The 45541-nt window shown below is 37.1% G+C and carries 28 protein-coding genes and 2 pseudogenes; 18 read left to right on the top strand and 12 right to left on the bottom strand.

Annotation, left to right across the window (positions count from 1 at the left end):
- Positions 1-200: 200 nt before the first annotated feature.
- From F6K15_RS25575 to F6K15_RS25590, 4 genes and pseudogenes are all read left to right on the top strand, one after another.
- Positions 201-911, top strand: a pseudogene (locus tag F6K15_RS25575) (IS1 family transposase).
- 1034 nt (positions 912-1945) lie between these two features.
- Positions 1946-2341: a response regulator gene (locus F6K15_RS25580; RefSeq protein ID WP_293066120.1), complete on the top strand. Its 396-nt coding sequence runs from the start codon at positions 1946-1948 to the stop codon at positions 2339-2341.
- Positions 2338-4002, top strand: a complete 1665-nt coding sequence (locus F6K15_RS25585; protein ID WP_293066122.1) for a response regulator — start codon at positions 2338-2340, stop codon at positions 4000-4002. Before F6K15_RS25580 ends, F6K15_RS25585 begins: the two co-directional genes overlap by 4 nt.
- Before the next feature lie 45 nt (positions 4003-4047).
- Positions 4048-4299, top strand: coding sequence for a hypothetical protein (locus F6K15_RS25590; RefSeq protein WP_293066125.1), 252 nt, complete (start codon positions 4048-4050; stop codon positions 4297-4299).
- A 286-nt stretch (positions 4300-4585) separates the two neighbouring features.
- Here the strand turns inward: F6K15_RS25590 and F6K15_RS25595 are convergent, their stop codons facing one another.
- The gene (locus F6K15_RS25595; protein ID WP_293066127.1) at positions 4586-5509 is read right to left on the bottom strand and encodes a MauE/DoxX family redox-associated membrane protein; all 924 of its coding nucleotides are present in this window, start codon (positions 5507-5509) and stop codon (positions 4586-4588) included.
- A 321-nt stretch (positions 5510-5830) separates the two neighbouring features.
- Here F6K15_RS25595 and F6K15_RS25600 point away from each other — a divergent pair, with 321 nt between their 5' ends.
- Positions 5831-7993, top strand: a complete 2163-nt coding sequence (locus F6K15_RS25600) for an NHLP bacteriocin export ABC transporter permease/ATPase subunit (RefSeq protein ID WP_293066129.1) — start codon at positions 5831-5833, stop codon at positions 7991-7993.
- Positions 7994-8220: 227 nt separating this feature from the next.
- On the opposite strand, the gene F6K15_RS25605 is transcribed toward F6K15_RS25600, so the two are convergent.
- Positions 8221-9426, bottom strand: coding sequence for a transposase (locus F6K15_RS25605; protein ID WP_293066131.1), 1206 nt, complete (start codon positions 9424-9426; stop codon positions 8221-8223).
- A gap of 334 nt (positions 9427-9760) precedes the next feature.
- Between F6K15_RS25605 and F6K15_RS25610 the strand changes: the two genes are divergently transcribed.
- From F6K15_RS25610 to F6K15_RS25620, 3 genes are all read left to right on the top strand, one after another.
- Positions 9761-12385, top strand: a complete 2625-nt coding sequence (locus tag F6K15_RS25610; protein ID WP_293066134.1) for a dynamin family protein — start codon at positions 9761-9763, stop codon at positions 12383-12385.
- Between the two features lie 472 nt (positions 12386-12857).
- Positions 12858-16313 carry a molecular chaperone gene (locus tag F6K15_RS25615; protein ID WP_293066137.1) on the top strand — a complete coding sequence of 1152 codons (3456 nt, stop codon included), beginning with the start codon at positions 12858-12860 and terminating at the stop codon, positions 16311-16313.
- A 280-nt stretch (positions 16314-16593) separates the two neighbouring features.
- A complete protein-coding gene (locus F6K15_RS25620; RefSeq protein ID WP_293066140.1) occupies positions 16594-18384 on the top strand; it encodes a hypothetical protein in 1791 nt (596 codons plus the stop codon).
- 726 nt (positions 18385-19110) lie between these two features.
- Here F6K15_RS25620 and F6K15_RS25625 read toward each other — a convergent pair.
- Both F6K15_RS25625 and cruG read right to left on the bottom strand, forming a co-directional pair.
- On the bottom strand, positions 19111-20163 hold the full coding sequence (locus tag F6K15_RS25625) for a hypothetical protein (RefSeq protein ID WP_293066143.1): 1053 nt from the start codon (positions 20161-20163) through the stop codon (positions 19111-19113).
- A gap of 293 nt (positions 20164-20456) precedes the next feature.
- Positions 20457-21629: a 2'-O-glycosyltransferase CruG gene (cruG, locus tag F6K15_RS25630; protein ID WP_293066145.1), complete on the bottom strand. Its 1173-nt coding sequence runs from the start codon at positions 21627-21629 to the stop codon at positions 20457-20459.
- Between the two features lie 14 nt (positions 21630-21643).
- On the opposite strand from cruG, the gene F6K15_RS25635 reads away from it, so the two are divergent.
- On the top strand, positions 21644-21949 hold the full coding sequence (locus F6K15_RS25635) for a hypothetical protein (protein ID WP_293066148.1): 306 nt from the start codon (positions 21644-21646) through the stop codon (positions 21947-21949).
- A gap of 346 nt (positions 21950-22295) precedes the next feature.
- On the opposite strand, the gene cruF is transcribed toward F6K15_RS25635, so the two are convergent.
- Positions 22296-23225, bottom strand: coding sequence for a gamma-carotene 1'-hydroxylase CruF (gene cruF / locus F6K15_RS25640; RefSeq protein ID WP_293066150.1), 930 nt, complete (start codon positions 23223-23225; stop codon positions 22296-22298).
- Positions 23226-24084: 859 nt separating this feature from the next.
- Between cruF and F6K15_RS25645 the strand changes: the two genes are divergently transcribed.
- The 6 genes from F6K15_RS25645 (at position 24085) to F6K15_RS25670 (ending at position 31835) form a co-directional block, all read left to right on the top strand.
- Positions 24085-25257 (top strand): F420-0:Gamma-glutamyl ligase, encoded by a 1173-nt coding sequence (locus tag F6K15_RS25645; RefSeq protein WP_293066190.1) that lies wholly within the window; start codon positions 24085-24087, stop codon positions 25255-25257.
- A 484-nt stretch (positions 25258-25741) separates the two neighbouring features.
- Complete coding sequence (locus F6K15_RS25650; protein WP_293066152.1) at positions 25742-27031, top strand: GNAT family N-acetyltransferase; 1290 nt, start codon at positions 25742-25744, stop codon at positions 27029-27031.
- Positions 27032-27380: 349 nt separating this feature from the next.
- Entirely contained in the window at positions 27381-27863 is a 483-nt protein-coding gene (gene ruvX / locus F6K15_RS25655; RefSeq protein ID WP_293066155.1) for a Holliday junction resolvase RuvX, read from the top strand.
- Between the two features lie 1145 nt (positions 27864-29008).
- Positions 29009-29581, top strand: coding sequence for a DUF3727 domain-containing protein (locus F6K15_RS25660; protein ID WP_293066157.1), 573 nt, complete (start codon positions 29009-29011; stop codon positions 29579-29581).
- Between the two features lie 377 nt (positions 29582-29958).
- Positions 29959-31047: an endolytic transglycosylase MltG gene (mltG, locus tag F6K15_RS25665; protein ID WP_293066160.1), complete on the top strand. Its 1089-nt coding sequence runs from the start codon at positions 29959-29961 to the stop codon at positions 31045-31047.
- 236 nt (positions 31048-31283) lie between these two features.
- On the top strand, positions 31284-31835 hold the full coding sequence (locus F6K15_RS25670) for a YqeG family HAD IIIA-type phosphatase (RefSeq protein WP_293066162.1): 552 nt from the start codon (positions 31284-31286) through the stop codon (positions 31833-31835).
- A 243-nt stretch (positions 31836-32078) separates the two neighbouring features.
- Here F6K15_RS25670 and F6K15_RS25675 read toward each other — a convergent pair whose 3' ends face one another.
- Positions 32079-32681 carry a glyoxalase-like domain protein gene (locus F6K15_RS25675; RefSeq protein WP_293066165.1) on the bottom strand — a complete coding sequence of 201 codons (603 nt, stop codon included), beginning with the start codon at positions 32679-32681 and terminating at the stop codon, positions 32079-32081.
- A 458-nt stretch (positions 32682-33139) separates the two neighbouring features.
- Here F6K15_RS25675 and F6K15_RS25680 point away from each other — a divergent pair, with 458 nt between their 5' ends.
- Positions 33140-33541: a gamma-glutamylcyclotransferase gene (locus F6K15_RS25680; RefSeq protein WP_293066168.1), complete on the top strand. Its 402-nt coding sequence runs from the start codon at positions 33140-33142 to the stop codon at positions 33539-33541.
- Between the two features lie 443 nt (positions 33542-33984).
- Here F6K15_RS25680 and F6K15_RS25685 read toward each other — a convergent pair whose 3' ends face one another.
- The 4 genes from F6K15_RS25685 to F6K15_RS25700 form a co-directional block, all read right to left on the bottom strand.
- Positions 33985-34461 (bottom strand): anti-sigma factor, encoded by a 477-nt coding sequence (locus tag F6K15_RS25685; RefSeq protein ID WP_293066171.1) that lies wholly within the window; start codon positions 34459-34461, stop codon positions 33985-33987.
- A 204-nt stretch (positions 34462-34665) separates the two neighbouring features.
- Positions 34666-35322, bottom strand: coding sequence for a sigma-70 family RNA polymerase sigma factor (locus F6K15_RS25690; protein ID WP_293066173.1), 657 nt, complete (start codon positions 35320-35322; stop codon positions 34666-34668).
- Between the two features lie 1165 nt (positions 35323-36487).
- Positions 36488-36970, bottom strand: a complete 483-nt coding sequence (locus tag F6K15_RS25695) for a molybdenum cofactor biosynthesis protein MoaE (RefSeq protein WP_293066176.1) — start codon at positions 36968-36970, stop codon at positions 36488-36490.
- Positions 36971-37484: 514 nt separating this feature from the next.
- On the bottom strand, positions 37485-38480 hold the full coding sequence (locus tag F6K15_RS25700) for an aspartate carbamoyltransferase catalytic subunit (protein WP_293066179.1): 996 nt from the start codon (positions 38478-38480) through the stop codon (positions 37485-37487).
- A 723-nt stretch (positions 38481-39203) separates the two neighbouring features.
- On the opposite strand from F6K15_RS25700, the gene F6K15_RS25705 reads away from it, so the two are divergent.
- On the top strand, positions 39204-42464 hold the full coding sequence (locus F6K15_RS25705) for an AAA-like domain-containing protein (RefSeq protein WP_293066182.1): 3261 nt from the start codon (positions 39204-39206) through the stop codon (positions 42462-42464).
- A gap of 519 nt (positions 42465-42983) precedes the next feature.
- Positions 42984-44039 carry a choice-of-anchor L family PEP-CTERM protein gene (locus F6K15_RS25710; protein WP_293066185.1) on the top strand — a complete coding sequence of 352 codons (1056 nt, stop codon included), beginning with the start codon at positions 42984-42986 and terminating at the stop codon, positions 44037-44039.
- A gap of 146 nt (positions 44040-44185) precedes the next feature.
- On the opposite strand, the gene F6K15_RS25715 is transcribed toward F6K15_RS25710, so the two are convergent.
- Entirely contained in the window at positions 44186-45031 is an 846-nt protein-coding gene (locus tag F6K15_RS25715; protein WP_293066188.1) for a hypothetical protein, read from the bottom strand.
- A gap of 282 nt (positions 45032-45313) precedes the next feature.
- A pseudogene (locus tag F6K15_RS25720) lies at positions 45314-45541 on the bottom strand (hypothetical protein); the annotation flags it as partial.

The following is a 45541-nucleotide window of genomic DNA, read 5'->3' on the forward strand; positions in this document are numbered from 1 at the left end:
AATATTAAATTCATCAGTACTTTTAGATTCAATCAGCAAGTCCTATTTAATCAAACTAGATTTAACTCCATACTAAATCAGATTTAGATAGGTTACTTGTTGAGCTAGCAAATATTTTTCCAATATATTATAACTCAAACAAATAAATTCTTTAAACTGCTTACCGAATTATTAATTATTAATAATTAAATAATTCGGTAATGGAATGTCCAGAATGCCACAGCTACCATATCCATAAAAATGGTCATAGAAAAAGTAAGCAAAATTATATCTGTGTCAAGTGTGGCCGTCAGTTCATCACAGAATATCAACAGAGAGGATACAGTGATGATGTCAAGTGTAACTGCTTAAAAATGTATGTTAATGGCATGGGTTTTCGTGCCATAGAGAGAATTACAGGAGTTTCGCAGGACTTCGATTATGGATTGGGTTAAACTCGTGGGAACATTTCTACCAGATACTTACGAGCGCAGAAACTATCCCAGAGGTAGGAGAATTGGATGAATTGGAAACATTTGTGGGAAAAAAAAGAAAATCTGGCACAGGAGCTGCTTTCGACCATTTTCAAGCCGGGATTTTAGGTTGGGTAGTAGGTAACCATAGTGCAGAAACATTTATGGTACTATGACAGACTATTTCCTGGTGGCAATGTTACTTTTGGGTGAGTGATGGTAATCCAGTTTATACCAAATTTATTCCAGCAGGAGACCACATTGTTAGCAAGACTTACATGACCCGTGTAGAGGGAGAAAATACAAGTTTACGTCATAAATTCGCTAGATTACATCGCAAAACCTTGTGCTATTCCAAGTAATCATGAAATGTTAAAGCACTCAATTCGGCTACTGATTCATTACCTTAAGTTTAAAGAAGTCCCTGTTCCCACTATTTCCCTATATATTCATCCTTGAATCTGACAACGCCGCATAAGAGCGTGATAAAAAAACTTTCTCCTTCAACTCCAGTTCTTCTTCTTCCTTCTTAATTTCTTACCTCCTGACTTCCCCTCCACGGTCGGGGCCTGCGGGTGGTTTGACTCCTGACTCCTGAGGACTCCGTCGTTATTTATTTATAACTGTTCAACCGGACATGATATTATTCATAGAGTGTATTATGCTCAATCGCATGATTCAAAATGCTAATATTCATGTCCGGTTGAATAATTAGACTTTGGTGGAAGGAAGGCAGAGGGCAGCATAGCAGCTATGCTGTTTGCGTAGCATGACCTAGGAAAGGGTTTCTTCCAATTTTAACCTAATTCTATACACGCTCCGATGCTACCGGACATGATATAAGTCGGAAAGCTACAAAGTAAAAATCTAGTTGACTGCCACAAGTGGGAGCTTTTTCGCGATTCGCGTGCGCAATTTCTCTGGGAATAGCAACCTTCATGGAACAAAGCCGTTTGAGAAAATTAATTTTTCGCAGGATATTTTATGAAAAATCTGCCACCAAGTATATTAATCAGGACTTACGCAAATTGACTTTTAAATCACCATCTGTAGGGGCTAATACAGGGCAAACCCATCTAAATTCTGGAAACTTCTGCCGTTAAGCTTTAGAGGAGTAATAAGTATAAATATTCAAAAGTCTGGCATCTTTACCCTGTAAGAACTTCAAAATAAGATGCGTTTGCCCTGAGGGGCTAATAGTATTGGCGTTCCGCCAAGCTCCGAATTGGGCCCTCACCATAAGTAAAGTCTCTGAGTCAGTCCTGTTAATGTAGTACATCAGGATTTAGATTCTGAATTTCCAGAAGTTGCTAAAGTTAAATCACCAAGGAGGATATTAAAATCTCCTTCTATTTTTTGGTGTTGGTTGGCCAACGGTGAAGTACAATCCACTAGATATGATCCTCAAGGGTTTTATAATCAGGAATATAATTTTATATAAGTTGTAGTATATTTAACTTCCTAAAAAATTGGCCACTTACTCCTAGAATATTATGACTGAAGCAGCAATTCTGTGTGTTGATGATGAAACTGTTATCCTCGAAACCCTCCAGGAACAAATTAGCCGTCACTTTGGCGATCAATTTGTGTACGAGGCTGCCGAAAGTGCTGAGGAAGCCCTAGAAATTCTTGAAGAACTGGATGAAGAGGGGGTCAAAATTGTGGTGATTGTCTCTGACTGGCTGATGCCTGGAATGCGGGGGGATGAGTTTTTAGTTCAAGTCCATCAGCAATTTGGTGATATTAAAACAATTATGTTAACTGGGCAAGCTGATGAGTTGGCGATTCAACGAGCCAAGAAAGAAGCTAATCTGTACTCTTGTATATATAAACCGTGGCGGGAAGCAGAGTTGATTAAAATCATCACAACAGCTCTTGAGTCAGTATGAACGAACTAACAATTCTTTTAGTCGATGACGAACCGATGGTTTTGGAAAGTCTTTCTGAAGAATTACAACGAAACTTTGGTCAAAATTATGATATTGAAGCTGCTGAAAGTGGTGAAGAAGCGCTCGAAATTTTAGAGGAATTGCAGGCTGAAGGAATAGAAGTTGCTGTAGTGATTTCCGATCAATTAATGCCTGGTATCAAAGGAGACGAACTCCTGAGCAAGATTCATCTTCAGTATCCAGATATCTTGAAGATTATGCTGACGGGGCAGGCTGGAGTAGAGTCAGTAGGGAATGCTGTGAATTCAGCTAATCTCTACCGCTATATTACTAAACCCTGGGATACGACGGATCTCAATCTGACAATTAAGGAAGCACTCAGCAAGTACTTGCGGGTGAAACAACTTGAACGACAAAATGCTCAACTGCTGGAAAATGAACGTCGCCTGACTCAGTTTTTGGAGGCGATGCCAATTGGTGTCTCGGTTCACGATGTGACCGGGCAAATGACCTATGCTAATCAGAAAGCTAAAGAATTACTCAAATTAGACGTTTTACCCGATAGCAAGATTGAGCAACTTTCAGATATTTTTAAAGTTTATCGGGCAGAAACCAAACAATTGTATCCGACAAAAGAATTGCCGATAGTGCGTTCCTTGGCTGGAGAAACAGTTCATTCTGAAGATATAGAAATTCATTACCCGGATCGGATAGTCCCGATCGAAATCTCGACTACACCTATTCGGGATGAAACAGGCCAGATTTCTCACGCGATCGCCGCTTTCCAAGATATTAGCGGTCGTAAACAGGCTGAAGCGGAACGAGAGCAGTATACTAGAGAATTGTTTGAACTCAATGAAACCTTATCCCGGTTTGTCCCCCGTCAATTTCTCCAATCTCTTGCTCGCAAAAGTATCACTGATATTCAACTAGGGGAGTGCGTCCAGAAACAGATGTCAGTGTTGTTTGCTGATATCCGTGCTTTCACAACTCGTTCGGAACAGATGACTCCAGAAGATGCGTTTAAGTTTATTAATGGCTATCTCCGACGTATGGAACCTGCAATTATTGTAAATGGTGGTTTTATTGATAAATATATTGGTGATGAAATTATGGCACTGTTTGAAGGAAGTGCTGATTCTGCGGTAAATGCAGCAGTGACCATGTTGAAAATTCTCGCTGAATATAATTTAACCAGACAACGTCCAGACCGCCAACCCATCGAAATTGGTATTGGAATCAATACAGGGATGTTGATGTTAGGGACGGTAGGCGGTAACTCGCGTATTGATACTACTGCCATTGGCGATACTGTTAATCTTGGTTCCCGCCTCCAGCAGTTGACGAAAGTCTACAATACTCCACTTCTAATTTCTCATCATACTTTAGCTTGTCTGGAGGAACCGATGAAGTATGCCATGCGAGCGATCGCTCAAGTGCAAGTTAGGGGAAAATTTAGGAAAGTCGGGGTATTTGAGGTATTTGAGTACGAGCCTCATGACCAAAAACAAGCCAAATTGGAAACAAAGCCGATTTTTGAAGCAGCTGTTATCCAATACTATCAAGGAGCAATTGAGTCTGCAAAGTCTCTTTTTCATCAGTGTTTACAAAAAAATCCCGATGATTATGTTGCTCAAACTTATCTGCAACACTGTAATTAAGTAAGGAGTCAGGAGTCAGGAGTCAGGAGGCACGGAAGGAAGAGAATGAAACATCTCCTCCAAAAGAGGCAACAGGCAACAGGCAACAGGCAACAGGCAACAGGCAAGAAGGTTTGCCGGACTTTGTTACTATTAGTAAATAACCAACTTTTACTTGATATCTCATTTGAAAACGCTATAGATACTAATCATAGCTTTTACAGCGTATTCCATATTAGTACACCAGTCGCGGGCAAGATGCCCGCACTTGCATTCACTTTACCATTCATATTTGTACCTCATATCATGTCCGGTTGAATAATTAGACTTTGGTGGAAGGAAGGCAGCTATGCTGGAGGCAGGAGGCAGAAAGTTTTCTCCTATTGTTACCTTAATTTTATACACGCTCCGATGCTACCGGACATGATATCATTTACCTTTACAGCGCTTTTCAGATTGATAAACCACATCGCTACAACCAAAACTCTGTAAGGGCGTTTTGCTCCGCAACATATAAAGCGGAGCTTTGCGTTAGCAAATGCCATTCGCCCCTACTGTGGTTTACCCAAATGAAAACTGCTGTAAATGCGATAAATTCCTAAACTCAATTATAACTATTTTCTCCCTGATTAATTTTATTAATAAACCACATCGGCATTAACCCAATCCATTTTTCTTGAATAACTCCATCTTGCAAAACAACTGCTGTAGGTACTACCTCTATCTTCAATTTTTTATAAAATCTTTTATCTACTGCAACAACGGGAAAATTCAAAAAATAACTATCTACAAAAGCTTGGCCTTCTTGAAGATTTTCAGTATCTATTAATCCTACTATTGCTGGTAAATTATCTTGCCATTGTACTAACTTCAACACACCTAACCAATGTTTACATTGAGAACATTCAGGATTCATAAATACCACAATTACAGACCCAGAAATTAGAGGTTTTGAATCTTCTCCCAACCATTCTACCTGCCATTTTCTGTTTTCTTGTAATGGGGTAAAATCAAGATACGGACGACCATTTTTTTGCATATATTCTAGGGAGCCAGCAGCTAAAGCATAGCTAATTATAAAAGTTATTAATACTACTAGCCATTGCCACAAAATAGTAGGTTGATATTGACCAAAAAATTCAGCAAATATTAACATAAAAATATAAATAGCATTGAGAATTAAACTTTGGGTAGGAGTAATTTCTAACCAACCGTTATAACAACCACAATCTTCAGTTTTACCAGTTAATGTACTCCAGTAAGTAAGCATTGATAAACTAAGTAATAATAAAATACTTACAGGCATAATTACTGTTGGTAAAACTCCCAAGATTAAAGCAACTCCTAAAGCTGATTCAATAGCAGTAAATACGAGGGAAATAGGTATGATTAATTTAGGATTTATTAAATCTAGTTTGGCAATATGTTGGATAAATTTCCAAGGTTCTATAATTTTGGCAATACCAGTCAATAGGAAAATACTGCCAACTATAATTGAGGCGGTAGAAGCTAAGATAAATAATATCATATTCTAGATTTTTTCTACTACTAAGATTGATGTTTTGCTAAATGATAATTACTATAATTTATAATAATATCATGTCCGGATAATTAAGAGGATATCTGAAAAGTTTTTTGATACTGAATTTTGCCCCCCTACCCCCCCAACTTTGGGGGGAACAAGAGTCAATTTGCTTGCTCTAGTCCCCCAAAATTGGGGGATGCGCGGGAGCTTGGATGTAGAAAATGGGACTTCTCAGACAACCTCTAACTATAAAAAACCTTCTCCCTTTGAACCTTTCTTTCCCTTCTGCCCTCTGCCTTCTGCCTTCTGCCTTCCTTCCACACTATGAATCAAAATCTAAACCAACAAAAGACACAAGAAGCACTAATAGAATTAGCATCAGTGCTGCAACCGGAATTCAGTCAAATACCCCAAACAGGTACTCCCCTATTAATTGCTTTCGGTATAGTCGCCAGAGCATTAGGCATAACCGTTAATTATACACCAAAAATAGAAACCGAACTAACAGAAGCAGAATGGGAAGACCCCATAGAAGCGATCGCTAGTGCCTCCCACATTCGCACCCGTCGCGTCACTCTCACAAATAAATGGTGGCAACAAGACTGCGGACCTCTGTTAGCATACAACGAAGCAAAAAATCGACCAGTTGCCCTACTAAAAGCAACAAACTATGAAATTTTTGACCCCATAGAATTGACCCGCATTCCACTCAACCAGACTACAGCTCAAGAATTAGCATCAATAGCTTACACCTTTTACCGCCCTTTTCCCAATAGAGATATTCTAGCCTTCGACATCTTCAAATTAGCCTTTAGAGGTAGATTTAAAGATTTACTAACAGTTGCCATCACTGGGGTCATAGCTACCTTATTAGGAATGTTGACACCAGTAGCTACAGGTATCATCATTGATAATGCTATTCCCGATGCCAACGAAAAATTATTAATAGAAATAGGTCTGGGTTTGTTAGCTGCCAGTTTTGGAGTCAGCATATTTCAATTAACTCGCGGTTTTGTCACTCTCAGATTAAAAACCATATCTAGCTCCACCATTCAAGCAGCAATATGGGACCGACTCCTCAAACTTACACCTGCCTTTTTTCGCGAATATTCCACAGGAGACTTAGAAAACCGGGTTTCTGCTATCAGTCAAATTCGCGAACGACTCACTAGCACTATCCTCACAACAATATTCACCAGTTTTTTCTCCCTACTGAATTTAATATTACTATTCATCTATAGTTTTCCCCTTGCTCTCATCGCTTTTGCCATTGCTTGTCTCACCAGTCTTGTCACCTTGTGGTCAGGAGCGATCGCCAGTCAAAAGTTACGCTCCTTTAAAGAAATATCGGGAGAAATATTTGGTTTGACAGTGCAACTCATTGGTGGAGTCTCAAAACTGCGAGTTGCTGGTGCCGAAGAACGTGCTTTTGCTTATTGGGCAAAAAAATACAGCCAACAAACAAGACTAATGCTTGGCAACCAACTTATTGAAGACTTAGTTACTGCGTTCAACACAGCTCTACCAACTGTAAGCTCTATTTTACTGTTTACATTAACTGTTTATTTAATTCAAACACAGGAAACAGGTTTATCCATCGGCACATTTCTAGCTTTTAACACTGCATTCGGTACATTTATTAGTGGAGCGACAAACTTAAGCAAAACCATCGTCAATATTATAGAAATCACAATATTATGGGAACGCGCTCAACCTATTTTAACAGAAACACCGGAAGTAGACATCAACAAATATGACCCAGGGCAACTTTCCGGTAGGATAAAACTAGATCGTCTTAGTTTTAGATATCGTCCAGACAGTCCACTTGTTGTTGACGATATTACTATTGAAGCACAAGCAGAAGAATTTATTGCTATTGTCGGACCTTCTGGCAGTGGAAAATCAACTATTGTACGGTTACTATTAGGATTTGAAACACCAGCAGCAGGAACTATTTATTATGATGGACGAGACTTATCAACCTTAGATGTATCAAGAGTGCGACGACAGTTAGGGGTAGTGTTGCAGAATGTACGACTCAATAGTGCTTCTATTTTTGAGAATATTGCTTGCGGGGCGTTAGTAACGGTGGATGACGCTTGGGAAGCGGCTGAAATGGCAGGTTTTGCAGATGATATCGAAGAAATGCCAATGGAAATGAATACTATTGTGTCTGAGGGAGGGGGAAACTTATCTGGTGGTCAACGTCAACGGTTATTAATTGCGCGAGCGTTGGTTTTGAAACCGAGAATTTTGATTTTTGATGAGGCGACAAGTGCTTTAGATAATCGTACTCAAGCCATAGTAACTGAGAGTTTAGAGCAGTTGGGGGTAACTAGGATAGTTATTGCTCATAGGTTGAGTACAATTCGTAATGCTAACCGAATTTATGTTTTGCAAAGGGGAAAAGTTATACAGCATGGGAGTTTTGAAGAATTGGCAGAGCAGGAGGGGTTGTTTGCTAATTTGATGGCACGACAGATGTAATAGAGTTGTTGGTAAATGTGGAATGGGCATTTTGCCTGTTCCAAGCGTGAAAAAAGAATGCTTAACTTAAGTGACACTTCAATTATTGGCATTTCATAAATGCTGGATAATTTTAATAATTTTGTGGAATAGGCATCTTGCCTGTTCCTATTGCCTGTTCCTAATATTTTCACCGCAGGCAGGATGCTCACCGTACGAAAAAAACTGTAGAAAATCGATCTGAGCTTTTATCTTGATATTGGATTAACCAATACAGGCTGTACGGCACAGCTCACTATTCTCTCGGCAGTAAATGCCCCTGGGAATTTCTTTCTCATAATTTGAAGACTGCCATTGATATCGGCATTAATCACTTTACCAGTTCCACTCCTGAATAAACCGCGTTTGACTCGTTTACCTACATATTTTTCATGTTTAATTGGTTGCTCAAGGTCAAGTGCAGAAGTTTTACTGGTGTAACTTTCTTCCGTTTCCATGACTTTGATACCAGCTAGTTGACATTTATAAGTTATCTGTTCAATTAGCTTATAGTGCGGTATTTGGGTAAAGTTTTGGTTGTTTTTTTTGCCGAGCTTTGCACCTTGTTTCCAGTTATCATTTTTGCCTATGACTACAGTACCAATATTATTTGTGGTTAAATACTCAACCACTAAGAAACTGGTATTATGCAAATAATTCTCCACAAAACGATTTCGGTGATAGGTTAACGCTTCAATCTTACGGCTAGTTTTTCTGTTGCCTTGGAGATGACTTTGGTACTTAGCTTTACGCTTGTTATATAACTGATTGACGCTTTTTAGTGGCTTCCCATTAATCAGCAGTGGTTTAACACCAGGCTTATTTGTAGATAGAGCAACTAATCTGTCAATTCCTAAGTCTATTCCAGCTACAGATGTTGAATGTATTTGTGGCTGATTTGTTTTTTCATATACAACTTCAATTATATAGCAGGCAGTAGCAGGTACTATCCTCACTTCGATTACAGTATCCACAACTACAGGTATTTTGATTTCACTCATGGATAAGTGACAAATACCATCTTTTAGACTTGCTTTATAGACTGATTCCTTTGAATATATAACTACATTTCTACCTTTGGTTTTGTCTTTATACTTTGGTATTTTGGGTTTACCTAAAAACTTACAGGGATGTTTTGACCATTCAATGATTGCCTGAAAATAACCACGCCAAGTGGCAACCAAGCATTTGATTATTTGTTTTGATACCTTGGTTGGTAAGGCTCTGTAAGCATCACTATCTTTGGTTGCATGGTATAGTTTGGTTAAATCCAGACTTGAGGAGCACTTGAAAAAATGCTGACGACAATAATAATTAGCCAAATTATATAAGTTTTTTGACTTAAAGGCTAACTCATCACACACTCGCCAAAAGTTATGTGTTCGGTTAATAATATGTCTGTCAACAAGTCGCATTCAGATGAATTATTTCAATAGCTTTAGTTACCTATTTAATATTAACACACTTTTCTACAAATAGCAACTACTTTCTACAATTTTTATTCAACAACTAATTACCCCACTGAGACTAATTCCCATACATTATTGCTATACTTCGGCAGTACTTCAGTTGTTAACTAATCAGCACAAGCAAAATCACTTTTTTTGCTAATTTCAGCTAAGTTAATGTTAATTATTCTTATGTTTACTTCTCCCCCACTCCCCCACTCCCCCGAAATGCGAAAATGTAACAAACATTTATCAAATAGGTATTATTCCCGTTGCACAAAGAAACTCCTAATGTCGAGATGTGTTCGTTGAACAAGGTACATATACGGTACTTGCGATTTCTAGAAAATTGGTAGAAAATGGTATTAAAATATGTCAAAAAAACTATCCAATGGTACAAGAACAACTGCACCGACTCAAAGAATATGGAGATTCAATTATCCAAGGGATAGATTCATTATCCCAACAACAACCCCTGCCAGATTGGATACCCCCAGAGCTTAACAACAATTTACAAAAAGTTGAACAAGCAGCCAAAAAAACTATTGAACTTGCATCTTCCCCAGTAAAAATTGGTTTAATGGGAGAATTTAGTAGTGGGAAAACCTTATTACTCGGAAGCTTAATTGGATACGCTGATGGTTTACCAGTAAGTGAAAATCCTACCACAGGAAATGTTACAGCTATTCATCTAGACCCAGTTCAGTCAGAAGACTTGCACAAGACAGAATTTGGGGAATTTATGATTAAATATCTGTCTCATAATGAGGTCAAAGAATGTCTGGATTATATGCTTGAAAAAGCAGCAGAGAAAGCGAAACAACCTCCAGATACCCTCAAGAAATTTACTACTACAAATATAGAGATTAACAGCATCCTGGGATGGTGTAAACAAACCTGGGAGGCGAGTCAAAATAAAGAATTACGTTCTCTACTACGGGAAGTGGTGAGGTTTTTGCTTGCTTATCAAGTGTATGGCCAAAATATCTGCGATCGCCTCTATCAAGTTGATATGGCCACAGCTCAAGATGGACTAAAATTAAAACTCCCACCAAATGTTCTGGAACTCGACTTTCAAGAGTTAGTCGTTGCTCCTCAACCTTGGCAAAATCCTGCTAAACCATCCGCTGAAGACTTAAAAAACAGTTTCTCTTTAATTCGTCGAGTAGATGTAACAGTTAAAGTGTCAAAACAAATCTGGGATTTGTCCGCTCTGGGGGAAAATCAAGAGTTTGTTTTGCTAGATTTTCCCGGACTAGGAGCAGCTAATTCTGGGGTGAGAGATGCTTTCCTGTCTTTGCGGGAACTCAAAGAAGTGCAAACAATTCTGCTTTTGTTGAATGGTAAGCATCCTGGGGGAGAGACTGCTGATAAAATTCGTACTATGATGGAGCGAGACAGGGGGGGACAAGACCTAAAAGACCGGATTTTAGTGGGAGTCGGTCGTTTTAACCAACTACCATTATCGGAGGGGGATAAGGAAACTCTTGAGGATTTAGCTGAGGAATTAGCTCTACTAAAAGAAGAAGATGTGCTAAACAAATTGAGTGTTCTTGAATCGACGATGACAGGTGCTAAGGGTTTGACTACTAAACCAGAGAGAGTTGTACTGTTGTCACAAATGTCAGCTTTGAAGGAGTTGACACAACGTTCAACTACTTTGGAAGTATGTTCTCAAGACTTTATGCTGGAAATACAAAATTATCAGGATGATATAGCTCCCACATGGCAACAGTTAGCCGAAATGATGTTGGATTCTAGTTCAGCGGGTGTTTTACAGCGACAACTAAAGGATTTTGTATATGATGGAGGTGTAAAGAGGTTGCGAACGCTAATTATAGACCATGTAAAAGCTTACGGTTTGAAGCAACTAGAAGAAGATACTGGCCATCAAGCTCGTGTTTGTCAAAAGCACCAGTATGAACTGAAGGAAGTATTAAAGAAAATTCCTGAATATATACCAGATTCTGACAGTCAAACTTTTATTGCACTATGTCAAACCATTGAAGAAGTTTACAATGTCTACACTCGTTTGAGAATAGATTTGAAGAAGAAAACACTACAAGATGAGATTACTGAGGTAGTGAAAGAGGAAGTAACTAATGAAATATTCTTTAAATGGAATGAGTGGAGTTTACTTTTTGATAAAACCAAGGATGGGATAGTGTCTATAGAAGATGAGGAAATAATACTTCTTGGTGATTATGAACTAGAAGATGATGAGAAGACTCCCTCTAAGAGTGAAGATTTTGAGTTAACCTTTAAGAATAGTGTGGAAAAACTGGAGAAGTTGGCTCGCGATCGTATTAAAGAAGCAGTTACAGAACTATTCACTAAATTATCTGGAGAACTCGCACCTCAACGCCAAAAACTTCAGGAAATTTTGCCACTTGACATGAGAGAGGAAATCAAGAAAAATATCAGGGAAAATTTTGGTAAAAGAGAAGCAAACTGTTTTACAACTCTCTCCCAGGTTAACGATCTAAGTCAATATTGGAAACCGTTTGTTCTTCAGAAAAGTAAGCTTGAGGATGATACTCTAACTATAGATGCTGATAGCATATTTCCTCTAGCTCGTGCAGAAAAAGAACATCAAAAAGGTCAAGTGTTTGACTGGAATCCTGACAGAAGAGAAAGAGACCAGACTGAACCGAGACCATTTAACAATCAAATTCTAGTGCTAAGATTACGAAATGAAATTAATAATTCTTGTATGCAGCTACAGCTAGTAGAATATGTAGGGAAGATGACTAAGAAAGTGAATGATATTTTGAACAGGATTCTAAATCAAGAAGTTCCCCGCTTAAACGCTATTTCTAGAAACGAAGCACTGTTGAAGTATATAGCAGCAGATGAGTTAGAAACTAAAACACCTCTGTGGTTACAAAATCTATCTCAAATTGCATCAGTTGAAGTTAAGCGATAGGTATTTTTAGGGAACAGGAAACTGACTAAAAAATAGGCGTTGCATATTTGTGGGATGAATTAGTGTAGGGAGTGTGGGGAGTATGGGGAGTGTGGGGAGTGTGGGAGTGAAAGATTCATCCCAAGGTTTCAGGAACGCCAAAAAATCATATATCAAGCTTCCGTTCTGCTAAACTTACCCAAACTTACCCATGCCGGAATTGCATGAGCTTTGTAGGGGCGAACGGCCGTTCGCCCCTACTTCCTGTCTCACAGAAGACCACTGATTTTAAGGGAATAAAAAAATAAACTTCAGTAATTTACTGTTGATTTATGCAGCAGCAGGTTAACATATTATTATCTGTTAAACTGCAATATTAATTGACATCGATCTATCCCCACTAATCCTCCTTTGAAAGGGGGTAACAAGAAAAAAAAAGGGGATAGGGAGTGCGGGTTTCGTGCAAACGTAAAAATAAAGAGGAAGATAAATAATGTCTCTAAAAATTGAACTACTAACAAGTTTTGTCTTAAAAACTCAACCAACCAACAATGAACTATTACTACTTCCGGTCATTGAACTAACTCCTTCAAATGACAATATTCCCCATATATCTATTGTTAGTATATCTGTTGAAGGACAACCACCAGAACTGGCAACAAAGATAAAATCTGCTTACAGTCAAGTTATGGCGAATCCACCAATTAAAGTTTCAGCACCTCAAAAATTAAAACAATATAATTGCGAGTTAGAGGAACCTCTACCTACAGATGTTAACTGTACTTTAACAGTAGAAATAGAATATTTTGATTCTGATGCTCAGGGTAATCCTAACCTTTCCCAACCCCAACAATTGAAAGCTAAGTGCCACATTATCTCTCATTCTGAAAGCTCACCCCCAGCACCTACAGCTATTCCAACTAAATCACCGATAGTTGCTCCAAGTTCATCACCTACAGCTATTCCAACTAAATCACCGACAGTTACTCCAAGTTCATCACCTACAGTTACTCCTTCATCAGAAGGCAAGCATCCTGGTTGGTTAGCAATTGATTTTGGCACAAGTAATACAACTGTTACCTTATTCGATCCTAAAGTTCAAGTATCTCCAAAGAATTTACCAAGAGAACAAGAAATGAAGTTGCGCAAAAGTTTAGCTGAGTGGTTAAATAACAAACCAATAGATACTAAACCAGGTGTAGTTACACAAGATTGGGAAAATGAGTGGAAAAAGTTAATAACAGAAATTAGCAGGGAATTGCCAAACATAAACGATACCAACCAAAGTAATCTAGGAAGCCAAATCTTTTTAGGAACAGATATTAAATACTTATTGGAAGGGATTCGCCTTATAGAAGTTGGTCTATACCAACGTCAAGAATGGTTTCGCCGTTCTGCTAGTAAAGCACTTAATCGTATTTATCACGAAGTGTTTCGGGTTCCACCGTTGGAGTGGCAAAGTTTAATTCCAGTAGAACTTGATGAAATTACCAAACTTAGCGAAATTCCTAGCGAGTTAGAAATAGAAAGTATTGAATCAGATTCAATTAAAGTAATTATGGGAAGACGAGCTAAACAAAATAGATTAGATGCTATCGCTCAAAACCAAGACATAACAGGTAAATTTCACCACTCACCCAAACGCTATCTAGGTCAACCTAGCTCGCGACTAATTAATGTCAACTTAGATGGCAACAGTAAGGAGATTAAAGCAGAAGAACTGGTGCAATCTGCTTTTCGTTATCTGATTCAATCAACTTCAGAGTATTGCGCTCGCAACTCAGATCGACTTTCTGAAGGTCGCTTTAATAATGCAGTGATTACTTACCCGACTATAGCACCTCCCAGAGTGCGCCAGGAAATCAAAGAACTGGTGGAAAAACTGGGTATTAAGAATGTGGAGATGGCTTATGATGAAGCTGTATCCGTAGCCATCTTTTTCCTATGGCGAGAGTTTGGTGGAGACTTGAATGTAGGGATTGAATCTTTGAAAACCAGGTGTCGTCGCTATGGAGACCAATGGACGCAAAATATTTTAGTGTTGGATATTGGTGGGGGAACTACCGATTTAGCTTTAATCGACTTCACACTTGAAGAGATAGAAGTTTTCAAGGGTGATGAAGACCGAGGTTCTGGAGGACGCTATTATAAACTGACTCCCCAACTTTTAGGTTCTTCTGGTCATTTACATTTGGGTGGGGAACAGATTACTCTCAATATATTTCGCTTGCTCAAGGTTGCTATTGCTGACTGTTTACTGACAGCGGTGCAAGCAGGAAATATTGAATCAGATATATTGAGAAATCAGTTAGATGGCCTGGATGAAAAATTCCTGAATAATAATCATGAGTTTGAAAGTGGCAATTTATTAGCTTTTGTGGATAAGGATAATCCGGAAACTGATGCTACTTATAAGGATGCTTTAGATACTGCGAATAAAGTTTTACCAACTCGCTGGAAAAATGCAAATTCATCAGCTCCTCAGCAAGTATTTTACACTCTTTGGGAATATGCAGAAGAGGCTAAAAAATCAGTATTGACCAAGGGTAAAACAGATGAATTTGTGGAACCTACTTTTGTGTTAGAGGGGCAGAAAATAACTGAATTATTGGCGTCAACAAATTTAGAGCTACAAGGTGATGGAGTTAATAATTTAAGTGTAAGTTTAACTTTAAGTCAGTTAGAAAAAGCTGCTAAACCTGTAATAAAGGAAGCAGTTGGTATTGCTAAAGGGTTGGTAGAAAGTGGTTTGTCAAGACAAGAAAAATCTCAAAATTCTGATAAAAAAGAACAATTAGATTGGTTGATTTTGTCTGGAAAAACCTGTGGTCTTTATTTAGTAGAAGAGGAACTTTATCAAGAATTTAATAAGTCTCAATCAGAACGTTTTATTTGGAACTCAGAAAAAATTACTTTTGTCCCAGAATATACTAAGTTAGCAACTTCCGCAGGAGCGTGTTATGCTCAAAACCTACGACAATTCATTTTTGATCCGAAAGAATCTAAACCATTGCTCAGAAAAGGGGCAAACCAACTTTACATTGATGTCAAAAATTTGCTTTATTTTTTGCCATGTTCTTTTACTCTAAGGACTATAGATGGTAACTTAACTATTTTTAAAGCAGGTGAACAACTTTATCAACTTGACGCCAAAGAGTCAGTAGCGAGAGTACGCAGCGAACAACCCGATGGAAAACTCTATGGAGCACAATTAACAATTGTGATATACCGAAAAGATTTTGAAGATAAGGAAGAACAACTATGGGGTAGTTATGATGCTCAAGAATTGCAAAAAAATTTGGAAATGACAGAAAAGGAATTTAACAGCAAAATTAAAGTTGAATTTGAAATTGACCAAGAACTAAATATTAAGTTATTTTTCTGTCAAGGTAAACCCCACTATTTAATTTCTAATTCCGATAATATTTCCAGTCTTAATGCTGCGGACGTTACCAAAATTTCTCCATTAATTTCTGAGGGTAGAGTGATGTGCAATATTGCTGTGAATGTAATTGAGTCTTCAATAGCAATGAAAACAGATGCTCATACACTTGTATTTGATAAGGAGAAAGATTATAGTCAGCATCAGGAAGTTTTTCAATATGATGGGGATAATAATTCTCCAGAAATTGGGATAATTAGTCAACCTTTACCTCCAGTTCCTTTGAGTGGAGAATATAGTTTTTATTTCCAATCCCCCGATCCAAATACCGATAAATGGGAACTTATTGGGAAGTTCAAACTTGAGACTAAAACTGAGTATCCTTGTAACTATTATGTGAGTTTGGATAGTAAGGGTATTTTACGATTACATGAGGGAACAGTTCCCTATTGGAAATCGAATAACTGGGAATGTCTAAAGCAGGAAGGATATGTTTTTGAGGATGAGTTACAATATCAACCAAATAAGATAGAAGAAAAGAAGAATCCATTTTCAGGAATACATTAAATTCAGTTATCAGTTATCAGTTATCAGTACGTGTTTGAGACAATTACAGCAAATTCCAAGCATAAGAAGTACAGTTCTTAAAAATTAAATGTTCCCAGTGCGAGCATCTTGCTCGCTTTGGGGTGTACCCCACCAAGGTGGAACCCGTTGTATCTGAAAACGCAACTGCTGATAACTATTAGACATCTCCTCCAAAAGAGGGAGTAGGGACGTTGCATACAACATCCCTACAGAGTAGGGTCAAATAATTTTAGCAAACTGTTGTAGAGAAAATGTTTTTATGGAACACTTGAGTAATTTATTAAATAAAAAAGATTCGGATTTATCATGGGTACTGCGTTTGAGTTTGCGGGGAATGGCAGCTCAACTCAAAGAAGCGATCGCCAAATACACAACAGACTCAGGAGTACAAGAATGTCAAGCATTACTAAAGGAACTTGATTCACTTTTGAAACCAACACTAATAAACGAAGAGAAAATTCAAGAAACTAAGTTCGATGATGCGTTGATACCTATAACTCCTCCGTCTGAGAATGAAGAGAGTTCACCAGGGAAAACTCCACTTGAACCAATACAAAATCAGGAGAAACAAGAAACTAACTCCTCAGAAACAAACGATCTGTTGCCCCCTATATCATCAAACGATGGGTTGGAACCAATACCATCTCCCCCTGAGAATGAACAGAAACTAATTGGTCTCCAAGAAGTTTTGCTTGCTGACAACAAAATAAAAGATTCGGATTTAGGGTGGGTACTGCGTTTGAGTTTGCGGGGAATGGCAGCTCAACTTAAAGAAGCGATCGCCAAATACGCAACAGCTCCAGGAGTACAAGAATGTCAAACATTACTAGAGGAAATTGATTTACTTTTGGAACCTTCATTGGAACCAATACCATCTCCCCCTGAGAATGAATTGAAACTAATTCATCTCTGGAAACTTTTGCTGACTGACAACAAAATAAAAGATTCAGATTTAGGATGGGTAATGCGTTTGAGTTTGCGTGGAATGGCAGCTCAACTCAAAGAAGCGATCGCCAAATACACAACAGCTCCAGGAGTACAAGAATGTCAAACATTACTAGAGAAACTTGATTCACTTTTGGAACCTTCAGAAGCAAACAATAGGTTGATACCCATACCACCAAAGGAACCGTTGTCACCTATACCACCTCCTCCTGAGAATGAAATGAAAATTCGTCTCCGGGTAGTTTTCCTTACTGACAACAAATTATCAGAGTATGTCGGTGCAGTTGAGTTAAATAGTAACAATGTTTCTGATTTGTGGCAGGAACTACAATGTCTGCTGCTGCGACTTCCAGAATCAGAGGCAAATAGGTGGCAAAACCAAGCCTTGGAGTTAGCATTGAAGGTGGGAGGTGAGAAAGAAGAGCGATCGCTTATCCCACTACCTTCTACTAAAGATGAAATATTGTATCCCGGTCTCACTGGTAAATTGAAAGCTCAAGGTTTATGCTTATCAACTCAGGAAAAATTAGACTCACGACTGACACAGACAAATTTACCAGAGGAACTGTTGTTCCTAGCAAAAGTTATTTCTTTATATCTTAAATTTATTGAACTCGACCCCCAAATACATCATGCTTTGAAGGCAGTCGATCGCTTTGGTGTGAGGTGTTTGAGTTTAGACTCAGAGCAAAAGTCTAAGTATATTAATGCTTTGATCGACCGTTTCCAGCGAGCAGTAACTACAGAAGAGAGTGGTGATATCCTGAAAATTCTGGAAGCTAGAATAGACCTAGATGAAGCGATACATTCTTTAGTGTATGTACCACCAGTTCCTCGTGATTCTTGGTGGGGAAAATTGCAAAAGGAATGTCGGGATACACTAGCTGTTATCAGCACTCGCGCTCAAAATGCTGGTTATCAAGTGAGAATTCGTCCTTTATGGGGGTCTTATGCTGATATTTTCAGTTATTCCCAGAATAAGAATAATGATTTAGAACGCGATAGTGGGGGTACTCCAGGGGAAGTTTTGGCTTGTTTGCGAGTATATGCAAAGATTCAAGAGGAAGTATTGCCAGGTAGAGTTTTATTTAGAGGTCAGAGGTAGCAAAATGTTCCAGAAATAAAAGGGGTTCATTAATTGATAATGGATAATGGATAATTACCTCTGGTTAAAACCGAGAGGATTGAACATAAGGAAATATTATATCATGTCCGGTTGAACAGTGATAAATAAATAACTACGGAGTCCTCAGGAGTCAACCCACCCCTAACCCCTCCCAGGAGGGGAGGGGAAGTCAGGAGTCAGGAGGGAAGAAAGAAGAACTGGAGTTGAAGGAGAAAGTTTTTTTATAACTAATTATCCGGACATGATATTATTTCTTTTTTTCCCCTTAAAAGGGGAGGCTTTAAACCAGAATTATTTAATTATTAATTATTAATAATCCGGTAATGCTTCAACTGAGACACGAGCTAAAATCAGCAAGTCGTTATTTTACCAGGTATTGAAACTACTGAATTTTCTTCCTGTCTTTCGTACTACATTTTGTCGTGCAGAATGTGGATTAAAAGAGACCCGGCTTCGCACATTTATCGAAAGAAGCCGGGTTTTATACCAATTTGAAAAAAGAATGTTACAAATAGTTTCAAACTTTAGATGTCGAATAATTTGCTGAAATTACTGAATCATCAAAGTTTTGAGCTATAAAATTTTACTTTTGACTGTCTTGAGTGCGTCTTACATTCTGAGGGGACCTCAGAATTACGCACTCGCTTTTTACTTTTGACTTTTGAATTCCGTGAAACGGTATTACACATTCGCTAATAAGGCTGGCTATAGGAGTGATTCTATGATTTCAATAATCTCATCTATATCCTTGATCTCCTTCATCCTCTTCATCTCCTTCATCTCCTCCATCTTCTTCATCATCTTCTTCTTGCTCATCTTCTTCTTCTTCCCTTCTAATAAGTCCAAAACTTTAAATTCAGAACCATCGGCGTATTCTTTTTCGCTTGATTGATGACGACCGTGATCTGCTTCAATAGACCGCCGCCACCTCTCTGCGTGAGTTCTCCACATCACCGTGTTAACGAGCTTGGGTGCTGTGAACCAGAGGTTCCAAGTCAGTACATTGCCTGCCAGTAGCATGTTGCCAGAACCAAAATTGAAAATATCTATGATTTTTTGGTTGAAGGCATCGACAATTGGATGATTGTGCGTTACGACTTCGCCAATTTCCACTTCTATATGCCCAACAGTCCATGCTTTTTCTTCATGTCTAAATTTGTCAGGAGCCTGAAATAGTTGACTTTCGCCATGCCGAATTGTAAATATGGGCTGATCGGGGTTTCCGACCTTATGGGTAGAGACCTGAATCGCGTTTGCTTTGTCTGAGGGAAAGGGAAGAGATGCTTCTTCAAAAAGTTCCCATGCTTGCTGTACAATCTCATTTTTCTGCGAACTCGGACTAAACCAAATCTTACCTTCGACGGTCATATCCGCTGCTAGATCCTTAGTTGTCTCGTTGACCCAACCTCTCTGTCCGGTAACAGTAACTTCTACATTCAGGCAACCGATCTTATGAGCACAAATACCTTGCTGGGGACAGATGATTGACCATACTCTCCCACTATCATCGTAACCAATGCTGGAAATGTTGTGGGCAAACCTCTGAAAACACCTGGAACTAGGGTCTCCTTTAATAGTTTCCCAACTGAATTCAGGCCAATATATACGTTGTTGGCGTTTGATTCTCTCGATGTTGTCCATGTTACACAACATTGGTAACGAACTCAGGTCTGGCTCTGGATAGGCAAACGCAGGTTTTGATTCGGCGAACCCGCCTAGCCATCCCGGTGGGACATTTGAATTCTGATTATACATCATAAAACTTCCCTTCATTTAGTTAATTATCGAATTGCGATCTATCCAGTTCGCGACAATACAGATAGATCGTGCGTTGAACTTTGCAGCTTCGCGGGCAAACACAATGTGGCTGCAAGGGGATGTGTCAGTTTAATAGTTCACATCGTCCCGTGGCAAGGTAATGGTAGGCAAATCGCATCTTAGCCAGCCAATACTTCGAGCAGGTAAAGCACTTATCAGTTTAGCGAAGTATATTAATATCCTCCCACAAAAACGTGAAATTACTGTCTGAAAAAAAATAATACCCTTACTAATTACCCATAAACTCTACCTCTCCATTTTTTAGGAGTTTTCATCGCAGATAAAAATATCCGCAAAACTGCTAAAGGATCTGCTAAAGGAGATAACCAAAATAACCAACCAACTTTAGCTTTACTCAAGTCATAAGCAGGAGCGATCGCTAATAACAAGGCAAATCTAATTAATAGTAAAAATAAATTTAATCCAAATAACAAAAACCTGGAAGACAAAGAAATATCAACAGACAAATTAAACAATAAATAACTCAAAACTATCAACAAAGGCAAGCCCTGCGTAGCTGACAATAACCACAGGTCACTCCAAACTTGAACAGTAGGGGAAGCATCCTTAAGGTCAAGCGATCGCCCCCACTCCTGCCAAGTTTCTGCCATACACTCATACATCCTGACCTGCAAAACCTCCGCCCCATCCAAAAACCCTACCTTAAAACCTTGGGCAGCAATATTTCTCGCCAGAGTTACATCATCACAAAAAGAACTCTTAGCACTGCTATAACCTCCCATCTCCGACAACACCGAGCGCCGACACAGAAAACACTGACCATTGGCCATAACTCGTTCCGGTGTTTGTGCCCCCGTCCCCGTAGGTCCAAATCTATAGACCAACGTGATGAGTAAAGCAGGTTGTAGCCACAGCTCTCCTGGATATTTCAGAATAAACTGTGGCGACAGGGAAATGAGGTCATAGTTTTCAGCCTCTGCCTTTTTGACCAAACTAGCGACCAACCCAGGGTTTGGTTGAATATCTGCATCTACCCCGAGAAACCATTCACTCTCTGGAGAGCTTTTCAAAAAGCCAGTATGCAAAGCCCACGGACGACCTACCCATCCAGAGGGCAAAGGGTCATCCGTAATTAAGCGAAATCTTGGGTCTGTTTCTGCCTTAGTTTTGACTATATATTGAGTATCATCTACTGAGTTACTATCAACGATAATAAATTCCCGCACTTCATAACTTTGCCTACTCAACCCAAGCAAACAAGGAGTAATGCGAGCGGCCTCATTAAGAGTCGGTATGACAACAGTTACTTTACCTACTAATTCTGGTGTGGGTGAGTCAGGTTTTAATGGCGGTTGGCGAGTAGGACCTTTAATGAGACGCGATAGTAAGATAGCTGTTGCTGGTAGTTGCAACAGTAGAATGACAAAAAAAAAGGCTTCAGGCATGATTTTGAATTCTATTGGGCAGTATTTTAGACTTTATATTATCTCTCAAACAAAGCCAAGAATTTATTTATTCGGTAGTCCTGCATGGTAATGGTGAAGATACAGCAGATTTCGGGCAAATGATGTACAAGGTGAATGGTGAAAATATTGCAGTGCGGGCATCTTGCCCGCTTCGGAGTGTACCTCAAAAGTGCTGTATATATTTTTTAGCTTCTCCCCATCTCCCCATCCCCCCATCTCCCCCACTCTCTCTACCATTACTATGCACCACCACCATTTATTCAAATACCCTTACCCCTGGTGTTCTTTCTGAAACCTAAAACTGATATAACTTTTGAGTTATTTGACAGCCATATTTACCGAATAATTAAGGTAAAAATTCCTCTCCTTTATAAGGAGAAACAATTAATTAATTTTCCTTTTATTCAATCCTCTTCCTTTTAGGGCTATTCATTACCCACATCTTTCTTAACATAAAACTTGACAAAATAGACGAGTTATGTTTTTCTCTTGGAGAGGCTTTTTTTTCAGAAAAGTGTATTGAAAAGTACATTTTTTTGATAACAGTAGACAAAATTATTACCTCCCACACCCCCCACACTCCCCACAATGGTTTCAAGAGTTATGGGTAAAGCATAGCTTTTAGGGAGAGGTAATTATCAATTATCAATTATTGAATTGTGCCACAGGTACTGTTACCTCATCATCACTCATCGCATTGTCGAGGGACATATCCACCTCACTCAATTGATTAGCTGGAGATATCCACCATAGGGCGATCGCTGGAATTACCCCTAGCACTACACTCAAACAAGTTGGTAATAAGAATCTAGCATCTAAGGCAACGACAGTAATTGTTGCTCCAAAAGCAAAGTTAACTAAATAGGTAATGAGTGGCAGGTTTAACTCTTGGCGGGACAATGAAATTGTTTTCTTGCGCCAAAACCAAGCAGCTACAGACATATATATTGCACCTGTACCTACCCATCCCAATAAGTTGCGGTAAGGCATACCAAAGAAAAAGCCTTCCTCTTGAAATGTCCAAAACGGAAATGGTGCCTGACTCATGGCAGGGTCAAGGACTAAGTCCCAAGCTGTTAGAAGCAGTGCCCCTGTAGCGATCGCTCCTAAATGACGTATCCAAGAACTAGAGCTATTGACCTGTAAACCGCAACGAGCTAGTAAATAGCAAACTAATCCCATGTAAAACCAAGATAAGGGAATTGTAAAAGGTACTAAACCTGCAATTTTGTATCCTAAGCCACTAAGGTAAGCATAATTCCCAAAAGGAAAACCCGTGCTTGTGCCCAATAGTTCACTACTCAAAGATAGAAACACAGAAGGCAGCATAAAAGCCAGAGTTGTACCTATTCCTAAATTCCTCATGCTATACAAGGCAACTGCTAATGCTCCAAAGATAATATAAGTTGCTCCTCCACCTGTCATACTCAATTGGAAAGCAGTCTGTCCTACTGGAGGCAAACTGATAATAATTTCAGGATTAGGTAGAACTATTAACAGACCTGCTAGTCCAAAAACTGTTGACAAAATATGTACAAGTAATAGATAGCGTTCGGCAATCATAAGTTGCTTCATAGAAGTCCTATTTCTGAGTTCAAAAATCAGTAAATTTCTAGTTTTGTGTTCTTGCGAAAATACTCCAAATCTATTCTGTGCATCAGCAACAGAGAGTTAGAAGTATTTTTTCTGAGTGGGACTAATTTTTTCTAGAAACCAATCCTGCAAAACACTACCTATTAGTTTACAAATCTTTACAAAAAAAAGAACGAGAATCACTTATATCTTTTGTTTTACTTTGTGTTTTTAAAATTTGTTTTAATAAATTATCAGAAATGGAAGGTATGTTTAAATATCATAAAATATGCTATATGTCAATATTTAAAGAATTTTGTAGTCTACTTATAGCAGTTGCCATTACTGTATTTGAAATATCAAAAGCTTAAAACTCAGACAACGCAATATTTTTCTTCTTCCTTGTGCCTTCTGTTATAAATTAACGATAAATGCTTTTTCATGCACTTCTGTTTAAACTATTCCCTGTGTCTAAATTTCTACAAAAAGTCTCCTCTAAAATAAGCTGAATTATCAAATAAGATGAAGAAAATTATATTAAGCAATACCAATTCACTTTAGAGATGTCATTTCAGTTATCAGTACCGACCACTAAAGCAGGGGGCTTGAAAATACTGAATTGAATATTTTTTCATGCCCTGAAAAGGTAAGGTGAGACTTTGGACTTCATTTTTTGGTCACAAATAGTTTCAGTTCTTAGATGTGAAATAATTTCCTGAAATTACTGTAGTGTCAAGGTTTTGAGCCTGTAAAATCTTACTTTTAACTTTTGTACTGGCGAATGGCATTCGCCCCTACGACTTTTGACTTCCGTGAAACGGTATAAGCTTGTTTCAAATAAATATTAACCGGAGATTAAGTGATTATAGAAATTTTCACAACAGGAATTATAGTCTTAACTATACTTCTAGGTTTAGGCTATTTAACACTAGAATTACAATATCGTAGTCGTCCAGGAAATGCTTTAGAATTAACCTCTGGAGAATGGCATTTAGCAGTTGCAGAACCAGAAAATTACCTATTAGTAGGTGAAATGGAATTATGCAACCGTACTAAAAGCTTAGAAATTATGGTGCCAGAAATACAAGCAGAAGTAAAACTGCTGTCTGGTGCAAGTTTAGAAAAAGTAAATTATCAAACTCGAATAATTCCTTTCCATGAAGATGCCCAAGCTAGACCCGATGACTATTGGTTTGCTTATATCGTTAAAGTAGGAAAAAAGACAAAACTGAAGATATCAATTGATATTCATGGGGAAAACTTAGACCAACTCAAGTCAGCTTGGATTAAAGTCAATTATATTACCTATGGGCCTCAAGGTCGCATTCCCAAAACTCGCCATATTGTAGTGCCTCTCAAATTTCCCGACCCTAAAGCTATTCCAAACCAGCGAGAAGCGCAAAATGCAGCAGTATTTCCCATTCGCACTCATTTATTAACAGAGTTAGACGATCCCATAGAAATTGTCAAACGTTATGTCGTTCCTCATGCTCAACCAGGGGACATAGTGACCATCGGTGAAACACCCCTGGCCCTAATGCAAGGTCGTTTTCGTCACCCTACTGACGTTAAACCTGGATGGGTAGCCAAACGTATCTGTTACTTCTTTCTGCCCACTTCAAGTCTAGCAACAGCCTGTGGGATGCAAACTCTCGTAGATATTGTTGGACCAATCAAAGTGTTTATGGCCTTTTTCGGAGGTGCCATAGCCAAATTATTAGGAAAGCCCGGTATGTTCTATCAATTTGCAGGAGAACAAGCCAGACTAATAGATGATGTTACCGGAACTTTACCTCCTTATGACCAATTTATAGTTTTAGGGCCAGAAAATCCTCAAAAATTAGTAGAACAAATCCAAACAGCAACTGGCCTGGGTGCAGCAATAGTAGATGTTAACGATTTGAAAGCAGTTAAAATATTAGCAGCAACCTCTAATGCATCTACTTCTTTACTAGAGGACGCTTTAAGAAGTAATCCAGCAGGAAACGCGGATGAACAAACTCCAGTAGTTTTGATCAGGCCATCATCATCTTGAGGAAGGCAGAAGGCAGGAGGCAGAAGGCAGAAGGCAGAGGGGAAAATTACTTATGGATATTCTTCTACACGCCATTCTGTGTCTTATAACCCCAAGCAATTTTAAGTACCACAAGTGACGGTGGGATTAAACCCGCAAAAGAAAAGATAAAACAAGAAGTTGATGGAAATGAAAGCAAAAAAAGTGAAGATGACTAATAGACATCTCCAATAATCAAAAATCAAATCAATTCTTATCTATAAATTATCAATTATTTCTCCCTGTTGCCTGTTGCCTGTTGCCTGTTGCCTCTTTTCTGGAGATGACTAATGACAAGATATAAAGTATTAATAATGCTTATATAACTAATCTGAAACAACTATAAATTTAGGTTCATTTTAGTCATTTATCTGGATGACTAAAAACTGATTTCGCCAAATTTCTAGTTCCACAAAAATCAAAACTTTATTTGATATAAGTACCCAAAAATCTATAAGAAAAAATAATGAAACCTTTAACCCGCCAAAACAAGAGTCAGGTGGTCATCCGTCCCCTAGAGTACCGCGACCTAGAAGCGATCGAGAACCTATGTAGAGAAACTCCGGAGGTACAACACAACCATCGAGATGTTACCTTTAACCTCTCTCCTATTAGCCTCAGCCAGAAATTACCACAAATTAGTCGTTGGTACTGGCCTATAAAATTATTGAGCCTTTTTCCTAATCCCTGCAAATATTTGCTAACTTCTTATGTTGCAGAAGTAGATGGACAAATTAAAGGTGCAATCCAGGTTTCTCCTAGCAACCGCACCCGCAGCAGTTGGCGGGTAGAAGGGATAGTTACGGAAGAAACAGGGACTAACAGAGGAATAGGTTCTCAACTATTACGATACTGCTTTGAGAAAATTTGGGAAGCACGGACATGGTTATTGGAAGTTAATGTTAATGATAAGGAGACGATGGCTCTTTATCGCCAAAATGGTTTTCAGCCATTAGCCCAAATTACTTACTGGACAATTACTCCCCAACAATTACAAGAGTTAGCCCTTTCTCAGTCCAATTTACCAAACTTACTACCTATTAGTAATGCTGATGCTCAGTTGCTCTATCAATTGGACACAGTATCTATGCCTCCTCTGGTACGGCAAGTATTCGACCGCCATATCCCAGATTTTCAAACTAGCTTTGTTAGTAGTTTAATGGAGGGAGTAAGGCAATGGATAAATCATACTGAATTGGTTAGTGGGTATGTGTTTGAACCCCAACGTAAGGCGGCGATCGGCTATTTTCAAGTACAATTATGTCGTGATGGTACACAACCACATATAGCTCAATTAACTGTACATCCAGCTTATACTTGGTTGTATCCAGAGTTACTATCCCAAATGGCAACACTGGCTCAAGATTTTCCTCATCAATCTCTACAACTTGCTTCTATTGATTATCAACCTGAACGTGAAGCATATTTAGAAAAGATAAAAGCTCAACAAATTGAACATTCTTTGTTAATGTCTCGTTCTGTTTGGCATAAACTTCGAGAGTCTAAGTCTGTTATTTCTGAACTCCAGTTTTCGGAAGTTCTTCAAAGTTTGCAACCAGTTCGTAAACCAGTTCCTAGTCGTAGTTCTTTGTTAAAAATCATGCAAAATAACCATGGTAAAAGTAGTAATTCTCAGATCAAGACTAATAATAATTATTATTGGGAAGCTACAAGTGAACAGGTAAATTCTGCATCAGAGTTGTCTATATCTCCCAATTCACAAAGTGGAGAGGAAGATGATAATGGAAAAATCTAAAGATGAAAAATTAGGGGTAAATATAGTAAGCGAAAACTTCTCTAAAGTTCATAAAACTTACTCATAACTATAGCTATCAAATGACAACAATTTTTGTTATTTGGAGATTTGAGCAAGGGTAAGCTTGTTAATACCGCAGGTGAAGGTTGGGAGGGAAAAACAGAAGCTGAAATCCTCCCTAAATTATACTCAAACCTACTTTTTTTAAAAGATAAGAGGTAATTGTTATAATTGTTATTTATTGATTGTTTATTAATTGTTGAACATCTCCATATCGATCGCGAAAAGGAGTGAGATATTTGTCGCAAATCTAAAAAGTATAATTGTAGATTAAGGAGTTGAATATTCAATGTCTCAATCTCGAATTTCAGCACTGGGTTTAGATGTAGGTAGAAAACGTATGGGGGTCGCAGGATGTGATGGTACTGGTTTAATTGCTACTGGTATTACTACTATTAGACGTACCTCTTTTCAAGAAGATATAGCTAAGTTAAAATTTATTATCCAAGAACGTCAAGTACAAATTTTAATTGTAGGTTTGCCATACTCTATGAATGGTTCTATAGGTTTTCAAGCTAAACAAATACAAAAATATGCTCAAAGATTGTCACAGGCTTTAGAATTACCTATAGAATATGTTGATGAACGTTTGACTTCAGTTCAAGCTGAGGATATGCTGAAGGCTGCGAATATTTCTCCTTCTCAGAATAAACATTTAATTGATAGAAAAGCTGCAGCTTTGATTTTACAGCAATGGTTGGATGAACGTAGAAAAAACAATATTAGTTCACAAGTAAATAATTCAACAGATATAGAAAAATCTATTACATAGAAGAAGAGAAATAAATTGATTTCAATAGATATCTGTTCAACAATTAATAATTAATAATTAATAATTAATAATTACCTCTTCTTATAAAGAAGAGGATTGGCTAAAAGGATTTTTTTCTTCTCTTGGTAAATTGGATACGGCGAGGAAACCTCCCCATCCTTGACTGCTTTTTTATCAATGAATGGAGAGGCTTTATACCTGAATTTTTTGGTGAAAATCAAAAATAAGATAAATTATTATCTGATCTATAAATTATCAATTGTTCATCCCTGTTACCTGTTCCCTCATAAATCAGATTGTCTAGAATTTTAATATCTTGAAAAATAGCTAATAAATGCTAAATATAAAAACAGAGTTATAATCATATTAGTGAAATTTTACTGTTATCAAGTATCAATCAAGTATAACTCTGAGAAATAATAGTTAATTGTTAAGTAAGCATTTCCTACGGAATGCTGCGCAAACAGCTATTAGCTGTCAGCTAGCCTCCTCCGGAGGAACTGCGGACTTCAGCAACAAAACTATCTCATATAGGACAGTGTTTAAATTAACAACTGACTTTAAGGAAAAGGTAGCTAAATTTTGTAGTAAGACAATTAAATATTGCTTTGATCCTAAATTAAAAGCAATAGCTGATAGCTGATGGCTGACGGCTGAATGCTTACATTGTTAATTATCTAGAAAAGGAGCTATGATATTTTGACATACTCCCGACGTTGCCCTTACGGGACAACGCGGGATTCTTCAGTCTGGGAAACCCTGACCGCTGTTTAGACAGAGGTGATGTCCTCCCCCTGTTTTGAGCTTTACAATAACAAAATGTACCTAGCTTGTCAAGGGCATATGAACAGCTTATGAAGGTATGCGAATCTTGGCCCAAGCTTTCATCCCGACGCTCCCCTGCGGGAGAGCGCGGGACTTCCCGCCAGGGAAGTTAAAATCTCATAGGAAAACTGTTGAGTATTGAAATACCTACAGTTAACTATTATGGAAGTATACGGTAATTATCTAGCAGGATCTAAAAATCTGCTTAATGAGCATCAACAAAAACTCAATCTCTTAGACCTTGTTTGAAGCTTGATGAATAGAATTTACCTATACTTAGGGCACTACTAAAAGTGAAAAAAATCATCTAAATACCCAAAATGTTTTCATCCCCAGAATCACAAGAAAATGGACAATTTCCAGAAACTTATGTCACTTTAACTGATGAGGCAGAGCGATCGCTATGTTGTACTGTAGAGTATTCTCTGGAGTTAGATAACCAAGAGTATGTAATGTTACTACCAATAGACTTACCAATAGAAATATTTACTTGGGCACAAGGAGATATAGACCAAGCAAGTATTCCTGTAGGTGATGAAATGGAAATCGATCGAATTTTTGATACTGCCAAAGTTGTACTTGAAGAACAAAACCTTACACTGCAAAGAACAGCTATAATTTTAACTGTTACTGGGGAATTACCAGAATGGGATGAAAATGAACTAGATGAAGTAGATGAAAATGATGAAGAAGGTGAATATTACGAAGAGTTGGCCACTTTTTTATACAAAGACCAGAAATACGCAATATATACACCATTAGATCCATTTTTAATTCCAGCTCGTAAATGTGATGATGGAAAACTAGAATTGCTTTCAGAAGAAGAGTTTCAGCAAATTCAGCCAATGGTTCAATCAATGCTAGAAGATCAACTTTTCAATGATATGGAATAAACTATTTAGGGTGTGCTGAATAAAATTTTTTTGTAGGGGTAGGAGACAGGAGACAGGAGAAATGGGAATGAGTAAGGAGGTAGGAGTAATAATTGTCCCAAGCAAGATTGTTCTGCTCAACTATGCACCTAAAATACTAGCTTTTTGAGCCAAATCAACTGAAACAGGCGCACTGCAATTCGACCCTCACAGTACTCAAAGCTTTATATATCAATATTTTTATCATTAATCAGCAAGCCCTATTTAAAACTTTGATCAAATCAGGGTGATTTAGTCAACTATTTAGACCTACAATTATGCTCTAGAATAACCTAAATAATCATCTTCGCGACAAACTCAGCTAAGAGAACCTTGAGGATAAAGTATTAACTAATCAAATGAAAAATAGTATTAAACTAATTTCCAATCGTGCCCTATTCTATTTGGCCATATTACCTGTAAGCTGTGGTATTTTTGCTTGGCAGGGATGGGCTTGGTGGAGTTGGGTTAGTGGCCCTCTAGTGACAAACACATCATCTACTCAGTCTCCAGAAGAAAATGCTGTAACAATTAAAATTCCAGTGGGAACTTATGGTCAACAAATAGGAGAAGATTTGGAAGCTGCTGGTATTATTCGTTCTGCAACAGCTTGGAATTTCTGGGTCAAATGGTTGGGAATGCAAAATTCTGATTTAGAGTTTAAAGCGGGGACTTATAATTTATCACCTACAGAACCACTCAGCGCGATCGCGGATAAAATTCTAGACGGAGATGTAGTTAAACTCAGCTACATAATTCGTGAAGGATGGTCAATTCAACAAATGGCTGAATATTTAGAAGCTCAAGGATTTTTTCCTGCTGCTGATTTTATTGCTGCTACTAGAAATATTCCTTATGATAAATTTCCCTGGTTACCAAGTAATATTCCTCACTTAGAGGGTTATTTATTCCCAGATACTTATAAGATAGAAGCGGAACAAAACACTGCCGAAGGTATTGTTAATCAAATGTTAGGGCAGTTTGAAAAAATAGCATTGCCTGTATATCAGAAAAATCAGAATAATTCCGAAAATTTGAATCTCCATGAGTGGGTGACATTGGCGAGTATTGTAGAAAAGGAATCTGTAGTTGCTGAGGAGCGAGGTGTAATTTCTGGTGTATTTAATAATCGTTTGAAGAAAGGTATGAGGTTAGCGGCAGATCCAACAGTGGAATATGGCCTTGGTATTCGTCAAACAAAAGAGAAACCTCTTACTTATCGTCAGGTTGAAACTCCTTCTCCTTATAATACTTATCTGAATATTGGTTTACCACCAACAGCAATTGCTAGTCCTGGTTTAGCAAGTTTAGAAGCAACTCTTAATCCAGAAGATACAGAATATTTATATTTTATGGCCAGGTATGATGGTACTCATATTTTCAGTCGTACTGCTGCAGAACATGAGGCTGCTATTGCAGAAGTGGAAAGAATGTTATCATCTCAATAGCTAGTGTCGCTACACGGAAGTCGAGAGTCAAAAGTCAAAAGTCAAAAGTATTGATTGGTAAGGCTTTTAGGATTTTGTAACTTGTTAATTATTTCTGTCATCCTGCACTAGGAGTTTTTTTGTTCTTTTTTGATGAGTAAGAAGTTAAAATTAGCGGTTTATACTTTGCTAATATTTAACTTTTAACTTATTCATTTAAAATTATCGTTATTTCAATAAATATAAGTATTAATTTTATGTCTTGGGGTAAACTTTTACAGCCAGATTTAGTTTTGGGAAACTCAATTTTAAGTCTAACATCGGGAATTATTCAAAAACATCAAATTAAAGGTTTAGTTTTAGATGTAGATGACACTCTTGTACCAATTAGTGACAGTAATACTTCTCCGGAATTAAGTATATGGGTAGAAGAAATTAGAACGATAACAAGTCTATGGTTAGTAAGTAATAATCTGAGCCAATATAGAATAAGTCGCATCGCCGAGTCTCTCAATATACCTTATATTTTTGGAGCGGGTAAACCTTCTCGTCGTAAGTTAAAAAAAGCTGTTGATGCGATGAATTTACCAGTAGAACAAGTTGCAATGGTAGGCGATCGCTTATTTACTGATGTTTTAGCAGGAAATCGTTTAGGAATGTTTACTATTCTTGTTGAACCTATATCTAATAATATGGATTCAGAATTTCCTAATTATGGAGTTCGCTCTTTTGAGATCTGGTTTTCTCAACTTCTAGGAGCATCTTTAAGTATGAGTCCCTACAGTTTAATGCCTGGAAATAAGAAATAATTGTTCATTGAAGAAGGCAGAAGGTAGAAGGGAAAATTGCTGATTGATAGTCAACGACTGGCCATTTGATGTCTTATTAACCCCAAACAATTTTAAGTACCCTGTAGACGGTGGGTTATTAAATCTCCCACAGAAAAGATAGATAATTAATATATAGATTAGGGGTGATAATTTGAAGATTATTCATATTATTTTGAGTTATAACTTATTTATGGTTCAAAGCCGTTATTAACGGCTATATTTTTAGTTTTTGACTTCAGCTATTTCTATTACTCGATCATTCCAATCTTTAACTAATAAATTTAGGGGTCTCTCACTTCTAATTTTGTATTTAACACCTCGCATTTGTACGCGCATTAATATTTGTTCTAAACAATCTTTATCAAAGCAAACATGACGTTGGTTATTTCTTGTACCTAGACTTGCTCCACTAATAATATGTACCTGAGTATTTTTCATCAATTGATACCATAAACCATCTGAAACTGCTGTTCCTTGATTAGTAGTACTTGGTCTGGAATAATCGCTTGATAGATAAAGTGGATCTATACCTGTTGCACCTAATGTTTGTTCATAATTATAGTAGTAATGTAAAGGTACTTCTGCTACTGGTAAATCCATCATTCCTTCATAAAACTGTTGAGCAATGGCTAAGTCTGAAACCATGATTGTGTAAACTTTCGGGGCGCTAGTAAGAAACATCCACATAGCTACAGCATAAGCTGCTAGTAGCATGACCATTATTCCTTGGGTAGAAAATAAACTATCAAGTGGTAACTCTGGTAAAAAAGCTCCTAAAGGTAACTGGGGGAGTAGAAAAGCCATCATATTTACTACTAACATCATTTAATCAAATATTTAAGAATTATGATTAATTTTTGTGGTCTTAGCACAAACTTTATTTAATTAAGTTTAACCTTACTATTATATTATAGAGTAGTTCTGAAGTACTCAACAGCAAAGGCTGTTTCAGTAGCTTCAATATGTAACCTCATAGATAGATTGGTATTACACAACATCTAGTGGTTGTTACTTGTTTTGAGAAGATATCTCTGGCAAAAGTGTTAATTAAATCAATTCAAGATATGAAATAAACAATTTCATTTTCTTATACCCTATTCCCTAGCTTCTACAAGAAGTCTAAGGTAATTCCTTAAGAAGTAATTATCTTTATTTGTTTGTGGCGGGTTTAATACCCCACCGTGTATACGGTGCTGAAAATTGTTTGAGCTTATGATACAGGGAGTGGCCGATCGCTGACTATCCATGAGCAATTTTCCCTTCTGCCTTCTGTCTTCTTCAAAGTGAAATATCTTCAAGTATTTGTCTACGGTACTCTTAAACCAGGAGAGGCAAACTACAAATTCTATTGTGCTGAATATGTTGTGGATGCTTTTCCGGCAATGACTAATGGTCTGTTGTATGAACTGCCTTTTGGCTATCCAGCTATGACTAGAGGAGATATGAATGTACATGGATTTGTATTATCATTCAGAAATCCAGAGGTTTTGTTAGATTTGGACTTATTAGAATATTATCATCCTGAACGCCTTCCAGAAGAAAACGAGTACCGGAGACAAAAAATTGATATTTTTGGACTGAATGGAGAATATTTATGCACTGTCTGGAGCTACTTAATGTTACCAGAAAAGGTTCAGTTATTTGGTGGTAAGTTATTACCTAGTGGATTTTGGACAAACCATTGACGAAGTCAGAAGTTATTTTTGTCACGGGAATTTTGAGTAACTCTCCAAAAATATTTGGCCTTCAAAGGTGGGGTTGAAAACCTAATTAGGGTTTGCGCTCAAAAGTCTTTTTGCTCTTTGTAGGAGACAGCTATACTGGAGACAACCCACCCCTAACCCCTCCCAGGAGGGGAAGACAGGAGAAATGGGAATGTAGAGGAGGTAGGAGCGGGCGTTTTGTCCCAAAATTGTTCTGCCCAACTCTTGCACAAAATGCTAGTTTTTTGAGCAATCTTTACCGAAAACAGGCGCACCCCTTTCAACCTAAAACAGCTAAAACCGCTATCTATCAATGCTTTGATATTTAATCAGCAAGCCCTAATTATTTTGATAAACCGTTCCACTTCCAAGTATTGAATAAATATAATTTGCACGCTACTTTAATTTGGCAATCTTATTGTTGGTTATTGATTTTTTAGTGGTGCAATTGGAGGTTGAGGAATTTGAAGTACTGGATCATTTATAGTTAACATCACATTATTAGGATTCACTATTTCTATTACAGGTTCATTTAAAGCAATTTGTACAGTTTCAGAATTAGAATGTTCAGCTAGCTGCAGAATATTGGTCCGACTATTTGAGATTATTCCCGATATAAATGCTATACATAGAGCAGCAATAGCACTACCACCTAAAACAAAATTTCGTTTCGATCTACGATCAATTTTATCAAATACTCGATCGACCATTATCTCCACAGGTTCTACTTTTGGAGGTACTGGCATTCTTTGAAATTCAGAATGTAGTTGTAGTAGTCTTTGATAGAGGTGTTTGGCAACTGGATCTGTAGCAAGTAGAAGTTCTACTTCTCTACGTTGTGATGGAGTTACTTCACCATCTAAATATGCACTTACTAATTCAAACCTTTCTTGTTCCATCATTTTTTTACACCCTGAAATTGATTATCTAAGTTATTTGAATTAACATTTTTATTCATAGTTCACACTACAGAAAATTTTGATATTTTCTCAGAAAAGCTAATTGAATTATTTTTGTTTTACTCTATTAAATTTGATGAATATTTAGAGATTTATCTTGACTAAATTTTTACTCAAAATTAAATTACTTAATTATATGTATCTCATTCAAATATCTAGATATTTTTGGAGCTGTAATTGTAATCTTTGCCTAGCTCTAGCAATTCTTGATTTGACAGTACCTAGAGAAACTCCAGTAATTTCTGCAATTTCTTCATAAGATAAACCTTCTATTTCTCTCAAGACAATGGTTACTCTAAAGACTTCTGGTAGTTGAGAGATTGCATCCCTCAGATAATCATAAAATTCTTGTGTACTTAACTCTTCTTCTGGCCCTGGAGCATTTGTCGCAATCTCCCAATCTATAATACCATCATCTAAAGCCAGAGGAGCGTCTAACGATAGAGGAGGCGTAACTCGTTTTCTCTTTCGTAACTCATCATAAAACAGATTAGTTGTGATACGACTCAGCCAACTCTTAAACTTTACTGGCTCTTGTAATCTTTTAATGTTACGGTATACACGAATCCAAACCTCTTGAGCCAAATCTGAGCGGTCTTGCCATTCAGGGGCTAAATGATACAAAATTTTATCTACATGGAGTTGGTATCGATGTAGAAGTTCTGCAAAGATTGCACGATCTGGGCGCTGACCTTGTTGGCAGCGCAGTACTAGATCGTAGTTAGAGAGTTTTTCAGGTGGCAATTCCACTTGCGAAAGGGTTTGTTCAACCTTAGACCAGGGTACAAATATATATTGATTCATCAGGGGAACTGGCTCAATAATTTTGTTATTTAGCTCTAATTCCAATTAGACGATAAATCTTTTCTAGAGTTCCCAATTATCCACTTTCGGTTGAGGAGAGTAGTAATCAGAAAATTGGTTATGGCGCTACTTGAATAGGGAACAGGGAATAGCTTACTTTAAAAGGGTTTTCGGTGCGGAAACGCTCCGCGAATAAGATTGAAAAATGTCTTAACCAATTCTTGTAGTGCTATAAATAACTTTTTGCCGACTTCCTTTTTTTCCTTGCTCTTTTCTTTTTAGGGTTTAATACCCCACCGTCAACGGAGGGCTGTTTCATTCTCAATAGACACGGGTACGCACCAGACACACCAGACACGGGGATGGAGGCTTTTAAGCGACGTTGAACCAAATATTCTCTTAGAGCTTAAAGACGCTTATTGGCTGAAAAATCGGTAAATTTTGGCAAATTTCACTGTTCCACTATCTTTTAATCTACCGTTTTCCCTAAATCCTTAATTTACAAGACTTTAAAACAGCCCTGCACCGTCAACGGGGGTGCTTAAAATTGTTTGGAGTTATAAGAGACGGAGTGGCCAATTGTTGACTATCCATAAGCAATTTTACCGAATAATTAAGGTGAAATGCCTCTCCTTTAAAGGAGAAACAAGCGGTCGAGGGATGGCGAGGAGACCCCGCCGTATCCATGAGACCAAGAGAGAAAAAATTTTCCTTTGAGTTAATCCTCTTCTTGATCAAGGAAAGGTAATTATTAATTATTAATGGCTTCGTTGCATGAAAGTAGCGATAGAACATTCATTCCGCAGCTATATCGCTATCTTTCGCGATTATTGATGTTCTATTAATCTATTGTACAATAGTTATTGGTCTACTGATTCGCGTTGGCGGAGCCTAGCGGCAGCTATATCGCTATCTTTCGCGATTATTGATGTTCTATTGATCTATTGTACAATAGTTATCATTGTGCCTATCAAACTTCAAAGCCTTTACAGGTAAAAGTTTCAGCCTTTTTATATCAAACATTGATGTTCTATTGATCTATTGTCCAATAGTTACAGCAGTTTCCGCACATTATGAAGTACATATGCACAAGCAAGTGTGGCAGCTATATACTTTCATGCAACAAAGCCATTATTAATTATCAATTATCAATTATTAATTGTATCTATTGCTCTTCACAAGCTCCTATACTAACCCAACTACTAGAACCATCGGCCCAATGTTCTTTTTTCCATATAGGAGCTGTATGTTTCAAAGTATCAATGCCATAACGGCAAGCTTCAAAAGCTTCTGAACGGTGTGGACAACCAATGGCCACTAACACACTTATTTCACCAATTTTTAAACGTCCCACTCGATGATGAATGACCACGGTCTCGACTTCTGGCCATTGACTACGAATTTCTGTAGAGATTTGCTCAAAAACTTTTATGGCCATAGGTTGATAGGCTTGATATTCTAAGGACACTACAGATTTACCGTCTGTTTGATTGCGAACCATTCCACTCATTACTACTACAGCACCATTGGCAGGATTATCGGCTAATGTGTAGATTTCAGCAATAGACAAAGGAGCTATGGTAATAGCAAAATGATTTTGTTCTGGTTTTAGTTTGGTAGATAAAGGTACTTTTAAACTAGAATTCATAGTATTATTAATAATTGGTTTCCACTCATGTTAAAGATTATATCGAACGTAGCAAAGTTTATATATTTTTAGGGAAAATCAGGAGTTATTTACTGCTTCATTTTTTATTTTTTTATATATTTTTGCTTGGTTTAAATAAAGTAGTTGGATTGAAAATTATTTAAGTATAATTGTTTATATTCAGCAGTCTATATTGGTATTTATCAACTGAAGTATAACTCAAAATATCTATAAAATGTCTGTCTACAGAAAGAAAATATTATTGCTATTATATTATGGCATTTTTTAGAGAACAGTACACATTTATTTCTCCTTTTTATGTTACTTTTTCCTTATTCTCTAAAATCTGTAATTTTTTACAGAAAAATTCTGGTCTAAAGCCCCTTTTAAGGGGATAAAAAAATAGAATATTCCTTATGTCAAACCTCCTTATTGTAGAGATACTGATGAATGATGACTGATAACTGATGACTGATAACTGAAATGACCTCACTAATATCATACTTAACTATGTTCAAGATTCTGTTTTGCTTCCACCTAAAAGATATAGTAAAGCCATTCGTACAGCAATACCACTGGTGACTTGTTGAGAAATTAAACTTAATTGAGGGTCATCCATTAAGTCAGAACTAATTTCTACTCCTCGGTTAACAGGTCCAGGGTGCAATAATTTGACTCCTGGTTGACAAAGTTTGAGGCGATCGCGTGTAATACCAAATAATTGATGATATTCTCGTAAACTAGGCAATAAAGATTCGCTCATTCTTTCTTTTTGGAGGCGTAGGGTCATTACAAAGTCAGCTTTTTCTAGAGCTGGTTTAATATCCCAATGTACAAATAGTTTACTCGGTCTATTTTTGCCAAATTCGGCGAAATATTTAGGTAGTAAAGTAGGTGTTCCAGCTAAATGTACTTCAGCACCGGAAGCCGTCAAACTCCAAATATTAGACCGTGCTACTCTAGAGTGGAGGATATCTCCCACAATAGCAATTTTTTTTCCTTCTAAAAGTTCTATTCTAGGTTGAGTTGAGTCTAACAACATACAGATAGTAAATAGGTCAAGTAAAGCTTGAGAAGGATGTTCATGTTGACCATCTCCAGCATTCAGAATTCGTACTCCATAACCCTTGCGATCCATTTCCGAAGCGATCGCTGCGGGAACTCCTGCATCACGATGTCGAATGACCATCATATCTGTGCCCATTGCTAGATAGGTCATTGCTGTATCCAGGATAGTTTCTCCTTTGCTCAAAGAGGAAGTACCAGGGGCAAAATTTAGAGTATCCGCTGACAAACGTTTCGCAGCTAGTTCAAAACTATTGCGGGTGCGTGTAGAAGGTTCAAAGAATAAGTTTGCTACTACTAGACCTTGTAATGCAGGTACTTTTTTCATCCGGCGACCTAAAACTTCTTGAAAACTAGCTGCTGTTTGTAGTACAATATTGTATTCATTGGGTGTAAATTCTGCTAGAGATAAAATGTGACGACGAGTCCAGAGGTTTGTAGACATTTTCGATTCAACTTTTGTGAGATGATTATCAGTTAATTAATTGGTTTCGATTAATATTATAGGGGTTATAGAGATAGTTTTATTCATTAATTTATAATTGATAATGGATAATTAATAATTACCTCTGCTTAAAACCTTTTTTGATTGAATATCAGGAAATATTATTTATTTTTTTATCTCCTTAAAAGAGGGAGATTTTAAACCAGAACTATTTAATTATTAATTATTAATGATTAGGCAAAAAAATCTGACAAAAAAAATAATAAAAAAGTAGTTTTTACCGAATAATTAAGGTTTTAAGCCTCTCCTTTCAAGGAGAAACAAGAAAAAAATTTCCGTAAGCATTCAGCCGTCAGCTATCAGCACTTTAGCTATTACTTTTAGTTTTAGATAAAAGCTTTGCTAATTGAGGTAGAATTGATATTTACTACCAAAGTCTGCTTTAAAGTCTATATTCATTTAAACCCTCTTATGAAAGCTAAAAGCTGACAGCTAATAGCTTGTCAGCTATCAGCAACAAGACTCTCTTATACAGGATAGTGTTTAAATTAATATAGACTTTAAGGGCAAGGGAACCAACTTTTGTAGTAATAGAATTAATAAAGCTTTTATCTAAAATTAAAGGTAATAGCTGATGGCTGATAGCTGACGGCTGAATGCTTACATTATTAATTATTAATTATTGAAGGAGCGTAGCGGCAGCTATATCGCCTAATTTTTTTTATGAATAATTACCAATATCATTTAGGTGGCTGTTTACCCAATGATGCTCCTAGTTATGTTAAACGAAAAGCTGACGAAGAGCTTTATCAAGCAATTAAAGCAGGTGAGTTTTGTTTTGTACTGAACTCCCGACAAATGGGTAAATCAAGTTTGCGAGTTAGAACAATTCAAAGATTACAAGCAGAAGGTATTCTTTGTGCTAGCATAGATTTGACAGGAATTGGTACTTTTGAAATTACTAATGAACAATGGTATGCCGGAATAATTGATAGTATTGTTAGTAGTTTAGAGCTAAATAATATTTTTAATCTCGATCGTTGGTGGGAAACTCATAATCAATTCTCTCATACCAACAAATTTGATAAGTTTATCGATAATTTCCTCTTAAATAAAGTTTCCCAAAAAATAGTAATTTTTGTTGATGAAGTTGATAGCATATTAAATTTACCTTTTAGTGCTGACGATTTTTTTGCTGTTATTAGAAATTTCAATAATAGACGAGCAAATCAACCAAAATATGAACGGATAACATTTGTAATGATGGGAGTTGCCACCCCTTCAGATTTAATTAGGGATAAACAACGTACTCCTTTTAATATTGGTCGAGCAATTGAACTAACAGGTTTTCAAATAAATGAAATTCAACCATTAACTTTAGGCTTAATAGGAAAAGTTAATGATTCTGAGGCAGTAATATCAGCAGTTTTGGATTGGACCGGAGGACAACCATTTTTAACTCAAAAAGTTTGTCGGTTAATTCAGTTTTATTCATCTCAATCTTCACTAGAAAGAAAAGATATAGAGTTAATTGAAAATAATTATCAAGGATTAAATACAGACACAAAAAATACTGGAACATCTTTGAATAAGATAGTAGAAAAAAACATAAATTATTCTGAGACTGCTTTTGTAGAAAATTTAGTCAGACAAAAAATAATTGAAAATTGGCAATCAATTGATGAACCACAACATTTAAGAACAATTAGCGATCGCCTCCTGAAAAACAAACAAATAGCTAATAGATTATTAGGACTTTATCAACAAATTTTAAATAAGGGAGAAATTGATACTGATTCCAGTGTCGAACAAACCCAATTATGCTTATCAGGATTAGTAGTAAAAAGAGGTAATAAATTAAGAGTTTATAATCGCATCTATCAAGAAGTATTTAACTTAGAATGGATAGAAAAAGAACTTGAAAAATTACGCCCCTATTCCGAAGCAATCACAGCTTGGTTGACTTCTAATTATCAAGATAAATCTCGATTATTAAGAGGTCAAGCATTACAAGATGCTCAACTATGGGCAACAAATAAAAGTTTAAGTAACAAAGACTATAAATTCTTAACTGCTAGCCAAGAAAATGAACTTAAAGAAGAAAAACAACGTTCCCAGTTAGAAATAAATAAAGTTTTGCGTCAACGACTAAGAATAGCTATTTTTAGTAGTATTGCCATGGCTATTCTTGTTATTTTAACAGGTATATTTTTAATTAAATCACTAATTAGTGAGAGAAAAATTCAACTAGACTTACTTAGTATTTCCTCAGAAACATTATTTGAATCAGACCGTGGTTTAGATGCTTTAATAGCAGAAATAAAAGCCGGAAAAAAACTCCAAAAATCATGGGGTGTTGGTGCAGATACTAGAATGCGAGTAATAATGGCTTTGCATCAAGGAATTTACTTATCAAAAGAGCGTAACCGTCTTCATGGACATGAAAGCACAGTAATTAGTGTCACTTTTGACCCTACTGGTACACTCATTGCCTCTGCTAGTGACGATAACACAGTCAGACTATGGAATACTCAAGGAAAATTATTGCAAACATTTACAGACCATGATGCCGAAGTTCGTAGTATTAGCTTCCATCCTCATAAACCATTACTTGCTTCTGCTAGCCATGATCGAACAATTAAACTGTGGAATTTTGAGGGTAAACTACTACAAACTCTGGTCGGACATCAACACAAAGTCAGAGATATCAGCTTTAGTCCAGATGGTAAAAAATTAGCATCAGCAAGTGCAGACGGTAGTGTAATTGTTTGGAGTGAAGATGGTCAAAGACTACAAACTCTAGACGGACATCGTGGTTGGGTTGAAAGTGTCAGTTTTAGTCCTGATGGTCAACTATTAGCTTCTGGTGGAACCGACAAAACTATCAAACTTTGGCATCTAGAAACTGGCAAGTTACTTCAAACCCTAAAAAACAATAACGCTTCAGTTAAAAGCCTCAATTTCAGTTCAGATGGGCAACTATTAGCATCTACAAGTGGCAAAGCGATCGCTCTGTGGAGTCGTCAAAACAAAAAATTTGAACTACTCAACATCATAGAAGGAGATAATGGTCTAATTCAGACTATCAGTTTTAGTCCTGACGATCAAACTATTGCCTCTGCTGGTTATGACAATACTGTTAAACTTTGGAGTCTAGATGGCAAGTTGCTACGGGTTTTTAAGGGACACAATGCTCCCGTTTATGGTGTCAGTTTCAGCCCTACTGAAAACATCCTTGCCTCAACTGGTGCTGACGAAGCAGTGATTTTATGGAACTTTGACAATAGGTTGAAGCCATTAATAGAGCATAATTCTCCGGTCTACAAAATTGAGTTTAGCAAAGACGGCAAAAAGCTTTATTCAGCGAGTAAAGATCGAAATATCAAAATTTGGCAAACTGAAAACGGCAAATTATTGGGCACTCAAAAGGGAAAGTTGCTAAAATTGTCAGCTTTGAGTTCGGATGGCAAAATGAGAGCCATTGCTAATTACAACACAGTAAAAATTCTTAGCAATGAAGGAGAATTACTTTTGACTATAGAAGCTCACGGTTCAGAAATTCGAGAAATTAAGTTTAGCCCCGATCAAAAAAAAATAGCTACTGCTAGTAGTGATGGCACTGTCAAAACTTGGCTAACAAATGGAAAACCTCTACATACTTTCATACACACAGGGCAAGTCAATAGTATTGACTTCAGTCCAGATGGTCAGATATTGGTTTCTGGTAGTACAGATGGGATATTGAGAATTTGGCATTTTGAAGGTACTTTGCTCAAAAGTTTGAATACTCATCAGGTTAATGTTTTGAGTGTGAGTTTTAGTCCGGACGGTCAAATGTTAGCTTCTGCTGCTGCTGATGGCAAGATTATTTTATGGAATTTGAATCTGGATAATTTGTTGATAGAAGCTTGTCAACAGGTATATGATTATTTGCAAACTAATCCTAATGTCAGTGAGAGCGATCGACTTATCTGTGATTATTGAAGAAGGCTAAGTCCTGATGTGGTAAGTAATGTGTCGTAAGTAATGTGTCGTAAGTAATATGTCGTAAGTAATGTGTCGTAAGTAATGTGTCGTAAGTAATATATCGTAAGTAATATATCGTAAGTAATGTGTCGTAAGTAATATATCGTAAGTAATATATCGTAAGTAATGTGTCGTAAGTAATATGTTGTAGGTAAAAAAAAATAGTGCTCTTGCATCTGTTGCCTGGAATACTTGTCTACTACTTTTGCAGTATATGAAGAAGAAGTCGGGACTCAGGAGTTAGTAGCTAGATACAGTTCTTTATTCATAACTATTCCATAAATTTTGCTATTTGAGCGCGTTCCCAATACTAATTACTTGCGTTCACAAATATACTAAGTAAATATCACCACCTCTTCAAGATCCGAATCACACTAAAAGTCCGAAAAATTACTGATAGTAAGAATATGTTGAGGAATAAACAAATAACTCAACTATGTAATGTCAACATCTTACTTTTTCAGGGTTAATCTAGCTATGACTATTTCACAATTCATCAAAAAACTTTCAACGACCTTTGCTGGAACAGCTTTCGTTGCTCTCAGTGGCATCACAGCAGCTCAGGCAATTTCTATAACTCCTACCAGTAATGGCAATGATTTAGTTAATGAAATCCTAGGCAGTGGGATTACCATTGCACCAGATTCTATCAACTATATAGGTACAGGAGGTGCTTCAGGAATTTTCACCGATGGATTATTATCTGGTATTGGCATCGATAGCGGTATTATTCTGACTACAGGTACAGCTACCGATGCTAAAGGTCCTAATAATTCAGATAAGAAAACTACCGACAATAAATTGTCTGGAGATTCAGATTTGGATGGGTTGATTCCTGAAGAACAAACAACTTTTGATGCAACCATTCTGGAATTTGACTTTGAAAGTGAAGGAGGAGACCTTTACTTCAATTATGTATTTGCTTCTGAAGAATATGTAGAATGGACAAACTCTAAATTCAATGATGTCTTCGGTTTCTTCCTAAATGGAACCAATATTGCTCTAATTCCTGGTACATCTACTCCAGTTGCCATTAATACAGTTAATGGGGGTAAGCCACTAGGAACTGATGCTAGTAACCCAGAATTTTTCAATAACAATGACCCTAGTGAGGGTGGACCATTTTTTGATATAGAATATGATGGCTTCACTAATCTATTTACTGCACAAGCACTAGGACTTAGTGCTGGAACTCATCATATTAGGTTAGCGATCGCTGATGCTGGTGATGCTTTTCTTGATTCTGCTGTATTTATCCAGGCAAATAGTTTTTCAGATATGCCTACAAATACGCCTACAGATACCCCTACAGGTATACTTAAAGATATGCCTACAGATACCCCTACAGGTATACTTAAAGATATGCCTACAGATACCCCTACAGGTATACTTAAAGATATGCCTAAAGATATGCCTACAGGTATTCTTGGTTCTCAATCACCTGAAGATGTTCCTGAACCTTCTGTATTAATTGGGTTGTTCATAGTTGGTTTTGCTGGTTCCTTGCTCAAGAGAAAAATCAACAAAGTTTAAGATTGTATTAAATCCGTTTAATTAGGTATCAAAACATTCCCATCTTCACCATTTCCAAATTTTTATAACTGCTTTCCTTCCTGTACGTCGCCAATTTGATGGCTCCCCTACCTAACTCCTAACTCCTGACTCCTGAGGACTGACTCCTACCTTTCAACTGCACTAGGAGTAAACCGAACTTCTATTCGACGCCGACTCTGGTTTGGATTACGATTTACCCCCGCAAAATCTCCACCAGGATTATATAATTGTGCAGCAGAATAAGCTCGAAATTTTAATCCCAATTTTTTCAAACGAGGATTTTTTTGAAGTTCTTGTACAACAGATAAAGCACGCATCAAACCTAAATCTGCATTTGAACCTGGTGTCAGACTATTAACAGATTCATTACCCTTAGCAACTTGTTCTAACTGAGTATCTAAATTACTTCCACTTCTCTGATTTACCTGACCATCAGTATGACCTATTACTTCAACAACATAACCTTTATATTCCTTAGCAAAATCCTCTATTTGTTTGATTAAATCTCCCTCAATAAAACTTCTTAAATCTCCCGATATTTCCGCACTTCCTGATTCAAATCTTCGAGACTGAGAATCTCTAATTACAATCACAGGTGGAGACTTCAATTTTTCAATTTCTGTTTCTAGTTGTGTAACTCTATTTGACTTTTGCTCTAGTTCATTTTCAGATGTAGTTACTAATCCTTGTAATTTTGTTAATTGATTTTGTAAATTACCAATTTGTCCTTGTAATCCTGTTACTTCACCAGTCTTTTGTTGAATTTGATTTTGTAAATTAGTAATTTCTTGTTGTAGTTGTAGGGCACGATTTTCGTTAGCATCAGAAATTGTCTCTATAAACAGAGATTTAATAATAGCTAATAGCAATAATAAACTTAATATCATAAAAGAGTTAGACATTAAGTCTGTAAACGCTGGCCAAACTTCCAGGTCTCGATTATCTTCAACAAGTCGTGAACGATGACGCATAATTATTTTAATTCCTAAAAAGAGGGATTCATTAATGGATAATGGATAATTACCTCTCCCTTTCTATCCATTACCCACATATTTCCTAACATAAAACTTGACAAAAGAAGGAAGTTATGTATTCACTATAAAATGGATATTTCCTAAGAGTAAATGTATTTAATTAGAGGCTTTTCCGTTTGCTTTCCTAGGTCATGCTGCGCAAACAGCTAGAGGTACTGTTAACGCAGTTCCTCCGGAGGAGGCTAACTGATAACTGATAACTGATAACTGAAATGACACCTACTTATTTGCTAATCTATCAATAATATGTGTCAGCCGATAAATTTCATTTTTAGTTTCTTTCATTTGACTGATATATTCCTGTAAATTTGTGGCAATGACGCTTAAATGGGAATTATTTAGATTGGCTTGATTACTCATACCTTTCCCTATTTGGTCTCCTAAAGATTTAATGCTCTGACTAATACCATCTGTGGAGTTATTCAAGGCATTTGCTAAAGTTTTGAA

The organism is Okeania sp. SIO2B3, from assembly GCF_010672525.1.
Taxonomy (GTDB): domain Bacteria; phylum Cyanobacteriota; class Cyanobacteriia; order Cyanobacteriales; family Microcoleaceae; genus Okeania.

Excerpts from the sequence above, each read along its gene's own strand:
- F6K15_RS25585 (WP_293066122.1), top strand. The coding sequence starts at position 2,338 with ATGAACGAACTAACAATTCTTTTAGTCGATGACGAACCGATGGTTTTG.
- F6K15_RS25710 (WP_293066185.1), top strand. The coding sequence starts at position 42,984 with ATGACTATTTCACAATTCATCAAAAAACTTTCAACGACCTTTGCTGGA.
- cruF (WP_293066150.1), bottom strand. The coding sequence starts at position 23,225 with ATGAAGCAACTTATGATTGCCGAACGCTATCTATTACTTGTACATATT.
- F6K15_RS25660 (WP_293066157.1), top strand. The coding sequence starts at position 29,009 with ATGTTTTCATCCCCAGAATCACAAGAAAATGGACAATTTCCAGAAACT.
- F6K15_RS25705 (WP_293066182.1), top strand. The coding sequence starts at position 39,204 with ATGAATAATTACCAATATCATTTAGGTGGCTGTTTACCCAATGATGCT.
- F6K15_RS25675 (WP_293066165.1), bottom strand. The coding sequence starts at position 32,681 with ATGATGTTAGTAGTAAATATGATGGCTTTTCTACTCCCCCAGTTACCT.
- F6K15_RS25605 (WP_293066131.1), bottom strand. The coding sequence starts at position 9,426 with ATGCGACTTGTTGACAGACATATTATTAACCGAACACATAACTTTTGG.
- F6K15_RS25695 (WP_293066176.1), bottom strand. The coding sequence starts at position 36,970 with ATGAATTCTAGTTTAAAAGTACCTTTATCTACCAAACTAAAACCAGAA.
- F6K15_RS25685 (WP_293066171.1), bottom strand. The coding sequence starts at position 34,461 with ATGATGGAACAAGAAAGGTTTGAATTAGTAAGTGCATATTTAGATGGT.
- F6K15_RS25715 (WP_293066188.1), bottom strand. The coding sequence starts at position 45,031 with ATGCGTCATCGTTCACGACTTGTTGAAGATAATCGAGACCTGGAAGTT.
- F6K15_RS25580 (WP_293066120.1), top strand. The coding sequence starts at position 1,946 with ATGACTGAAGCAGCAATTCTGTGTGTTGATGATGAAACTGTTATCCTC.
- F6K15_RS25600 (WP_293066129.1), top strand. The coding sequence starts at position 5,831 with ATGAATCAAAATCTAAACCAACAAAAGACACAAGAAGCACTAATAGAA.
- F6K15_RS25615 (WP_293066137.1), top strand. The coding sequence starts at position 12,858 with ATGTCTCTAAAAATTGAACTACTAACAAGTTTTGTCTTAAAAACTCAA.
- ruvX (WP_293066155.1), top strand. The coding sequence starts at position 27,381 with ATGTCTCAATCTCGAATTTCAGCACTGGGTTTAGATGTAGGTAGAAAA.
- F6K15_RS25620 (WP_293066140.1), top strand. The coding sequence starts at position 16,594 with ATGGAACACTTGAGTAATTTATTAAATAAAAAAGATTCGGATTTATCA.
- F6K15_RS25690 (WP_293066173.1), bottom strand. The coding sequence starts at position 35,322 with ATGAATCAATATATATTTGTACCCTGGTCTAAGGTTGAACAAACCCTT.
- F6K15_RS25670 (WP_293066162.1), top strand. The coding sequence starts at position 31,284 with ATGTCTTGGGGTAAACTTTTACAGCCAGATTTAGTTTTGGGAAACTCA.
- F6K15_RS25650 (WP_293066152.1), top strand. The coding sequence starts at position 25,742 with ATGAAACCTTTAACCCGCCAAAACAAGAGTCAGGTGGTCATCCGTCCC.
- F6K15_RS25625 (WP_293066143.1), bottom strand. The coding sequence starts at position 20,163 with ATGATGTATAATCAGAATTCAAATGTCCCACCGGGATGGCTAGGCGGG.
- F6K15_RS25700 (WP_293066179.1), bottom strand. The coding sequence starts at position 38,480 with ATGTCTACAAACCTCTGGACTCGTCGTCACATTTTATCTCTAGCAGAA.
- F6K15_RS25590 (WP_293066125.1), top strand. The coding sequence starts at position 4,048 with ATGAAACATCTCCTCCAAAAGAGGCAACAGGCAACAGGCAACAGGCAA.
- F6K15_RS25595 (WP_293066127.1), bottom strand. The coding sequence starts at position 5,509 with ATGATATTATTTATCTTAGCTTCTACCGCCTCAATTATAGTTGGCAGT.
- cruG (WP_293066145.1), bottom strand. The coding sequence starts at position 21,629 with ATGCCTGAAGCCTTTTTTTTTGTCATTCTACTGTTGCAACTACCAGCA.
- mltG (WP_293066160.1), top strand. The coding sequence starts at position 29,959 with ATGAAAAATAGTATTAAACTAATTTCCAATCGTGCCCTATTCTATTTG.